Source organism: Pandoraea cepalis (genome assembly GCF_902459625.1).
Taxonomy (GTDB): domain Bacteria; phylum Pseudomonadota; class Gammaproteobacteria; order Burkholderiales; family Burkholderiaceae; genus Pandoraea; species Pandoraea cepalis.
Genome location: NZ_CABPRY010000013.1, coordinates 1 through 55821, shown reverse-complemented (window position 1 = coordinate 55821; position 55821 = coordinate 1). Strand labels below are relative to the sequence as shown.

At 63.9% G+C, this 55821-nt stretch carries 51 protein-coding genes, 2 tRNA genes and 1 pseudogene (1 of these 54 only partly in view); 30 read left to right on the top strand and 24 right to left on the bottom strand.

Annotated elements, in window-relative coordinates; all coding sequences use genetic code 11:
• Positions 1-68 carry the end of a hypothetical protein gene (locus PCE31107_RS20475; RefSeq protein ID WP_217425218.1) on the top strand. The gene continues 256 nt to the left of window position 1, outside the view, so only the last 68 of its 324 coding nucleotides appear in the window; its start codon lies off the left edge, out of view; the stop codon is at positions 66-68.
• A 114-nt stretch (positions 69-182) separates the two neighbouring features.
• On the opposite strand, the gene modC is transcribed toward PCE31107_RS20475, so the two are convergent.
• From modC to PCE31107_RS20455, 4 genes are all read right to left on the bottom strand, one after another.
• On the bottom strand, positions 183-1289 hold the full coding sequence (modC, locus tag PCE31107_RS20470; protein ID WP_150610478.1) for a molybdenum ABC transporter ATP-binding protein: 1107 nt from the start codon (positions 1287-1289) through the stop codon (positions 183-185).
• Positions 1279-1977: a molybdate ABC transporter permease subunit gene (gene modB / locus PCE31107_RS20465; protein WP_130026667.1), complete on the bottom strand. Its 699-nt coding sequence runs from the start codon at positions 1975-1977 to the stop codon at positions 1279-1281. Before modB ends, modC begins: the two co-directional genes overlap by 11 nt.
• A 19-nt stretch (positions 1978-1996) precedes the next feature.
• Positions 1997-2821: a molybdate ABC transporter substrate-binding protein gene (gene modA / locus PCE31107_RS20460; RefSeq protein ID WP_246181910.1), complete on the bottom strand. Its 825-nt coding sequence runs from the start codon at positions 2819-2821 to the stop codon at positions 1997-1999.
• A gap of 385 nt (positions 2822-3206) precedes the next feature.
• Positions 3207-3869, bottom strand: coding sequence for a TetR family transcriptional regulator (locus PCE31107_RS20455; RefSeq protein WP_026131538.1), 663 nt, complete (start codon positions 3867-3869; stop codon positions 3207-3209).
• A gap of 485 nt (positions 3870-4354) precedes the next feature.
• Between PCE31107_RS20455 and PCE31107_RS20450 the strand changes: the two genes are divergently transcribed.
• The 7 genes from PCE31107_RS20450 (at position 4355) to PCE31107_RS20420 (ending at position 13628) form a co-directional block, all read left to right on the top strand.
• On the top strand, positions 4355-5572 hold the full coding sequence (locus tag PCE31107_RS20450; RefSeq protein WP_150610477.1) for an efflux RND transporter periplasmic adaptor subunit: 1218 nt from the start codon (positions 4355-4357) through the stop codon (positions 5570-5572).
• A gap of 15 nt (positions 5573-5587) precedes the next feature.
• The gene (locus PCE31107_RS20445) at positions 5588-8767 is read left to right on the top strand and encodes an efflux RND transporter permease subunit (RefSeq protein ID WP_130026665.1); all 3180 of its coding nucleotides are present in this window, start codon (positions 5588-5590) and stop codon (positions 8765-8767) included.
• 3 nt (positions 8768-8770) lie between these two features.
• Positions 8771-10261, top strand: coding sequence for an AdeC/AdeK/OprM family multidrug efflux complex outer membrane factor (gene adeC, locus PCE31107_RS20440; protein ID WP_150610476.1), 1491 nt, complete (start codon positions 8771-8773; stop codon positions 10259-10261).
• A gap of 315 nt (positions 10262-10576) precedes the next feature.
• The gene (locus PCE31107_RS20435; RefSeq protein ID WP_017231656.1) at positions 10577-10834 is read left to right on the top strand and encodes an acyl-CoA-binding protein; all 258 of its coding nucleotides are present in this window, start codon (positions 10577-10579) and stop codon (positions 10832-10834) included.
• 691 nt (positions 10835-11525) lie between these two features.
• Complete coding sequence (locus tag PCE31107_RS23455; protein ID WP_174966744.1) at positions 11526-12479, top strand: PilW family protein; 954 nt, start codon at positions 11526-11528, stop codon at positions 12477-12479.
• Complete coding sequence (locus PCE31107_RS20425) at positions 12458-13111, top strand: pilus assembly protein (RefSeq protein ID WP_150610474.1); 654 nt, start codon at positions 12458-12460, stop codon at positions 13109-13111. Before PCE31107_RS23455 ends, PCE31107_RS20425 begins: the two co-directional genes overlap by 22 nt.
• Positions 13101-13628: a GspH/FimT family protein gene (locus PCE31107_RS20420; RefSeq protein WP_174966743.1), complete on the top strand. Its 528-nt coding sequence runs from the start codon at positions 13101-13103 to the stop codon at positions 13626-13628. Before PCE31107_RS20425 ends, PCE31107_RS20420 begins: the two co-directional genes overlap by 11 nt.
• A 93-nt stretch (positions 13629-13721) precedes the next feature.
• Here the strand turns inward: PCE31107_RS20420 and PCE31107_RS20415 are convergent, their stop codons facing one another.
• The 3 genes from PCE31107_RS20415 to PCE31107_RS20405 all read right to left on the bottom strand — a co-directional run bounded on the left by PCE31107_RS20415 (position 13722) and on the right by PCE31107_RS20405 (position 15008).
• Positions 13722-14240, bottom strand: a complete 519-nt coding sequence (locus tag PCE31107_RS20415) for a DUF3318 domain-containing protein (RefSeq protein ID WP_174966742.1) — start codon at positions 14238-14240, stop codon at positions 13722-13724.
• 13 nt (positions 14241-14253) lie between these two features.
• Positions 14254-14637: a phage holin family protein gene (locus tag PCE31107_RS20410; RefSeq protein ID WP_017231662.1), complete on the bottom strand. Its 384-nt coding sequence runs from the start codon at positions 14635-14637 to the stop codon at positions 14254-14256.
• Between the two features lie 95 nt (positions 14638-14732).
• Positions 14733-15008 carry an ElaB/YgaM/YqjD family protein gene (locus PCE31107_RS20405; RefSeq protein WP_017231663.1) on the bottom strand — a complete coding sequence of 92 codons (276 nt, stop codon included), beginning with the start codon at positions 15006-15008 and terminating at the stop codon, positions 14733-14735.
• Between the two features lie 238 nt (positions 15009-15246).
• On the opposite strand from PCE31107_RS20405, the gene PCE31107_RS20400 reads away from it, so the two are divergent.
• Positions 15247-15885, top strand: a complete 639-nt coding sequence (locus PCE31107_RS20400; RefSeq protein ID WP_130026658.1) for a peroxiredoxin — start codon at positions 15247-15249, stop codon at positions 15883-15885.
• Positions 15886-16143: 258 nt separating this feature from the next.
• Here PCE31107_RS20400 and PCE31107_RS20395 read toward each other — a convergent pair whose 3' ends face one another.
• Complete coding sequence (locus PCE31107_RS20395) at positions 16144-17337, bottom strand: acyl-CoA dehydrogenase (protein WP_130026657.1); 1194 nt, start codon at positions 17335-17337, stop codon at positions 16144-16146.
• Positions 17338-17568: 231 nt separating this feature from the next.
• On the opposite strand from PCE31107_RS20395, the gene PCE31107_RS20390 reads away from it, so the two are divergent.
• Positions 17569-18417: an IclR family transcriptional regulator gene (locus PCE31107_RS20390; RefSeq protein ID WP_240756023.1), complete on the top strand. Its 849-nt coding sequence runs from the start codon at positions 17569-17571 to the stop codon at positions 18415-18417.
• 521 nt (positions 18418-18938) lie between these two features.
• On the opposite strand, the gene kynA is transcribed toward PCE31107_RS20390, so the two are convergent.
• From kynA to PCE31107_RS20365, 5 genes are all read right to left on the bottom strand, one after another.
• Positions 18939-19907, bottom strand: coding sequence for a tryptophan 2,3-dioxygenase (gene kynA, locus PCE31107_RS20385; RefSeq protein ID WP_150610471.1), 969 nt, complete (start codon positions 19905-19907; stop codon positions 18939-18941).
• A gap of 16 nt (positions 19908-19923) precedes the next feature.
• A complete protein-coding gene (gene kynU, locus PCE31107_RS20380) occupies positions 19924-21177 on the bottom strand; it encodes a kynureninase (protein WP_150610470.1) in 1254 nt (417 codons plus the stop codon).
• An 82-nt stretch (positions 21178-21259) separates the two neighbouring features.
• Positions 21260-21925 carry an arylformamidase gene (gene kynB, locus PCE31107_RS20375; protein WP_150610469.1) on the bottom strand — a complete coding sequence of 222 codons (666 nt, stop codon included), beginning with the start codon at positions 21923-21925 and terminating at the stop codon, positions 21260-21262.
• A 255-nt stretch (positions 21926-22180) separates the two neighbouring features.
• Positions 22181-22645 (bottom strand): MarR family winged helix-turn-helix transcriptional regulator, encoded by a 465-nt coding sequence (locus PCE31107_RS20370; protein ID WP_130026653.1) that lies wholly within the window; start codon positions 22643-22645, stop codon positions 22181-22183.
• A gap of 8 nt (positions 22646-22653) precedes the next feature.
• Positions 22654-23172 (bottom strand): flavin reductase family protein, encoded by a 519-nt coding sequence (locus PCE31107_RS20365; RefSeq protein WP_130026652.1) that lies wholly within the window; start codon positions 23170-23172, stop codon positions 22654-22656.
• 160 nt (positions 23173-23332) lie between these two features.
• Here PCE31107_RS20365 and PCE31107_RS20360 point away from each other — a divergent pair, with 160 nt between their 5' ends.
• The 10 genes from PCE31107_RS20360 (at position 23333) to msrA (ending at position 33049) form a co-directional block, all read left to right on the top strand.
• A complete protein-coding gene (locus PCE31107_RS20360) occupies positions 23333-24382 on the top strand; it encodes a 2,5-dihydroxypyridine 5,6-dioxygenase NicX family protein (RefSeq protein WP_150610468.1) in 1050 nt (349 codons plus the stop codon).
• Complete coding sequence (locus PCE31107_RS20355; RefSeq protein WP_150610467.1) at positions 24379-25176, top strand: alpha/beta fold hydrolase; 798 nt, start codon at positions 24379-24381, stop codon at positions 25174-25176. Before PCE31107_RS20360 ends, PCE31107_RS20355 begins: the two co-directional genes overlap by 4 nt.
• A 9-nt stretch (positions 25177-25185) precedes the next feature.
• Entirely contained in the window at positions 25186-26430 is a 1245-nt protein-coding gene (locus tag PCE31107_RS20350; protein ID WP_017235003.1) for an acyl-CoA dehydrogenase family protein, read from the top strand.
• A 45-nt stretch (positions 26431-26475) separates the two neighbouring features.
• On the top strand, positions 26476-28029 hold the full coding sequence (locus tag PCE31107_RS20345) for a class I adenylate-forming enzyme family protein (RefSeq protein ID WP_150610466.1): 1554 nt from the start codon (positions 26476-26478) through the stop codon (positions 28027-28029).
• 243 nt (positions 28030-28272) lie between these two features.
• A complete protein-coding gene (locus tag PCE31107_RS20340) occupies positions 28273-29019 on the top strand; it encodes an IclR family transcriptional regulator (RefSeq protein ID WP_017235005.1) in 747 nt (248 codons plus the stop codon).
• 37 nt (positions 29020-29056) lie between these two features.
• Positions 29057-29794: a transporter substrate-binding domain-containing protein gene (locus PCE31107_RS20335; protein ID WP_017235006.1), complete on the top strand. Its 738-nt coding sequence runs from the start codon at positions 29057-29059 to the stop codon at positions 29792-29794.
• 112 nt (positions 29795-29906) lie between these two features.
• Entirely contained in the window at positions 29907-30575 is a 669-nt protein-coding gene (locus tag PCE31107_RS20330; RefSeq protein WP_017235007.1) for an amino acid ABC transporter permease, read from the top strand.
• Complete coding sequence (locus tag PCE31107_RS20325; RefSeq protein ID WP_150610465.1) at positions 30572-31348, top strand: amino acid ABC transporter ATP-binding protein; 777 nt, start codon at positions 30572-30574, stop codon at positions 31346-31348. The genes PCE31107_RS20330 and PCE31107_RS20325 overlap by 4 nt, the downstream gene beginning before the upstream one ends.
• A gap of 19 nt (positions 31349-31367) precedes the next feature.
• Positions 31368-32315, top strand: coding sequence for a formimidoylglutamase (gene hutG / locus PCE31107_RS20320; RefSeq protein ID WP_150610464.1), 948 nt, complete (start codon positions 31368-31370; stop codon positions 32313-32315).
• Between the two features lie 158 nt (positions 32316-32473).
• On the top strand, positions 32474-33049 hold the full coding sequence (gene msrA / locus PCE31107_RS20315; protein ID WP_246181909.1) for a peptide-methionine (S)-S-oxide reductase MsrA: 576 nt from the start codon (positions 32474-32476) through the stop codon (positions 33047-33049).
• A 90-nt stretch (positions 33050-33139) separates the two neighbouring features.
• On the opposite strand, the gene PCE31107_RS20310 is transcribed toward msrA, so the two are convergent.
• Both PCE31107_RS20310 and PCE31107_RS20305 read right to left on the bottom strand, forming a co-directional pair.
• A complete protein-coding gene (locus PCE31107_RS20310; protein ID WP_150610463.1) occupies positions 33140-33766 on the bottom strand; it encodes a hypothetical protein in 627 nt (208 codons plus the stop codon).
• Positions 33767-34057: 291 nt separating this feature from the next.
• Entirely contained in the window at positions 34058-34399 is a 342-nt protein-coding gene (locus tag PCE31107_RS20305) for a hypothetical protein (RefSeq protein ID WP_150610462.1), read from the bottom strand.
• A gap of 586 nt (positions 34400-34985) precedes the next feature.
• On the opposite strand from PCE31107_RS20305, the gene PCE31107_RS20300 reads away from it, so the two are divergent.
• Together PCE31107_RS20300 and fabV are read left to right on the top strand one after the other, a co-directional pair.
• A complete protein-coding gene (locus tag PCE31107_RS20300) occupies positions 34986-36524 on the top strand; it encodes an MFS transporter (RefSeq protein WP_130027907.1) in 1539 nt (512 codons plus the stop codon).
• Positions 36525-36692: 168 nt separating this feature from the next.
• Positions 36693-37886, top strand: a complete 1194-nt coding sequence (gene fabV / locus PCE31107_RS20295) for an enoyl-ACP reductase FabV (protein ID WP_130026641.1) — start codon at positions 36693-36695, stop codon at positions 37884-37886.
• A gap of 286 nt (positions 37887-38172) precedes the next feature.
• Here the strand turns inward: fabV and PCE31107_RS20290 are convergent, their stop codons facing one another.
• The 4 genes from PCE31107_RS20290 to PCE31107_RS20275 all read right to left on the bottom strand — a co-directional run bounded on the left by PCE31107_RS20290 (position 38173) and on the right by PCE31107_RS20275 (position 43595).
• Positions 38173-39306: a DUF72 domain-containing protein gene (locus tag PCE31107_RS20290; protein WP_130026640.1), complete on the bottom strand. Its 1134-nt coding sequence runs from the start codon at positions 39304-39306 to the stop codon at positions 38173-38175.
• Entirely contained in the window at positions 39303-40514 is a 1212-nt protein-coding gene (locus tag PCE31107_RS20285) for an SAM-dependent methyltransferase (RefSeq protein ID WP_130026639.1), read from the bottom strand. Before PCE31107_RS20285 ends, PCE31107_RS20290 begins: the two co-directional genes overlap by 4 nt.
• A gap of 113 nt (positions 40515-40627) precedes the next feature.
• Positions 40628-41275 (bottom strand): pyridoxamine 5'-phosphate oxidase, encoded by a 648-nt coding sequence (pdxH, locus tag PCE31107_RS20280; RefSeq protein WP_130026638.1) that lies wholly within the window; start codon positions 41273-41275, stop codon positions 40628-40630.
• 283 nt (positions 41276-41558) lie between these two features.
• On the bottom strand, positions 41559-43595 hold the full coding sequence (locus tag PCE31107_RS20275; RefSeq protein WP_240756021.1) for an AsmA family protein: 2037 nt from the start codon (positions 43593-43595) through the stop codon (positions 41559-41561).
• A gap of 40 nt (positions 43596-43635) precedes the next feature.
• Here PCE31107_RS20275 and tcdA point away from each other — a divergent pair, with 40 nt between their 5' ends.
• Positions 43636-44472, top strand: a complete 837-nt coding sequence (tcdA, locus tag PCE31107_RS20270; RefSeq protein ID WP_150610461.1) for a tRNA cyclic N6-threonylcarbamoyladenosine(37) synthase TcdA — start codon at positions 43636-43638, stop codon at positions 44470-44472.
• A 210-nt stretch (positions 44473-44682) separates the two neighbouring features.
• Here tcdA and PCE31107_RS20265 read toward each other — a convergent pair whose 3' ends face one another.
• A complete protein-coding gene (locus tag PCE31107_RS20265; RefSeq protein ID WP_130026636.1) occupies positions 44683-46335 on the bottom strand; it encodes an AMP-binding protein in 1653 nt (550 codons plus the stop codon).
• 408 nt (positions 46336-46743) lie between these two features.
• Between PCE31107_RS20265 and PCE31107_RS20260 the strand changes: the two genes are divergently transcribed.
• Together PCE31107_RS20260 and PCE31107_RS20255 are read left to right on the top strand one after the other, a co-directional pair.
• Positions 46744-46820 (top strand) — tRNA-Arg (locus PCE31107_RS20260).
• 154 nt (positions 46821-46974) lie between these two features.
• Positions 46975-47051, top strand: a tRNA-Arg gene (locus PCE31107_RS20255).
• A gap of 286 nt (positions 47052-47337) precedes the next feature.
• On the opposite strand, the gene PCE31107_RS20250 is transcribed toward PCE31107_RS20255, so the two are convergent.
• From PCE31107_RS20250 to PCE31107_RS20240, 3 genes are read right to left on the bottom strand one after another with little or no spacing between them, the layout of a single operon-like run.
• Positions 47338-48789 carry an efflux transporter outer membrane subunit gene (locus PCE31107_RS20250; RefSeq protein WP_150610460.1) on the bottom strand — a complete coding sequence of 484 codons (1452 nt, stop codon included), beginning with the start codon at positions 48787-48789 and terminating at the stop codon, positions 47338-47340.
• A 6-nt stretch (positions 48790-48795) separates the two neighbouring features.
• The gene (locus tag PCE31107_RS20245; protein WP_246181908.1) at positions 48796-50565 is read right to left on the bottom strand and encodes a DHA2 family efflux MFS transporter permease subunit; all 1770 of its coding nucleotides are present in this window, start codon (positions 50563-50565) and stop codon (positions 48796-48798) included.
• Complete coding sequence (locus PCE31107_RS20240; protein ID WP_150610459.1) at positions 50522-51862, bottom strand: HlyD family secretion protein; 1341 nt, start codon at positions 51860-51862, stop codon at positions 50522-50524. The genes PCE31107_RS20245 and PCE31107_RS20240 overlap by 44 nt, the downstream gene beginning before the upstream one ends.
• A 102-nt stretch (positions 51863-51964) precedes the next feature.
• Here PCE31107_RS20240 and PCE31107_RS20235 point away from each other — a divergent pair, with 102 nt between their 5' ends.
• The 5 genes from PCE31107_RS20235 (at position 51965) to PCE31107_RS20215 (ending at position 55543) form a co-directional block, all read left to right on the top strand.
• The gene (locus PCE31107_RS20235; protein WP_130026634.1) at positions 51965-52714 is read left to right on the top strand and encodes a CerR family C-terminal domain-containing protein; all 750 of its coding nucleotides are present in this window, start codon (positions 51965-51967) and stop codon (positions 52712-52714) included.
• A 212-nt stretch (positions 52715-52926) separates the two neighbouring features.
• Positions 52927-53400 carry an Lrp/AsnC family transcriptional regulator gene (locus PCE31107_RS20230; RefSeq protein WP_017235024.1) on the top strand — a complete coding sequence of 158 codons (474 nt, stop codon included), beginning with the start codon at positions 52927-52929 and terminating at the stop codon, positions 53398-53400.
• A gap of 65 nt (positions 53401-53465) precedes the next feature.
• The gene (locus PCE31107_RS20225) at positions 53466-54653 is read left to right on the top strand and encodes an alpha-hydroxy acid oxidase (protein WP_150610458.1); all 1188 of its coding nucleotides are present in this window, start codon (positions 53466-53468) and stop codon (positions 54651-54653) included.
• 241 nt (positions 54654-54894) lie between these two features.
• Positions 54895-55080 carry a type II toxin-antitoxin system HicA family toxin gene (locus PCE31107_RS20220; RefSeq protein WP_150610457.1) on the top strand — a complete coding sequence of 62 codons (186 nt, stop codon included), beginning with the start codon at positions 54895-54897 and terminating at the stop codon, positions 55078-55080.
• A 43-nt stretch (positions 55081-55123) separates the two neighbouring features.
• Positions 55124-55543 (top strand): type II toxin-antitoxin system HicB family antitoxin, encoded by a 420-nt coding sequence (locus PCE31107_RS20215; protein WP_130026631.1) that lies wholly within the window; start codon positions 55124-55126, stop codon positions 55541-55543.
• An 89-nt stretch (positions 55544-55632) separates the two neighbouring features.
• On the opposite strand, the pseudogene PCE31107_RS20210 reads toward PCE31107_RS20215, so the two are convergent.
• Positions 55633-55821: pseudogene (locus PCE31107_RS20210) on the bottom strand (hypothetical protein); the annotation flags it as partial.

Genomic DNA, 55821 nt, shown 5'->3' with positions numbered 1-55821 from the left:
GTGCGATGAGCAAATCCGATGCCATGGGCAAGAAGGAAAAAGGCGACGCGATGGGCAAGACCCAGTAAGCAAGCTGAGTTAGCACGACAAGCCGACAAGGCGTCGCCCCGAATGTGCGTGGCGACGCCTTGCGTCGTTTGGGGGTGACGGCCGCGCCGCGTCATTGCCAAGCGTTGAGCGTATCAGCGCGTCAGGGCGACCGATTTGATGAGCAGGTAGACCTCGCGGCCCGGCACCAGTTGCAATTGGTCAGCGGAGAACCGAGTGATGCGAGCGCGCACCACGGTCCCGGCCTTGTCGCCGAGTAGCGCGGCGCCGACTTCCACCGAATCGCCCAGATCGCGCAGCGTCGCCACGCGTGCGCTCAGCACGTTCAGCACGCTGATGTCGACCGGTGGCGAAGTGGCGATGGCAACGTCGCGCTCGCGCACGAGAATTCGGCAGGCGTCGCCCGCCTCGCCGCCGGCGCGCGGAACACGCAGCCGAACCGTGTCGCTGCCGTTCACGGCCAGCTCGGTCAGGCCGTATCCGGCATCATGCGCGACGATGCGCGTCTCCAGCACGGTACCCGGGGACTCGGCGGTGTCGTCGAACGCGTCGCGATGCACATTGAGCACGTCGGCCGGCGCCCCTTGCGAGATCGTGCGGCCATCCTTGAACAACACGACCTGATCGGCCAGTCGCATCACTTCGTCGAGCGAATGGGTGACGTAGAGCACCGGCAGCGCCAACTCGTGGCGGATGCGATTGAGGTAGTCGAGCACTTCGAGGCGCCGCGCGTGGTCGAGCGAAGCGAGCGGCTCATCCATGAGCAGCAGGCGCGGGCATGACAACAGCGCGCGGCCGATCCCCACGCGCTGCTTCTCGCCACCGGAGAGCGCGCCCGGGCGACGGCTCAGCAAGTGTCCCAGGTCCAGCACGTCGACCACATGTGCGAGCGCAATCGCACCGGTACCGGCAGCGGCGACATCGCGGCGTCGCATCCAGCGGCCGAACAGCAGGTTCTGACGTACGGTCAGATGCGGCAACAGGCGTGCGTCCTGAAACACGTAGCCGATGCGGCGGCGCCATGTCGGCAGCGCGACACCTGCGCTGCTGTCGAACAAGATGTCGCTGCCGACGACGATGCGACCGGCGTCGGGCTTGAGCAGGCCGGACACGGCATTGACGACCGTGCTCTTGCCGCTGCCCGACGGCCCGAACAGTGCCGTCACGCCCATGCCCGCGGCGAATTCGGCATCTAGCGAGAAATCGCCGAAGCGATGCTGGAGTCGCACTTCAACCGTCATGACCGAGCGCCTTGCGGTGGCCGAAGCGGATCAGCACCTCGGAGCCGATCAGTGTGGCGACCGCCAACACGACCGAAATAGCGCACAGGCGCCAGACCATGGCGTCGCCGTCGGGCACCTGCGTGGCCGTGTAGATCGCCAGCGGCAGCGTCTGCGTTTGTCCGGGAATGTTCGAGACGAACGTGATCGTTGCGCCGAATTCCCCCAGTGCGCGTGCGAACGCGAGCACGAAGCCGTGCAATGCGCCGGTCGCGGTGAGCGGCAAGGTCACCGTCAGAAAGGTGAGCCAAGGGCCTGCGCCAAGCGTCTGTGCCGCCTGTTCGAGTTTCGTGTCGGCCGCGTCGAGCGCTTGTCGGATGGCGCGCACGAGCAGCGGGAATCCCATCACGCCAGCGGCCAGCGCCGCGCCTGTCCAGCGAAACGCGAAGGTGAAATGAAACCATTCGTGCAGCACCTTGCCGATGGCGCCCTGTGTGCCGAACAGCACGAGCAGCGCGAAGCCGACGACCACCGGCGGCAGCACGAGCGGCAAATGCAGCAGGGCATCGAGCAGCGCTTTGCCGGGGAACTGCCGGCGTGCGAGCAGCCACGCCGCCGCGTAGGCGAGGGGCAGGCTACACAGCGTGCCCCACAGGCCGACGCGCAGGCTCAGTTCAACGATGCCCCATTCTTGCGGGGTGAGATTCATGAAGGATGGGCGGGCGAATTCACGGGCGGGTGAAGCCGAAGCGCTGGAACGTGGCCTGGGCGGCCGGCGTTTGCAGGAATCGGTAGAACGGATCCGCGTCGGCGCGGTTGGCTCGCTTCGTCACCGCCACCGGGTAGACGATCGGGGCATGGCTGTCGGCCGGGAACGTACCGGCGATGCGTACGCGCTTCTCGGCGTTGGCGTCGGTCTTGTAGACGATGCCGTAGGGCGCTTCGCCACGCGCGACCAGCAACAGCGCGTTACGCACGTTGTCGGCGGCCGCGACCTTGCCTTGCACCTTCGGCCAGAGACCGAGCTTTTCAAGCGCTGCCTTGCCGTAGAGACCGGCCGGTACGTGCGCTGGGTCGCCCATCGCGAGCTTGCCGTTGCCTAGCTTGGCGTCGAGGTCGGCCGCGCCCGGCGTCAGATCGACGTTGCCCGTGGTCGCGGCCGGGGCGATCAGCACGAGCGCGTTGCCGAGCAAGTTGTGACGCGTGCTCGTGTCGATCAGATCGTGTTTCTGCGCGTAGTCCATCCAGTCCTGGTCGGCCGAGATGAATACGTCGGCTGGCGCGCCTTTTTCGATTTGACGGGCCAACGTCGAACTGGCGCCATAGACCAGCACCGGTGTCTTGCCGGTTTCCTTTGTGTAGGCAGCCGAGACATCGTCGAGCGCGTTCTTCATGCTGGCGGCGGCATACACTTGCTGGGCCGCCGCGTGGCCGGCAAACAACAGGCATGCGCCAACGGTGGCGACGCCCAGTGCGCGGTGCAACATGGTGCCGGCATTGTTCAGCGCGTGGGACTTGCGGCGAGCGATTACGACAGTAACGACAGCTTTCACGAACGTGGTCTCCAGCGTAGGTTGGCTCGGCTGACTCGGTATTCGGCGAATGTCGCCGTGAGCCGGCTCATGAATGCAGTCCGGCGGCGAGGCTGGACCACCGGTTGCGCAAGGTGCGCAACGCGTTATGTAGGATTATATATAACGCTGCGCCGCTGTACAGGTATACGCCGTATCACGGTGTTCAGATGGCACTCGTAGGGCGCGAGGGAGCATCAAGGCGCGTGAGAGACCTTTGGGGCGGGCAAAGGCGCACATAGGCGCGCAAGGGCACATATGGCGGCGTAAGGCTGCGCAAGGGCTGTAAGGACGCCTAGAGGCGCGCAAGGGCGCGTAAGGACATGTAAGGGCGCCTAGAGGCGCGTAAGGGGGGCGCGAGGGGGCGTCAGGCGGCGCTCGGCGGCGGCTCGCTGCCGGCGCGCAACATCGCGGGGCTCGTGCGCAGCATGTCGAAGAAGCCGTCGACCACGGCATCGCATTCCACGCCGAGGTCGTAGTCGGGCAGGAAGAGCCAGTCCGACATCATGCCGACCACGAGCGCATGCAACATGATCGCTGCGCGGCGCGTGTCGAGCGCCTGGGGGAGTTGACCGCGCTCGATCGCGCGTTCCATATCTCGCATGATGCGCTGCTTGCCGTCGGCGCATGCTTCGCGCTGACGTTCGAGCACCGACAGCATCTCGTTGGTGTATTCGCACTTGTGAAACAGAATGTCGAGCACGCGACGACGGCGCTCATTGCGCGCCGTCTCCCTGAGCACGAGCTTGCAGATCTCGTGCATGCGCGCCATCGGGTCACCGTCCTGGGGCTCGGTGCATTCCTCGTCGATCATGCGTTCCATCGGCAGGCGGATGCGATCCGTCATGGCGTTGAACAGATCGATCTTGTTCTTGAAGTGCCAATAAATGGCGCCGCGGGTCAGGCCTGCGGCCTCGGCGATGTCGGCGAGCGACGTGCGCGATACCCCTTTCTGCGCAAACACCGTCTCGGCGGTGTCTAGCAACAGATTGCGGGTCTCGATCGCTTCCTCTTTGGTTCTGCGGGCCATCGTCGTGTCACAGGGGCGGCGGAAATTTGCGAAATGCAGTGGAATGAAACGTAACGAGCGCCGCACATTGATGCGACGCAATATGATTTACATACATTCATGAATGTATCTATAATAGCAGCCGCTTGCTCTATTGCACAGGGAACATTTAAGCTCCTTCGTCTAAGGGAAACACCTCACTGATCCCAGGGAGCGAATTGACTGGGGCGCGCCGGGCGGTTCAGGGCAGGATTCGCCTGCTCACCTGCCAGGGGCCCCAGAGCCTGTTCGACGATCTCACATGAGTGCCAGCGCGCGCGGTTCGCCGCGCCGGGGACGTCTTCTTGGCCGCCTTCCGGGCCTGTCTCCGAGGGCCCGCATTCCGGGCCTCAGGCACTTCCGACCCGCCTCTGCGCGACGGGATTGCGGACGGGCCTTTGTCGCCGCAATCGTACGCAACGTACTTGTCATTTTGTTTGACCGCATTCCATTTATCGGGGGCGTATATGCACGTCAAGAGAAGTTCACTGGGGATGGTCACTGCCGTCGCACTCGCGGTGTTGGCCTTGGCAGCATGCGGCAAGAAGCCGCCGCCGCCGCAGGCCATGGTGCCGGAAGTCGGCGTCGTGACGCTGCAATCCCAGAACGTAACGCTGACGACCGACCTGCCCGGACGCACCTCGCCCTTCCGCGTGGCCGACGTTCGCGCGCGTGTCGACGGCATCGTGCTCAAGCGCGATTTCACCGAAGGCGGTGACGTCAAGGCGGGCCAGCGTCTGTACAAGATCGATCCGGCCACGTATCAGGCCGCGTATGAAAACGCCAAGGCAACGCTGGCGAAGGCCGTGGCGAATCAGGCGTCGACGAAGCTGCTGGCCGATCGCTACAAGCAACTCGTGGCCGTCGAGGCGGTGTCCAAGCAGGACTACGACAACGCCGTCGCCGCATCGCTGCAAGCCGACGCCGAAGTGCAGGCCGGCAAGGCGGCCGTCGACACGGCGAAGATCAACCTCGGCTACACCGACGTGCCGGCGCCGATTTCGGGCCGCACGGGGTTGTCGCAGGTCACGGAAGGCGCCTACGTGCAGGCAGGGGCCGCCACGCTGATGACGACCGTTCAGCAGATCGATCCGATGTATGTGAACGTGACGCAATCGGCGGCGCAAGGGTTGCGCCTGCGTCGTGCGCTGGCCGAGGGCAAGCTGCAAAGCGCGGGCAAGAACGCCGCCAAGGTGGAACTGACCCTGGAAGACGGCACGACGTACCCGCTCGAAGGCAAGCTGCAGTTCTCCGACATTACCGTCGATCAGACGACCGGCTCGGTGACCGTGCGTGCCATCTTCCCGAATCCGAACCGCGAGTTGTTGCCCGGCATGTTCGTGCACGCGAAGCTCCAGGAAGGCGTGAAGGAAGGCGGTCTGCTCGTGCCGCAGCAGGGGGTCACGCGTGATCAGAAGGGACAGCCGACGGCACTGATCGTGAACAGGGAAGGCAAGGTCGAGTTGCGTCAGCTTGTCACCGATCGCGCGATCGGCAACATGTGGCTGGTGAGTGCCGGTCTGGCCGCCGGCGATCAGGTGATCGTGTCGGGTCTTCAAAAGGTGCGCCCGGGCGCGCCGGCGAAGGCGGTTCCGGCGCAGTTGCCGGGGGCTGAGGCGCCTGCAGGTGCCAGCGCACCGGCAGCGGCCGCTGCCGCCCCCGCCTCGGGCGCCAAAGCTCAATAACGCGGAGCCTCTTTCATGGCAAAGTTTTTTATCGATCGCCCGATCTTTGCTTGGGTGATCGCGATCGTCATCATGCTGGCCGGTGCGCTTTCGATCCTGAAGCTGCCGGTCTCGCAGTACCCGCCGATCGCCCCGCCGTCCGTTCAGATCACTGCCGTTTATCCGGGCGCTTCCGCACAGACCGTGCAGGATACGGTCACGCAGGTGATCGAGCAGCAGATGAACGGTATCGACAACCTCGAGTACATGTCGTCGACGTCCGACGGCTCGGGTACCGCTCAGATCACGCTGACCTTCGCGCAAGGCACGAATCCGGATATCGCGCAGGTGCAGGTGCAGAACAAGCTGCAGCTCGCCACGCCGCTGCTTCCGCAGCAGGTGCAGCAGCAGGGGATCAAGGTCGCCAAGGCGACCAAGAACTTCCTGTTGGTGATCGGCGCCTATTCCGACGACGGCAAACTGACCGACATCGACCTCGCGAACTATCTGGCCGCCAACGTACAGGATCCGATCAGCCGTGTGAACGGCGTTGGTCAGGTCCAGCTCTTCGGTGCGCAGTACGCCATGCGTGTGTGGGTCGATCCGCAGAAGCTCAACGGCTACAACCTGACGATCCTCGACGTCTCGAGCGCCATCCAGGCGCAGAACGTGCAGGTTTCGGCGGGCGAGCTGGGCGGCGCACCGGCGGTGAAGGGGCAGCAGCTCAACGCCACGGTGATGGCGCAGAGCCGCCTGCAGACGCCGGAGCAGTTCCGCAAGATCCTGCTCAAGGTCAACAAGGACGGCTCGCAAGTGCGTCTGGGCGATGTCGCCCGCGTGGAGCTGGGCGGTGAATCGTACCAGGTGGTCGCTCGCTATAACGGCAAGCCGGCGGCGGGTCTCGCGGTCACGCTGGCCACGGGCGCCAACGCGCTGCAAACGGCCACGGCCGTCAAGCAGAAGGTGGCGGACCTCGCACAGTACTTCCCGACGGGCATGAAAGCCGACTTCCCGTACGACACCACGCCGTTCGTGAAGATCTCGATCGAGGAAGTGATCAAGACCCTCATCGAAGGGATCGTGCTCGTGTTCCTCGTGATGTATCTGTTCCTGCAGAACCTGCGGGCGACGATCATTCCGACGATTGCCGTGCCGGTGGTGTTGCTCGGTACTTTCGGCATCATGGGCGCGGCGGGTTTCTCCATCAACACGCTGTCGATGTTCGGGCTGGTGCTCGCCATCGGTTTGTTGGTGGACGATGCGATCGTGGTGGTGGAGAACGTCGAGCGGGTGATGTCCGAAGAGGGGCTGAGTCCGAAGGAAGCGACGAAAAAGGCCATGAGCCAGATCGTCGGTGCGCTGGTGGGGGTGGCGCTCGTGCTCTCCGCGGTGTTCGTGCCGATGGCATTCTTCGGCGGCTCGACCGGCGCCATCTATCGCCAGTTCTCGCTGACCATCGTGGCGGCCATGGCGCTGTCGGTGCTCGTGGCCATCGTGCTCACGCCGGCGATGTGCGCCACGATTCTCAAGCCCATCAAGAAAGGCGAAGTGCATGAGAAGCGCGGCTTCTTCGGCTGGTTCAACCGCACGTTCGACAACAGCTCGAAAAAGTATCAGAGCCAGGTGGAGCGCATTCTCAAGCGCAGCACGCCGTTCCTGATCGTCTATGTGGTGATCGTGGCCGTCGTGGGCTTCCTGTTCGTGCGCATGCCGACCGCGTTCTTGCCCGACGAAGACCAGGGCTACTTCTTCAACCTCGTGCAATTGCCGCCGGGCGCGACGCAGGAGCGTACGCTCGACGTGATGAAGCAGGTCGAGAAGCACTATCTGGAGAATGAAAAGGACGCCGTGCGTTCGATCTTCACGGTGACGGGCTTCGGCTTCAACGGCCGTGGTCAAAACGTGGGTCTCGCGTTCACGATGATGAAGCCGTGGGATGAGCGTCAGTCGGCCGATCTCAAGGTGCAGTCGGTGATCGCACGGGCGTACCGGGCGTTCGCCGGCATGAAGGACGCAATGGTCTTCGCGATCAACCCGCCGTCGGTGCCGGAGCTCGGTAACGCAGGCGGTATCGACTTCGAGTTACAGGATCGCGCGGGTCTCGGCCACGACGCGCTCATGGCCGCCCGTAACCAGTTGCTGGGCATGGCGGCGAAGAACCCGAACCTTGCGAACATGCGTCCGAACGGACTCGACGATACGCCGCAGTACAAGGTGGACGTCGACGAAGAAAAGGCCGCGGCGCTGGGGCTGTCGATTGCCGACGTGTACAACACGCTCTCGGCGTCGTGGGGCTCGTCGTACGTGAACGACTTTATCGATCGCGGTCGTGTGAAGAAGGTGTACGTGATGGCAGAAGCGAAGGATCGCATGCTGCCGCAGGACATCAACAAGCTCTACGTCCGTAATTCGAGCGGGGCCATGGTGCCGTTCTCGGCCTTTGCCACAGGGCAGTGGATTTACGGCTCGCCGCGTCTGGAGCGCTACAACGGGGTGCCTGCCGTGGAAATCCAGGGCATGCCGGCACCGGGCAAGTCGTCGGGCGACGCCATGAAGGCGATCGAGGAAATTGCGAAGCAACTCCCGACGGGTATCGGTCTGGAGTGGACGGGGCTGTCGTTCGAAGAGCGCATCTCTGGCTCGCAGGCGCCGGCGCTCTACGCCATCTCCATTCTGATCGTGTTCCTGTGTCTGGCGGCGTTGTACGAGAGCTGGTCGATTCCGTTCTCGGTGATTCTGGTGGTGCCGTTGGGGGTGTTGGGGGCACTGCTCGCCGCGACCCTGCGCGGGTTGTCCAACGACGTATACTTCCAGGTGGGTCTGCTGACCACGGTGGGGCTGTCGGCAAAGAACGCGATTCTGATCGTGGAATTCGCCAAGGACCTCCAGGAGCAGGGCCGCACCCTGATGGAAGCGACGATGGAGGCGGTGCGTCTGCGTCTGCGCCCGATTCTGATGACGTCAATGGCGTTCGTGCTCGGCGTGTTGCCGCTGGCGATCTCCAACGGCGCGGGCTCGGCTTCGCAGCATGCGATCGGGACGGGCGTGATCGGCGGTATGCTGGCGGCGACGTTCCTGGCGATCTACTACGTGCCGGTGTTCTTCGTGCTGGTGCGCAAGCGCTTCGCGCATGAAGACCTGGACACCGTGGAGCATCCGGAAGCGCGCAAGCCGAACCCGGACGCCACCGAAGGCCCCGCCAAGGAAGGAAACTGAGCTATGAAGCACAAAGCATTGTCGATGGCCTTGGCGGCCGCGTCCCTGGCAGGCTGTACCCTGGCGCCGCATTATGAGCGGCCCGAGGCGCCGGTCGCCACGACGTTCCCCAGTGGCCCGGCCTACAAGACGCCGGGCGCGGCAAACCAGAACGGCACCGCGGGCAGCAATAGCGTGGCGGCGGCCGATCTGGGCTGGCGCGATTTCTTTACCGATCCCCGCCTGCAGAAGTTGATCGAGATCGCGCTGCAGAACAACCGCGATCTGCGCGTCTCGATGCTCAACGTCGAAGCCGCGCGTGCGCAATATCAGATCCAGCGTTCCGCGTTGCTGCCCTCGGTGGGGGTGGCGGGGCAGGGGTCGGTCCAGCGCACGCCGGGAGACCTGACGTCCTCCGGGCGGGCCAGCATCAGCCGCAACTACCAGGTGGGCGTGGGCTTTACGTCGTACGAACTCGATCTGTTCGGTCGAATCCAGAGCCTGAAGGATCAGGCATTGGAGACATATCTGGCCAGCGAGGACACGGCCAAGACGGCCCACATCACGCTGATCTCGGAAGTGGCGACGGCCTACCTCACCTGGTTGGCCGATCAGGATCTGCTCAAACTCACGGCCGACACGCTCAAGAGCCAGGAGTCGTCGTATCAGCTGACCAAGCGTAGCTTCGACGTGGGGACGGCCTCGGGGCTCGATCTGCGTCAGGCGCAAACGCCGGTCGATGCCGCACGGGCGAATCTGGCGCAGTACACGCGTCAGGTCGCGCAGGACGAGAATGCGCTCGCGCTGCTCATCGGTCAGCCGTTACCGGCGGACTTACCGCCGGGGCGTCCGCTCGACGGGCAAGGCCTGCTCACCGATCTCCCCGCCGGGCTGCCGTCCGATTTGCTGCTGCGTCGCCCTGACGTGACGGCGGCCGAGCACACGCTCAAGGGCGCCAACGCGAACATCGGCGCGGCGCGTGCCGCGTTTTTCCCGTCGATCTCGCTCACGGCGAGCGCGGGGACGGCGAGCGCGTCGCTGGGCAATCTGTTCAAGGGCGGGCAGGGCGCATGGTCGTTCGCACCGACCATCACGCTGCCGATTTTCGCGGGCGGGCAGAACCTGGCCAATCTCGATCTGGCCAAGGTGAAAAAGCGCATCGAGATCGCCAACTACGAGAAGGCCATTCAGACGGCGTTCCGCGAAGTGTCCGACGGGCTGGCCGCACGCGGCACGCTCGACGATCAGATCGCCGCGCAGGAGTCACTCGTCAAGGCGAGCGACGAGAGCTACAAGCTCTCGGACCTGCGGTATCGCAATGGCGTGGATAGTTACCTGAACGCGCTCGTCTCGCAACGCTCGCTGTATGCGGCGCAGCAGACACTGATCGCGACGCGCCTGTCGCGCTGGACCAACCTCGTTACGCTGTACAAGGCGCTCGGGGGCGGTTGGGAGGAGCACACCGCGCCGGCCAGCGCCGGGGTGGCATCGGCACCGGCGGCACCCGCATCGTGATCGTGTCGCGAGGCAGGTGCGCGGCGTGATCGGCGCAAATGTCTCGCGACGGTGCAAGGTTTGACGATCGAGACGCCCGGCAATACGCCGGGCGTTTTACGTTCAGGCGTCGCGTTTCGCGCTAAACAAGCTCAGTTCCCGAGAGGTTTAGACGCTGGGTTCTACGCTCGCCCCTACCTGGCATACCGCTTCGTCGATATCCTAGTTCGCGTTGTGTTCGCAACACCCCGAGCGTCGACGCGAGCGTTTGCATGACGTTGCCGACGCGACGCGCGGGTCACTTATAAGCTGACTGTTTTTCCAGGGAGAGACACCATGAGCGATCTTCAAACGCGCTTCGACGAGGCCGTAGCCCAATCCAAGGCGCTACCCGAGCGCCCCGACAATTTCACGTTGCTGCGAATCTACGCGCTCTTCAAACAAGGCACGGAAGGCGACGTGTCCGGTGCGCGTCCCGGCATCACGGATTTCGTCGGGCGTGCCAAGTTCGACGCCTGGGAGATGCTCAAGGGCAAGTCGAAAGAAGAGGCGCAGGAAGCGTACGTCGCACTTGTCGATGAGCTGAAGGGATAAGGTTGCCGGGGGCGGCAATGAAGCGATGACGCGATGAAGCGGCGTCGCGTCCCGTCGGAACGACACGCCAACAGACGGCGACTTCGGTCGCCGTTTTTTTTATGGGCGTTTGGTTAATGGCGGGCATGCGTTGCGTATGAGAAGTGAGGTGGCGCATGACGGGGCGGGTTTTGCGGCGGTGTCCGATTGGCGTTTCGTCGACCGTGCGCGACGATGGATGCGTCATCAACGAGACGAGGTATCGAACCATGAGACAGGATCGCCGACACCCCATGCGCTTGACCGACCGGCATACGCTTCGCGATGCGTTGACCCATCGCGCCCGAACGCGCTCGCGGCGAGGTCACGGTATGCCGCCGCTCGACGCGGGCCGACGCGGGCGGCGGGGAGCGCAGCCCTGGACACCGCCCGCCTCGGTGGCACCGAGGCAGGCGCCGTTGACGGGGCGGCCGCCGTGCGGTGTGCGGCGCAGGGCGTTGGCACGGGGCGCGACACTGCTCGACGTCATGTTTGCCGTGCTGGCGCTGACGGCCGGTGCGCAGGGCTTTGCACGATGGCAGGCCGCCGGGGGAATGTCGTCTGCCGAACTCGCATCGACGCCGAGCGTGACGATGATGGCCTTGCCAGCCCGGGGGGCGGCAATGTCGCGAACCCCAGCGGCGGGCGATGCGTGGTTCGCTCTCGGTCAACCATGAGCGCGCCGCGCGGCGACTGGGGCGATGGCTGGCGCAAACGTCGCATGACGGGCTTCACGTTGCTCGAGGTGGTACTGGCCATGCCGCTGGGCTTGCTGGTCGTCATGGCGGCGACGGCGATCTATCTCGCGGGCATTCGCTTGTGGCGAGTGCAGGCTGAGCGATACGACGTCAACGAGCGCGCCATCTTTGCACTGACGCAGCTCACGCGTGCCGTTGGTATGGCCGGATATCGGAACTGGGACCCGATGGAAGGCGCGATCCGATTGCCCGGGCCAGCGGTGAGAGACTGGCCGTCGCTGCGTGTCGGCGCCGAGTGTGCGCTCACGGCCGACAATTGTTCACGGTTCGGTTGGCAGGGCAGTGCGCTGCTGGAGGTGCAATTTCACGGGGCGGGCTTTTCGATGGGTAATGGGGCTGTGCACAACTGCGGCGGGTACCGCGTGAAAGCCACGGGACGGCTGGACGAACGTCAACTCAGCATCTTCTATGTGGACAAGGGAGAAGACGCGATTCCGTCGCTTTACTGCCGCTACGGCGAGCGTCAGGCGGCGGCGACCGATCTGCGCCGCCCGGAAGTGTTGGTCATGGGGGTGGAGGCCATGTACATCCGATTGGGCTTGCGTGACAGGGGGACCGGGGGCTTGCGTTGGGTCGCGCCGGCTACGCGAATGCGGAACCGACCAGCGCGCCCGCCGGTCGGCGAGCGGGGATGGGAGAACGTGGCAGCGGTCGCGTTTTCGTTGGTGATGCGCGGGGCGCCGCGTCGCGGTGGCAAGCCGCGGGCACTGAGCGTGATCGAAGTGTTCGACGGGGAGACCGGTGGTCGTGAGTTCAAGCGACTGGGCAACGCCGGCGACGTCCATTTGCATGTGTTCAATGCGGTGGCCTATCGTCGCAACGATGGTGGCGTGGGGGAGGAGGCCGAATGGTTGGCGTCTTCATTGTGATGTGGTTGGCGGCCCTGATGGCGCTGGCCGCCTCCGGCATGCAGCATCGTCAATTGGCGAACCGTTTCGTCGCGTACACGAACGATCGTGTCGGGGCGTTTGCCGCCGCCGACAAGGCGCTTGCCGAGGCGCGCGACTGGCTTACCGACGGCGCGCAGGCGGCGGAGATCGCGAGCATGTCGGCGTTCGACGCCGGGCCAAATGGGGTGTTGGCGGCGAGCCATCGCGGCGACGTCTGGTATCCAAAACGCGTGCCGCGATGGCGGACAGTCGAGTGGGGTGGCAGTAGCGCGGTCGTCAAACGGCATAAGGCAAGCTACTTTATCGAGCGAATCGCGTTGTCCGCCTATTGGACCGACGACGCGGCAAAGCGCACCGCGTCGGTGCGACGCTATCGGGTCAGTGCGATGGGATGTGGCGACTTGCCCGGGACGCGTGTCTACCTGCAGGCGATCTATGAGGTTCGTCGTCGTGAGCAGGAGGTTCGTTCCGTTGGGGGCCGCGGATCGGATGCTTCGCGTTCGTCGTATTCGTCGCGCGCATTGAGTTGGCGCGAGGTGGTGACGTGGCACGACGATGCCGTGGGGCAGACCACGCACGGCGCTCAGCGTGAGTCTTGCGATGCATCGTGATCCGCGGGCGATGTCGGGCATCACGCTGCTGGAGTGTGTTGTCGCGGTGGCGGTGCTTGCCGTGGCGCTGCTGGCGGTCGCGCCTTCCATCGAGGCCGTTCGCCGCCGGGTGGGGGTGGATATCACGGCGCGCGCCTTCCTGGCGTCGATGCAGGCTGCGCGAGCGGAAGCCCTGGCGCGCCACCGGCGCGTGGCAATAGCGCCGCACGATGGCGGGGCGCTGAGCGGAGGCTGGGTAACGTTCGTGGACGAAAATAGGAATAATCGCTTCGACGCGGGAGATCAATTGCTGGGGCGACATGCGCCATTACCACCGGGAGTACACATCGAAGCGGACTGGGCGCTGTACTACACGGAAGGGCTGGCATTCGCGGAAAGCGGCTTCATGCGAGCCGATCACGACAAATGGCTCTCGGGTACGGTGCGGATCGAGGGGCATGAGCGGCGCATCTGCATCACGATCAATGCCTATGGCCGCGCCCGCGTGGCACGTCGGTGCGCCGCCGCGCCGCGATGATGCCATGAGCGCGCGCCGTCATGCAGTCATGCGGCCTTGGCGTCGAGACGTGGTGCGGCCGCCACGTCCCGAGGCATAAGGGGGGCGTGCCAATTACATGACGGGGGGGATGCCGGCGTCGTTTGCGTTGGCGTGGGTGCTGTTCGTGGCGGACGCGACACTGCCGCGTGCCGCGTTGGGTTCATCGGCGTGCGGCGCTGACGGCTTCGTCGAGTCCTGCCAGAGCTTGATGCCTTGCCATGCGAGCACGCCGAGGCCGCCCCACTTGAGACCGCGGCGAACAACGCGTCCGACGGGGGTATGCGACAAACCGGTGAGCGCAAGAGAGGCCACCGAGCTGACCAGGGGGTAGCGCTCGAGCAGACCGCCGAGTTTGAGTCCGGAGTTCGCGAGGCCCCCAAGCCCGGCGAACTTCGCGAGGCCGCCCGGCAACAGGTAGCGCAACCAACGGAAATTGCGCAAACGCTCGCGCGTAACGTGCGCGGCCTGGATCAGTTCGGCGCGCTCGACGGCGATGCGCGTGAGCACCAGCTCCTTGCGAATGGCGAGGAGATCGTGGCGCGAGCGTCGTGACGATCGCGTGCGGCGAGGGCGGTTCGGTTCGAGCGGCACGGTCAGATCTCCTTCAGTCCGGACGCAGCGCGTCGCGATCCTTTTCGAACTCGGCCAGCGTGGCCTCGAACGGCATCGGCGCATCGCGCAGAATGTTGCGCGCACGCACGGCGCACCACCCCGCCAGCACCAGATACACGGCGAAGATGCCGGTCATGGCCTGAAGACGGTAGGTGTCCCAGAAAATCACGATCACCAGTGCGGTGAGCGACACCAGAGCGAGCACGCCGAAGAGCATCGCGGCCAGGCCGAGGAAAGCCACGCCCATCAGGCGTTCCTTCTCCTCGGTCAACTCGATGCCGATCAGTTCGATGCGCGACTGTACGATCTCGAGCAACGCACCGGCGAGGCGCCGCAGCGAAGGCCGCGGCGGGGTCGTGCGATCATTGTCGGTCATGAGGTGGGCTTGGCGGCCCACCTGACCCGTCGCGCCGGTCAGGTGGGCTCCGCCTTGGGCAGAGTAGGCGAGGAAGTGACTTGCGTCGGCGTAGCTTATTTACGGTTGAGCAGGAGGCCGATCACCACGCCGATGCCGGCGGCAATGCCCACGGCCTGCCAAGGATGGTCGTGAACGTAGTCGTCGGTCACGCGCGCCGCCTGCTTGCTCTTCTCGACGACGACAACCTGCACGTCGGAGGCTTTTTCCTTGGCTTGCTTGAGCAGCGCCAGGGCCTTGTCGCTCAGTTCGGAGGCGCGCTCACCGGTCGTGTTGGCGGCTTGCTTGAGCAGATCTTCGGCGTCGGCCAATACGGATTTGATATCGGTCATGAACTTCTCCTAGTTGGTAGGTACTTGCGACATGGTCGTTACCCGATTTTGGGAGGAAAATGCGAGAGGGATATGAGTGACATCGTAACGCGTTCAATGCGTCGTTGCCAGAAAACAACGTCCCAACCGCCTTATATTTCGAATAATTATTTGCACCAAATTTTTTATTCGTTCTGGCAAAGGTTAGCATCCTTTAGTCTTTACCCCACTGAGTTGACGGATCTCAAGGAGACTGTAAATGACATTGCGTTTGGGTGACATTGCCCCCGATTTCGAGCAAGACTCGTCGGTTGGCAAAATCAAGTTCCACGAATTTCTCGGCGACAGCTGGGGAGTCCTCTTCTCGCACCCGGCCGATTACACGCCGGTGTGCACGACCGAGCTCGGTCTGACCGCCAAACTCAAGGGTGAGTTCGAAAAGCGCAACGTAAAGGCCATCGCATTGTCGGTCGACGATGCCGAGTCGCACAAAGGCTGGATCAACGACATTAACGAAACGCAGCACACGACGGTCAACTTCCCGATCCTGGCCGACGGCGATCGCAAGGTGTCGCAGCTCTATGACATGATCCATCCGAACGCCAGCGAAACCGTGACCGTTCGCTCGCTGTTCGTGATCGATCCGAAGAAGAAGGTGCGCCTGATCATTACGTATCCGGCCAGCACGGGGCGCAACTTCGACGAAATCCTGCGCGTGATCGATTCGCTGCAACTGACCGACAACTACTCGGTGGCGACGCCGGGTAACTGGAAAGACGGCGAAGACGTCGTGATCGTCCCGTCGATCAAGGACGAAGCCGTGCTGAAGGAGAAATTCCCGAAGGGCTACAAGGTCGTGCGTCCGTACCTGCGTCTCACGCCGCAGCCGAACAAGTAATCCGGCTTGCATGTCGGAACGCTGTCGACGGATGTCGACAGCGTTCGATGGCCGCAGAAACGGAAAATGCCAGCGCGAGAGCGCTGGCATTGTTGTTTGGTACGCGCCGTCGCCCGGGGGATTGACGGCCCGCGACTTGCGGCCTGAGAAACGACGCGTACCAGACAAGTGCCCTACACCGCGCGAGCGGCGCGCGGTGTAGGGCATCGAACCCATCCAATCGGTCGAATCAATCGATTGGATGCGGTCCGACGACAATCAGAAGAACGCCTGGATGCCGGTCTGTGCGCGCCCGAGGATCAGGGCGTGAATGTCGTGCGTGCCTTCGTAAGTGTTGACCACTTCGAGGTTCACGAGATGGCGGGCGATGCCGAACTCATCGGAGATGCCGTTGCCACCGAGCATGTCGCGCGCGAGACGGGCAACATCAAGGGCTTTGCCGCATGAATTGCGCTTCATGATCGACGTAATCTCGACGGCGGCGGTGCCCTCGTCCTTCATGCGCCCCAGACGCAGGCATCCTTGCAGACCCAGCGTAATTTCCGTCTGCATGTCGGCCAGCTTCTTCTGGATCAACTGATTGGCGGCAAGCGGGCGACCGAACTGCTGACGGTCGAGCACATACTGGCGTGCCATGTGCCAGCAGAATTCGGCGGCACCCAGCGCACCCCAGGCGATGCCGTAGCGGGCCGAGTTCAGGCAGGTGAACGGGCCCTTCAGGCCAGAGACTCCCGGCATCAGATTCTCTTCGGGCACGAACACCTGGTCCATCACGATCTCGCCGGTGATCGACGCCCGCAGGCCGACCTTGCCGTGAATCGCCGGGGCGGAGAGGCCCTTCCAGCCCTTTTCCAGAATAAAGCCGCGAATCTTCTCCTCGCCATTTTCATCGGCGAGCTTGCCCCAGACGACGAAGACGTCAGCGATCGGTGAATTGGTGATCCACATCTTGCTGCCGCTCAATTCATAGCCACCGGCGACCTTCTTGGCGCGCGTGGTCATGCCGGCGGGGTCGGAACCGTGGTTGGGTTCCGTCAGGCCAAAGCAGCCGATCCATTCGCCGCTGACCAGCTTCGGCAGGTACTTCTGCTTCTGCGCTTCGCTGCCGAATTCGAAGATCGGCACCATGACAAGTGACGACTGCACCGACATCATCGAACGATAGCCCGAATCCACGCGTTCGACCTCACGCGCAATCAGACCGTAGGCCACATAGTTCAAGCCCGGGCCACCGTATTGTTCGGGAATCGTCGGGCCGAGCAGGCCGATCTCGCCCATCTCGCGGAAGATCGCCGCGTCGGTGCGCTCGTGCCGGAACGCTTCGAGCACGCGCGGTGCGAGCTTGTCATTCGCGTAGGCGGCTGCCGCGTCGCGAATCATGCGCTCCTCGCTGGTGAGCTGCGCATCGAGCAACAGCGGATCTTCCCATTGAAACTGTGCATTGCCTGCCATGACCTATCTCCTCCGATGTTCTCGAAAAATGCGCTGACACAATTCTCGTCGGCCCCGCCTGATCGGCCGGCGGACCTTGCGGCCACCCGAACTCACGACGTGCTCCGACTTGACTAAAGTTCCGCAATGCGGAACAATGTTCCAAAACTGAAGTTAGTTTAACACTAAAATTTTTGGCTCGGCAACGGTCACTTGTTGCGCGGGTCGCCTCTTTTTGATGAGGAGCGCGCGATGGTTGTGGTCAAAACGTCCCTGTCTGCCTTTGCCGGTGCGCCGGCGCATGGTGTGCCGCCGTCACATGACGAGCGCAAGTTCGTCACGGCGCTGGCACGTGGTCTTGAGCTGTTGCGTGCCTTTGGGCCTGACGATGTCCTGTTGGGCAATCGCGACTTCGCTGCGCGCACCGGGCTGCCGAAGGCGACCGTTAGCCGGTTGGCCTACACGCTCACTGAATTGGGCTATTTGCGTTACGACGCCGATCTGGGCAAGTACGCGCTCGACGCCGGTGTGCTGGCCCTGGGCTACGCGTTCCTGAATGGCACCGACATGCTGACGTTGGCACGTCCGCACATGCGCGCCTTGGCCAAGGAAATGGGGTGTTCGATTTCGCTCGGTGTCCGGGAAGGCATCGACATGATGTATCTCGAGACCATCCGCAGCGATTCGGCGCATCTCACGCTGGGCCTGACGGCAGGATCACGCTTGTCGATGTTGACGAGTTCGATGGGGCGCGTCTACCTGGCGGCCATGACGCCTGTCGAGCGGGAGACGATGCTGGCCGATCTGCACGATGCCTATGACGCGAATCCGACGGCGCTGCGCAATGTCGGTTGGGACGCGCTGCAGTCGGGCGTCGACAAGGGCATCGAGACGTACCGCCGCGAGGGGTGTTGCTATTCGTTTCGCGATTGGCACGAAGGGGTGAACGCGGTCGCGGTGCCGTTGCGCGACGTAAGACAGAACCGATGGCTGGCGATCAGTTGCAGCGGCCCGTCATCATCGATTCCGGATGCAGTCTTCCGCGAGGAGATCGCACCTCGATTGAAGCAACTCGCCGCGCGCCTCAGTGGGCAGGTGTAAGTCAGTGCAAGCCTGACGACGTCGGTGTAAGTCGGCAAAAATCGGCAAAAATCGGCAAGCGGTGGTGGTCCATCGGGTTGGGGGCCGCCCGCGGCACTCCATTGCCGGTTAAGTCGCACCGCGGGCGGCCCCCAACCCGATTCGCAACCGCCCTCGATGCGACGACACCCACCAACATGACACGGCCAACAAACCCAGGACGTCCGCAGTAACCACAGCAAAGACGAGCAGCAATGAGCAGCGATGAGCAGCGATGAGGAGCAATGAGGAGAAACGAGGGGGGCGAGGAGGAGAAACGAGGGGGGGCGAGGAGGGGCGAGTGGGAACGAGGAGGAACGAGGAGGAACGAGGAGGGCGGAACGTAGGGGCGCACGATGGCGGTGATTGTCCGTCCCCTGACGTAGCGACTTAACCGGCATTGGAGCGGAGTCAGGGGACGGGCAAGCGCCGCGGCCCTGGGCATGTGACAGGGCTGCGTGCGAATCTATGCGATGGGTGTTATCACCGCACCGAAAAAAAACTCACAGCAACGTCCGCACATGCCAAAGCTCGGGGAACAGCACGACATCGAGCATCTTCCGAAGGTAGGGGGCGCCATTGGTACCACCGGTGCCTTGTTTGAAGCCGATGATTCGCTCGACCGTCGTGACGTGGCGGAAGCGCCATTGCCGGAACGCGTCTTCGAGATCGACCAGCTCCTCGGCCATCTCGTACAGTTCCCAGTGTTGCGATGGGTTGCGATACACCTCGAGCCATGCGGCCTCGACGGTGGCATCGTGCGGCGTCGGCGTCGTCCAGTCGCGCTCCAGGCGTTCAGGGGCAATGGCAAATCCGCGCCGTGCCAGAAGGCGCACGACCTCGTCGTAGAACGAAGGCGTGCCCAGCGCGGCCTGCACCTGCGCGAAGACATCGGGGCGATGCGAATGGGGCTTCAACATCGCGGCGTTCTTGTTGCCGAGCATGAATTCCAGAATGCGGTACTGATATGACTGAAAGCCCGATGAGCTGCCTAGCGACGGACGCATCGACGAATACTCCGACGGTGTCATCGTTGCGAGAACGCTCCACGCCTGCACGAGTTGCTCGAGAATGCGCGACACGCGGGCGAGCATTTTGAACGCCGGGGGCAGGTCATCGTTGTGCACCGCCGTACGGGCCGCCTGCAACTCGTAGAGGGCAAGCTTCATCCACAACTCGCTCGTCTGATGCTGGATGATGAACAGCATCTCGTTGTGGTCGGTCGAGCGCGGGTGCTGCGCATTCAGAATCGGATCGAGCGACAGGTAGTCGCCGTAGCTCATGCTCTTCGAAAAGTCGAGCTTCGCCTCATGCCATTGCGTGGCATCGGTCGACGCGTCCGCCGGTGCGGTCGATGCGTCCGGCGTCGCGTCGTCCGCGCCTTGATGGCCGAACGGGCACCCGCCCGAGGCGGGCGCGGCCTGGGGCGGAATGTTCTGCGGGTCGTGCGCGCTGGAACGGGTCTTGCTCATGCTTTTGATTCCTCTCTCAGGTCACCGCACCGCGGCGACGAAACTCGGGCTTGTCCCACGAACCCGTGGTCAGCACGTCACGCAGAATTTCGACTGAATCCCAGACATCGGCAAAACTCGTATACAGCGGCGTCATGCCGAAGCGCATGATGCGCGGCTCGCGATAGTCGCCAATCACGCCGCGCGCGATCAGCGCCTGAATCACGGCGAACCCCTCCGGATGCTCGAAGCTTACCTGCGACCCGCGCGCCGCGTGATCGCGCGGCGTCACCAGCGTGAGCGGGAATTCGGCGCAACGCGTTTCCACCAGCTCGATGAACAGATCCGTCAACGCCAGCGATTTACGACGCAGGGCGTCCATCGAGGTCTGCGCGAAAATATCCAGGCCGCATTGCACCAGCGAGAGCGAGACGATCGGTTGCGTGCCGCACAAGTAGTGCCCGATGCCATTGTCCGGCGTGTACTCCGGCTGCATCGCGAACGGCGTGCGATGGCCCCACCAACCCGACAGCGGCTGCCATGACGTATTCAGACGGCGCTTGTTAACCCACACGAACGCGGGCGCGCCCGGGCCGCCATTCAGATACTTGTACGTGCAGCCCACGGCATAGTCGGCATTGGCGCCGTTCAGATCGACGGGCACCGCACCCGCGGAGTGGCACAGATCCCACACGCACAGCGCACCGGCCGCATGAATCTCGGCCGTACGCGCGGCCATGTCGTACATGGCGCCGGTGCGGTAGTTCACATGCGTGAGCAACACCACGGCGACGTCATCGCCCAGCGCGGCGGGCAGCTCGTCCGGGGAATCAATCATGCGCAGCGAGTAGCCGTCGTCGAGCAGGCGCGTGAGGCCTTGCACGATGTACAGGTCAGTCGGGAAGTTGCTGCGCTCGGAGACGACCACCTTGCGTTGCGGCGCGAGGGTACGCTGCGCATCAAGGGCGGCGGCCATTACTTTGAAGAGGTTGCTCGACGTGGTGTCCGTCACCACCACTTCGCCTTTACCTGCGCCGATGATCGGGGCCAGGGCGTCGCCGAGCGTGCGCGGCAGCGCGAACCAGTCGGCCTCGTTCCAACTGCGGATGAGACCTACGCCCCATTCGGCGGCGATCACCTCCTGGGCACGCTTGGCCGAGGCCACCGGGCGGGCGCCCAGCGAGTTGCCGTCGAGATAGATCACGCCGGGTGGCAGATCGAATTGGGCGCGCAGCGGGGCGAGCGGATCGGCCGCGTCAAGGGTCAGACATTCGTTGCGAGAAGACGTCATGGTTTGCGTTTTGTCAGTGAAAGCTATGCGGAAAAGGGAAGTCGTAAGTCGTGGTGCATGAGCCCGGCGCAGCCCACGCGCCTCAAAGCGAACGCAGCACTGCACGTACCGGACTCGCATCGAGCCGCATGAACTTGAGCGGCAATGCAATGAGTTCGTAGTCGGACGGTGCAATGGCATCGAGCACCAGTCCTTCGAGGATCGCCATGCGATGCGCCCGAATGCGGTGGTGGGCGTCCATCGTCTTGCTCTCCTGGGGATCGAGCGACGGCGTGTCGATTCCGACCAACTTCACCCCATGCGCCGCGAGCAGGTCGATGGTCTCGGGCGCGACGGCGCAAAACGCACTGTCCCAGCGAGCGACGCTCGCCTGTGCATACGTGCGCAACAGCACGCGCGGCGGCACGTCCGTCAGGTGGGGCGCGACCTGATCCGGTGTGACGACCGGTGACGCGCCAACGCAATGTATGACCCGGCACGGCCCAAGATAAGTCTCGAGCGGCACTTCCCCGATAAAGGCGCCGTCGTCGTCGTAATGACGCGGCGCGTCGGCATGGGCGCCCGTATGCGGCGACAGCGTGATGCGCCCGACGTTGACCGGGCAGCCCGGTCCGATCTGCCACACCGACTGTTCCGAGAACGGCGTGTCACCGGGCCAGACCGGCGTGTCGCTCGAGAGTGGCGCGCTGATATCCCACACGCGGCGCTCGTCGGGCGCGTTGGCTGGGCGGTGGCTGGGTTCGGTCATGGGTGTGCGCAAAATCGTCAATCGATATGCGCATCTTAGAAGAATTCGCTTCGCAAGTGCTTGCGTATTCAGGGATGGTGAGGCGTGAAATTGATCAAAAAAATAGGATTTTCTTAATTTTAAGAAAGAATATTCGACAATATTGTGAAGTGATCGAATATTCGACGATTCGCCGCGCAAGGCGGTCTGCGATTTCGGACGCCGCCGCGCGGTGATCGGAATGCGCCTACACGGGCGTTGCGCCCGCGGTGTCCGTTACGTTCCAGACGGCCCCGACGTACTCTGCGTCATCTCGTCGATCAACCGGCGCAGGGTCGCCTTGAGCAAGGTGGATTGTTCTGTACCGAAGCGGGCGAGCACGCCGGCTTCGTGACGTCGCGCGCTGGCGAGCAGCGGGGTAACGCGCTCACGTCCGGCCTGGGTGAGCGAGACCATCGACTGGCGGCGGTCCGTGGCGCTCTCGCCGCGCACGACATCGCCGGTCGCTTCGAGCCGGTCGACGATCTTGGTGAGCGTCGGCTGCTTGGCGAGCACGATGTCGGCCAGTTGATTGATGGTGCGCGCGCGACCGTCGGAGAGCGTAGCGAGGACACGCCACTCCGTCACACCGAGTCCGGCCGCCGCGACTTCACGGTGAAATTCGTCGGACACCAGCGTGCTTGCACGCGCGAGCAGATAGGCCAGGTAGTCGTCGACGAACGGTGCACCGGCGGCAGGCATGAGGCGGCTCAGCCGAGTGACTGCGGCTTGTGGAAGCCACCGGCGTGGAAGATCAGTGGCATGCGCTCGCCAACGTCGGCATGCACGCCGCAACGCTCGACTTCGCCAACAAAGATGACGTGGTCGCCCTCGTCGTAGCGGCTGCGGTTATGACATTCGAACCAGGCCAGCGCACCGTCGAGAACCGGCGTGCCCGACGCCGAGAGCGTATAAGGCACACCCGCAAACCGGTCGCCCTTCATCGTGGCGAAACGCTTGCAGATGTCGAGTTGATCAGACGCCAGCACGTTCACGGCATAGTGCGAGTTCTCGCGGAAGACCGGCATGCTGCCTGCGCGCGTGGCAAGACTCCACAGAATGAGCGGCGGCGTGAGCGACACTGAGTTGAACGAACTGGCGGTGATCCCGATAAGCGATCCGTCGTCGGCGCGCGTGGTAATCACGGTCACCCCGGTCGCGAATTGACCGAGCGCATGACGAAAGGCCGCGTTGTCGAAATCTGGCGCTGAGGCGCGTTTGGCGTTCACTGTCCCTGCACTCCCGTCCGGCAAATTTGATCGGGTTGATTTGTATGAATATTCATATACTATGGCACGAACAACAGATCGACAAGACGCATGACGGCCAGCCGCGTGCCAGAGGGGAATGTCCCCGGCAGGCGAGAAGGTCAGACGCTCAGGAGACGATATGCTGATCGAGCGAATCGAGCATAAGTGGATCGACGTATTTGCCGAGACCTTGCGGCGCTGCGGCATCGGACCCGGTGATGTGGTGGCGATTGTAGCCGAAACGCAATCCCGGCCTGTCAACGTGGAATTAGCGCAACTTGCCGCCGAATCGCTTGGCGCCGCGCCTTTCCGGCTGGTCGTGCCGAGTCCGCGCGTAAGTGCGCCGGTGCCAGTGCGCTCGACCGGCGCGAGCGACGCGCTGGGGGGATTGGCGCCCGTCGTTGCCGCGCTCAAGGCGGTCACGCTGGTCGTCGACTGCACGGTCGAAGGCCTGTTGCATGCCCCTGAGCTACCTGACATCCTCGGCGGCGGCGCGCGCGTGTTGATGGTCTCGAACGAACATCCCGAAATTCTGGAGCGCTGCGCGACCGACCCGGCGCTCGAGCCGAAAGTGCGCGCCGCGATCAAGCGTTTGCGCGCGACCGCCCAAATGCACGTTACCTCCGCCGCCGGTACCGATCTGCGCATCGGGCTTCGCGATGCGCGTGTGGGCGGTGTCTGGGGCTGGTGCGCCAAGCCGGGGCAGGTGGCCCACTGGCCGGGCGGTCTCGCGTTGGCATTTCCCGCCGCGCACAGCGTGAACGGGCAGCTCGTGCTCGCCCCCGGCGACATCAATCTCACGTTCAAGCAATATCTGCGCGATCGCATCGCGCTCACCGTCGAAGACGACTATGTTGTCGCCATCGACGGCGAAGGCGTGGACGTCGACCTCATGCGCGACTACTTCGCGGCGTGGGGCGATCGCGACGCCTATGCCGTCTCGCACGTCGGCTTCGGTCTGAACCCTCGTGCCCGCTGGGACGCGCTCGCCTGTTACGACAAACGCGATTGCAACGGCACCGAGCAGCGCGCCTTTGCGGGCAATTTCCTGTACTCGACCGGTGCCAACGAAGTGGCGGGACGTCACACGCTCGGGCACTTCGACCTGCCGCTGCGGCGTTGCACGATCGCGCTCGACGGCGACGTCGTTGTGCGCGACGGCCAGTTGCAAGGCGAGTTCGCGTCATGACGCGCCCCGTGCCCGCCTGTCGCATCGCCGGTGACGGTCCGCTCACGCTCGTGCTGCTGCATGGCATCGGCGGCAATCGTCACGTGTGGCCCGCGCAATTCGAGACGTTCGTGGCGGCCGGTTATCGCGTGGCCGCCTGGGATATGCCCGGTTACGGCGAGAGCGCCATGCCTGCCGAGCCCACAATGGCGGCGCTGGCCGAGCGCTTGCGAACGCTGCTCGACGCGTTGGGACCCTCGCGTTTCGTGCTCGTCGGCCACAGCATGGGCGGCATGGTCGCGCAGGAGCTGATGGCGCGCGGCGTGCCGTTCACGCGCGATATCGCCGCGCTGATCCTGTGCGGCACATCGCCCGCGTTCGGCAAGCCCGACGGCGACTTTCAGCGCGAGTTCGTGCGGCAGCGCACCGCCCCGCTCGACGCCGGCAAGACCTTGCGCGAGATGGCTGAAGCCATCGTGCCGGGCATGCTTGGCGAACCATCCGCGACCGCGCGTGCGAGTGCGCACACACTGGCCGTCGATGCGATGGGGGCGCTCACGCCCGCGGCTTACCGCACGGCGCTCCAGGCGCTGGTCGGTTTCGAACAGCGCGCCGCACTCGCGCGTCTCGCCGTGCCGGTGCTGCTGATCGCCGGCGAGCACGACACCAACGCGCCGGCGAAAGTCATGGCGCGCATGGCCGACGCCATCCCGGAGGCGCGCTACGTCTGCCTGCCCGGCGCCGGGCATCTCATGAATCTGACGCATCCGGCGGAATTCAATGCCGAGGTGCGCGCCTTCCTCGAATCACTCTAGGAGACCACCGTGGCCTATCAGCCCCCTTCGATCGTCGGCGAGCATCACCCGCTCACGGACAAGCAACGGCGCCTGCTGGCGCTGGCCGAGCAGGTGGGGCGCGAGTCGCTCGCGCCGCGCGCGGCCCGCTGGGACCGCGAAGCGTCGTTCCCGTTCGAGAACTACGACGACATGCGCGCCGCCGGTTTGCTGAAGTTGTGCATTCCCGAGTCGGACGGCGGCCTGGGCGCCGATTTCGCCACGTACATGATGGTCTCCGCCGAACTGGGCCGCCATTGCGGTGCGACGGCGCTCACGTTCAACATGCACACATGTTCGATGATGTGGACCGGCATTCTCGCCGACGATCTCGACATGACGCCCGAGCAACGTGCCGAGCATGCGCGCTATCGCGAGCATCACTTCGCGCGCGTGATCCAGGACGGGGCGATCTATGCGCAACCGTTCTCCGAGGGCAGCGCGGCCGCGGCGGGCAAGGCGCCGTTCGGCACCACGGCGACGAAAGTCGACGGCGGCTGGAAGATCAACGGACGCAAGATCTTCGCGTCGCTCTCGGGGGCGGCGAACTACTACGGCGTGCTGTGCACCGAAGACAAGCCCGAGTTGTCGATGAAGGACACGTTCTATATCGCTGTGCCCGGCGACGCCCCGGGCGTCACCGTGACCGGCGACTGGGATCCGCTCGGCATGCGCGGCACCGTCTCGCGCACGCTGCTTTTCAAGGATGTGTTCGTTCCCGACGAACTGCAATTGATGCCGCGCGGCGTCTACTATCAGGCCGCCAGTCGTTGGCCGCACATGTTCATGACGCTGGCCCCGACGTACATGGGCATCGCGCAGGCCGCGTACGATTTCACCGTGCGCTATTTGCGAGGAGAAGCCGAGGGCATGGGGGCGCCGGTCAAGCGTCGTATGTATCCGACCAAGCAGATTGCCGTCGCGCAGATGCACATCATGCTCGAGCAGACGCGCGCGCTTTTCCTGCGCGCGTTGCAGGACGGCCGGGCCGACCCGGGTAAGGAGGCGCGTCTGCGCGCCTATGCGGCGCAGTACACGATCATGGAGAATGCCAACGAGCTGTGCCGTCTGGCCATTCGTACGTGCGGCGGGCAGTCGATGCTCAAGACGCTGCCGCTCGAACGCCTGTATCGTGATTCGCGTTGCGGTGCGCTGATGTTGCCCTGGACCGCGGAACTGTGCCTCGATCGCATTGGCCGCGAGGCGCTTTACGAACCGGGCGAGCGCGACGAGTAAGCTACGCACTCACGCCTCGCCGTCTCTCTTGTCACGGAGAATCAGTTGACGCCCTTTGTAGAAGCGCTTGCCCGTCACGCACGTGCCACGCCGCAGCGGCTGGCGCTGCGCTGCGGCGTTGGCGACGAAGCGCAGCAGACCGACTTCGCCGCACTGTGGCGCCGCATCGAACGCGTGGGCGGGCATTTGCGCGGCACGTGGCGGATCGCCCCGGGCGAGCGCGTCGCATGCCTGGGGCTGAACGACGAGCTGCAACTGGCGCTGCTGTTCGCGTGCGCACGTGCCGGTGCCATCTTCCTGCCGCTGAATTTCCGTCTTGCCGTTCCCGAACTGGCGGCCATCGTGCGCCATGCCGGGGTGCGCGTGCTCTGGTCCGACGCGACGCACCGCGACATGGCCCGTCAGATTCGCGATGCGCTGGAAGTCACCGGCGACGCCGACCTGCCGCCACCGGCCATTGCGTCGATCGAAGGGCTGATCGCGGTGCCGTCGATCAAGCCGGTCGATTACCCGGACGTTGCAGCCGATGCCCCCGTGTTGCTCGCCTATACGTCGGGCACAACGGGCGAGCCCAAGGGGGCCTTGCACACACAGGCCGGGCTGCTGGCCAACGCCGAGGCCAGTTGGTGGGCGCACGAGATGCGTGCCGAAGACCACGTCCTCTCGACCTTGCCGATGTTCCACGTCGGCGGTTTGTGCATTCAGACGTTACCGGCGCTGTTGCGTGGGGCGAGCGTTACGTTGCATCCGCGCTTCGATCCGGCCGCCTGGCTCACCGACGTGGCGAAACATCGGCCGACGCTGTCGTTGATGGTGCCCGCGACAATGCGCGCGGTGCAATGTCACCCGCTATGGCAGACGACCGATCTCTCCTCGTTGCGCGGCGTGATGGCCGGATCGAGCGTTGTGCCGATGTCGGCGATCGACGCCTTCCATGCACGCGGCATTCCGCTCGGGCAAGTCTATGGCGCGACCGAGACCGGCCCAGTGTCGATCGCGTTGCGCTTCGGCGAGGCGAAGGCGCATCCGGGCGCGGTTGGCCGGGCGTGCCCCGGCGTGGAAGTCCGCCTGACCGATGCCGCGGGCCAGCCGGTTCTCGCCGGAGCGGTTGGCGAGATTCTCGTGCGCGCGCCGAATGTGATGCGCGAGTACTGGCGCGCGCCGGACCACGCGTCATTTGAAGGCGGCTGGTTTCACTCCGGCGATCTGGCGCGGTTGCGCGACGACGGTTGTTTCGAAGTCGTGGGTCGCAGCAAGGACATGATCATCTCGGGCGGCGAGAACATCTATCCGGCGGAAATTGAAAACGCGCTGGTCGACTGTCCGGGCGTGTTGGAGGCCGCTGTCGTCGGGGTGCCGGATGAGCGATGGGGCGAGGTGCCCGTTGCCGTCGTCGTGTGCGCGTCATCGGCGAGCGCGACGCAACAGTCCGTGCTCGATTTCCTCGGCGCACGGATCGCTCGCTTCAAATTACCGCGACGGGTGGTCATCGTCGACGCGCTGCCGAAGAGTGCCCTTGGGAAAGTGCAGAAGCCGATTCTCATCGGCTGGTTATCGGCGGCCTCCGAATCGCGAACGTCGATGACCGGTCGATCATAAAAAAGATCACCCGGTTGTCGCAGAAAAAACGCCGAATCCCTTGTTTTATAAGAGGTTCGGCGTTTTTTTATGCATCGCTTGCGTAATGTGTAAGGGAAAATACCTATGCGCAATCCTTCCGCTTGTTACCATCCGGTGGGAATTCAATTTTTTACTTTGGGAATTGCGTCGCAAGATAGCGCCCATGTCGTCATCAACGGGGTAGCCCGCTGATTTCTTTGCTTTCTTTGGCTTTTTAAGACGATGGACACCACCGAAGCGCAATCGGTCTCAGAGCGCGTGTTGCAAGTGCTTGTGACGGTCGCACGTCATGGAAGACCGATCGCGGCACGCGAGATCGCCGCGCAAACGAGCTTGCCGCTCTCTACTGTTTACCGCCACCTCGTGCCGCTCAAGAAGTGGGGCCTGGTGCAGGAGCACGCCCATGAGGCGCTCTACGAACCGGGCCCGGTCGGCGTGCAATTGGCGTGGGGTTTCGACCACAACTCGCATCTTGTCACTCAGGCACGCGAAGAAATCGAAGCCCTCGTGCAGCGCACCGGCGAGACCGTCGGTCTGCTGGTCGCCGCGAATGGCCAGGTCGTTTGCCTTGACATGCACGAGAGCGAGCAATCGCTGCGTTGCTCCTTTGCGAAGGGGCGTGCCCACCCGCTGGTGCATGGCGCTTCCGCCAAGGCGCTGCTCTCGTTCCTGCCGCAAGCCACCCGCGAGAGCTTGATCAGCCGACAACTGGCGGGCCAGCCGGTGGCGCAGGAGCGTCTGGTCGCGCAGGTCGAGGAGATTCGCAAGCAGCGGTATGCGGTGTCCGAAAGCGAAGTCGACTTCGGCGTCTGGGGCGTGTCGGCCCCGGTGTTCGCCGCCAAGGAGCGTCTGGAAGGCACCATCACGTTGATGGCGCCGGCCGTGCGTGTGGCTCAGCGCCACGACGAGCTGATTCGCCTCACGTTGGCGGCAGCCGAGCGTATTTCGAATCGATTGCAATACTTTTAACCGGTTATCCGACCGAGACTACACGAAGGAGTCCCAGATGAAATTGCGTCACATCCTGTTCACGATGGCGCTGGCCATCACCTGCTCGAGCAAGGTTTTCGCGGCCGACGACGTGCTGCGTGTCGCCACCGATGCGACCTTCCCGCCGTTCGAATACGTGGAAAACGGCAAGCGTACCGGGTTCGACGTCGAGATGATCGAAGCCCTCGGCAAGGTCATGGGCAAGAAGATCGAGTGGATCGACATCGATTTCAAAGGCCTGATCCCGGCCGTGCTGTCAAAGCGTGCCGACGTGGCCGCATCGGCGATCTATATCACCGACGAGCGCCTGAAGGTCGTGAACTTCACGCATCCGTACTACACCGGCGGTCTGGCGATTCTGGTCAAGGCTGACAACACGGCCATCAAGGAACCGGCCGACCTGAACGGCAAGAAGGTGTCGGTTCAGGTGGGCACGAAGTCGGTGCAGTTCCTGAAGGAAAGCTACCCGAAGGTCGAGCGCGTGGAAGTCGAGAAGAACGACCAGATGTTCGAACTCGTAAAGATTGGCCGCGCCGACGCCGCCGTGACCGGCAAGCCTGCGGCGCTGTTGTACGCCAAGGCGAACCCGGTCGTGAAGGTGCTCGACAAGACGCTGACTGTCGAGCGCTATGGTTTCGCCGTGCGCAAGGGCGACACCGAGCTGACCAACGAGATGAACAAGGCGCTTGAGAAGGTGCGTGCCGACGGCACCTACGCCGCGCTGGTCACCAAGTACTTCGGTGCTGCGAAGTAAGTTTTTCATCAACGTAATGCCAACGTAATACCGGGCGGGTCGACCGTCGCCCCGAATGGGGAGACGGTGCCCGCCGACGCAATAAAGCCGTAGAGCTACTGACGGAGTACGCATGGAACTCGATTTTTCGCCGGTGTGGGCCAACTGGCAGGACCTCGCGCGGGGCGCGCTCGTGACCGTCGAGGTAACGGCTTGCGCGCTGGCGCTGGGCTGCGTGTTGGGTTTGCTGATCGGCATGGGCCGCCTGAACCCGGCGCATCGCATTCGCTACAGCATTTGTACCGCCTACGTCACATTCATTCGCGGTACGCCGCTGCTGGTGCAACTCTTCATTTTGTTCTTCGGCCTGCCGCAGTTCAACATTCTGCTGCCGGCATTCCTGTGCGGTGTACTGGGCCTGGGCATCTATAGCGGCGCCTACGTCTCGGAAATTGTGCGCGGTGCCATCCAGTCGATCGAACGCGGTCAGATGGAAGCCGCCCGCTCGCTCGGCATGCCTTACGGCATGGCCATGCGTTCGGTGATTCTGCCGCAGGCGATCGTGCGCATGATCCCGCCGCTGGGCAATGAATTCATCGCGCTGATCAAGAACTCTGCGCTGGTGTCGCTGCTCACGATTCACGACGTGATGCACGAAGGCCAGAAGATCATCAGCGTGTCGTACCGCTCGCTCGAAGTGTATTTGGCGATTGCGTTTGTCTATCTGATTCTGACCGGCACCACCACGCTGCTGCTGCAGCGCGCCGAGAAGTCCCTGCGTGCCGGAGGTGCCGTGCAATGAACGAAGCGAAGAAGGAATTCGGCGCGCCGATCCTGAAGATCGAAGGACTGGGCAAGGCTTACGGCAGCCTTCAGGTACTCAAGGGCATCGATTTCGAAGTCGATGCGCGCCAGGTGGTCGTCGTCATCGGCCCGAGCGGCTCGGGCAAGAGTACGTTCCTGCGCTGCTGCAACGGGCTGGAGACGGCCGAGCAGGGCACTATCGAGATCGTCGGCCACAAGCTCGTCGATCACGGCAAGATGATGGGCGAGAACGCGCTCAATCAGCTACGCACCGAAGTGGGCATGGTGTTCCAGTCGTTCAATCTGTTCCCGCACTTGACGGTGCTCGAGAACGTGACGCTCGCGCCGCGCAAGCTGCGCGGCATGAAGGCCGCCGAGGCCGAGACACTGGCCCGCGAACTGCTCGCCAAGGTGGGGCTGGCTGCAAAGGCGGACGTCTTCCCGGGCACGCTCTCGGGCGGCCAGAAGCAGCGTGTGGCGATTGCCCGCGCGCTGGCCATGCAGCCGCAGGTCATGTTGTTCGACGAGCCGACGTCGGCGCTCGATCCGGAACTGGTGGGCGAAGTCCTGCAAGTGATGAAGGCGCTGGCGAACGACGGCATGACGATGCTCGTCGTCACGCATGAGATGGGGTTCGCACGCGAAGTGGCGGATGTCGTGGTGGTGATGGACCAGGGCCGGATCATCGAAGCCGGGTCGCCCGAGCAGATCTTCACCGCGCCGCGCGAAGCGCGTACGCGGGAGTTTCTGCAAGCGGTTATTGCACGGTAAGGCAAGGCAGGCAAAACGTATGACAATCGATCGAACGGTCTGGCAAGGCCGCGTGGATACCGGTGAAGCCGGCCACACTCTGCGTTTGCATCAGGTGCTGCGCGACTACGACGCGTCGCAGGTCGCGGGTGGCGCCGTTGTGCTGGGGTTTTGCAGTGACGAAGGCGTGCGCCGGAATCACGGACGTTTGGGCGCCGTCGCCGGCCCGGACATGCTGCGTCGCGCGCTGGCGAGCTTGCCCGTGCAGGGCTCGCCCGCGGTGTTCGACGGCGGCAATGTTGTGTGTGCCGACGGCCGGCTCGAAGCGGCGCAGGCTGCACTCGGCCATCGCGTGGCCGAGGTGCTGGCGGCGGGCGCCCGTCCGGTCGTGCTGGGCGGCGGACACGAGATCGCCTACGGCACATTCCTTGGCGTGGCCGAGCATTTCGGCGACCGCCTGCGCGACGAGCCGATGCTGATCCTCAACTTCGACGCCCACTTCGATTTGCGTGCCCAGCCGAGCGCCAGTTCGGGGACCCCTTTCTGGCAAATCTCGCAGTGGCTCGCGGGCCGTCAGGCGCCTTTCCGCTACGCGTGTCTTGGCGTGAGCCGTTACAGCAATACCGACGCGCTGTTCGAGCGGGCGGCGGCGTTGCAGGTGGACTATTGGCTCGACGAGGCCATGTTGGCGCATCGACTGCCGGAGATGTGCGAACGACTCGACGCAATGCTCGCCGAGGTGAGCCACGTGTACCTGACCATCGACATGGACGTGTTGCCGGGCGAGAAGGCGCCGGGGGTGTCGGCGCCGGCGGCCCATGGCGTGGCGCTCGAAGTGGTCGAGGCGCTCATCGGTGTCGTGCGTCGTTCGGACAAGCTGCGCGTGGCGGATATCGCCGAGTACAACCCGACGTACGATCGCGACGGTCTCACGGCCCGCGTCGGTGCGCGGCTGCTGCATCCGCTCATCACGCAATTCCGTGGCTAGCCGGTCCATCATGCGCGGACGCGACGTGCGGGCCGCATAGGGTTATTTGCGCCGTTCACCGGACTTCTGCGCGACAATAGGGCGGGCGATCGAACCATGGATCGCCCGCCCTATTGGTTTGGTGCGCCGCGGCAAAATCATAGTCGACAAGCGAGGTCATGATGACAGAGCAGACGAACTCCCTGAGCAATACCCATATGGAAGTTGCCACGCTGGCCGGTGGTTGTTTCTGGTGCCTCGAGGCCTGCTACCAGCAGCTCGATGGCGTCAAGTCCGTAGTCTCGGGCTACGAGGGCGGTCATGTCGACAACCCGACCTACGAGCAGGTCTGCGAGGGCGAAACCGGTCACGCGGAAGTGGTGCGGCTGACGTACGACCCCGGCGTCGTCACGTTCGAGGAACTGCTGATCGTGTTCTTCCAGATCCACGATCCGACGACCGTCAATCGCCAGGGCAACGACATCGGCACGCAGTATCGCTCCGCCATCTTCTATCAGGACGAGGCACAGAAAACGGCGGCAGAACATCTCATCGCCGAGTTGATGGCCGAGATGACCTATGCGCATCCGATCGTCACGCAAGTGGTGCCCGCGCAGACGTTCTGGCCCGCCGAAGCGTATCACCAGAATTACTTCCGCCAGCATCCCGATCAGGGCTACTGCGCGTATGTCGTGGCGCCGAAGCTCAAGAAATTCCGCGAGAAGTTTGCGCGACGCCTTAAGTCGGCCGCATAACCACGCCAACCCTCAACCGCCGCCCCGTTCCTCACGTATCGACTGGCGTGGGGAGACTCGGGACGGCGGCGAGGTAGGGCCGCCCTAACGTCAAAGAATCACGCACCCGCCGTTTTGCATCAGGTCGAGCGGATCGTAACGGGTGTTGCGGTCCTCGACTGAGCGAGGCGAGCGGCTCGGATCGGTTTGTTTTTGGCATCGGGCCAACTGCGAGGTGAAATCGCACAGGGTCGTGTCATCCTGGATCGCCAGTGCATATCCACCGGGCGGCAACGTGGTGTATCCGCGCATCCCCGCTGCGCGGTAATGGAAGGCGAGAATCGCCGAGTGATCTTCCCGGATACGCGCGGCGTAAGGATTGCCTTCATGGAGAAACGCCAGCTCACTCTCGCCGGCGAACAGAAATGCCGCCTCTTGCTCGATGTCAGGTTCTGGGAACGTGAATCGGCCGATATCGATGCTGTGGGCCCCAACATCGAAGGTCAATGCGTTCAGCGTGCCGGGCAGATAAGCCGGATCGTCTCGCAGTAGTGAAGGCAACCCCAATTCGCTGATTCGCGCATCGACCGAGACCTCGGCGCCGTCGGGGTGAAGCGTCAGCAAGTCGCCGAGCGTCTTGCGAAGTTCTGCATTGTTGGGGTGCCGAGGTGTCCCGCAAGCGCTAAGCGGGGTGATGAGTTCTGCGAGCACATCATCGAAGTAGTCGTTGACTGGCATGGTTCGGCACGTGAAAGCGGCACCATGGAAGTGAGCGTTGGATCGCTTCGCAGCTTGCAACGCCGGTTGCCACGCGTGAGACTGATTCTCGATCTTTTCGATATCGATGGCGATTTCGTGGCGATTCGCGCGAGCGTCAAACGCATACGATATCGGGTTGGATTGCGCGTAAGGAATTGCCAAGGCGAGGAACGGCATGGTCCATGCTCCCTGAAGTAGGTCACGCGGGGAAGGGGGGCGCTGAGAAAATTCGACGTGCGTGCGACGGGAATCGTCGCCGAAAGGCCTGTGTCAACCTACGACGCGCGCGGACGCACCACCGGCCGCTGCAAACAGGATCAGGCATGGCTCTGCGACTTGCGCCGCGTGTCCCTGGGCAGCGGCGAGGCTGTCGAAGAAGAACGCTTCGGCCGCACTCTGCACCTGTTGCGTCACGATTTCGAAGCGATGGTGATCGAAGCGGATGTCGAGATACGTAAGACTCGTGTGAAACCAGACCACGTAGCCGGCAAATGGCAGTGCCGACGGTAACGCCGGAACGATTCGCGCCGAATGCTGCTCGCTGTCTGACGCCGTGGCGGTCTGCGCTTCCAGCCAGCGTCGATAATCCTCGCGCACAGGTCGGTTATTCATGGTCGTATCTCCTGAGAAGTGACGACGACGCACCCTGAAGTGTCGAGCGATGGTGCAGCCGTTGATAAGGCACGGTTTTCGCAAATGGCCCGGACCTTGCAGGATGTGCGTCGCGCTGTCGAAACGCGCGGCGTTCGGCGACGCGGCAACGTCCTATGGGCGCCGACGTGCTTGCCGGGGCCCGACGCAATCTAAGGCTGGCGATCGGATTCGATCGATGTCCCGCCAACGAATCGATCATGCCCGCTGCGCTGGCTGACGGGCTAAAGGAGCGTCCGAAAGGGGTATCGGACAACGCCTGGTTCTGGCGGTACGGGTGAGACGACGGGCACCGAGGCGACCGTCGTGGTGGTGAATGTGCCTCGGTCTGCCGTTGAATTTTTCTTCGGCGATGGCCGCCGTCGTGGGTTCTGCACGGTCGGATCGCCGCCTGCCGGGGCGTCGCGGGCGATCGAGCCCGGAAACCCGCGCCGCGCCTAACCGTTCATATGTTCATTAATTTTCACGTAAAATGGCGGCTCCCCTCCATGTAGTCTTCAGGTAGCCCGCCGTGCGCCCCCTGCCTTTTCGCGATGCGTTGATGGCCATGATTGGCATTGCGCTCGTCAACATGCTGGTCGCTCTCGACCAGACCGTCGTCAGTACTGCGCTGCCGTCCATCGTCGCCGAACTCAAGGGTTTTGAGTATTACGCCTGGATCGCGAGCATTTACCTGCTGGCCTCCGTCGTGACCGTGCCGGTGTTCGGAAGACTTGGCGATTACTTCGGTCGTCGCCGGTTCGTGATTGCCTCGGTGGTGACCTTTACCGTCGCCTCGGTGCTTTGCGGTCTGGCCCCCAACATGCCGTTCCTCGTTTTCGCGCGCGGATTGCAGGGGATCGGTGGCGGCATGATGGTCGGCACCGCTTTCGCCTCCGTGCCCGACCTGTTCCCGGACGCTCGCTCGCGCGTGCGCTGGCAGGTCGTGATCACCACGGCCTATGGCATTGGCACGGCGGCGGGGCCATCGCTGGGGGGCCTGCTCTCAGAGCATTTCGGCTGGCGCTCCACATTTTTCGTGAACCTGCCGGTCGGTCTGGCGGCGCTGTATTTCGTCTGGCGATACCTGCCCAAGTTTCCGTCGGCACATCAAGGCGACGTGCGCGTCGACTGGCGTGGCGCACTGTGGATCGCCGTCGTACTCGGCGGCTTCCAGGTGTTCATCGAGAACTTGCCGGCCCATGGCGCATCGCTCGGGAATGGGCTGTTGATTGCCGGGGTCGCGATCGGCTTCTGGGTATTGCTGCGCACGGAACGGCGCGCCACCCATCCCATCGTGCCGCTCGACATGTTCCGTCACCCGCAGCTCGTGGTGCTCTTCACATTGTCGGTGCTGATCGGCTTCGTGATGTACTCGCTGATTTTCTTCGCGCCATTGCTGTTGCAGGGCGGCTTCGGTCTGAGCCCGCAGGCGGCCGGCTTGATCGCGACACCGCTCGCCGCGTGCATCGCGCTGGGCAGCTTCATCAATACCCCGATCGTGGTGCGCCTGTCGCGTCCGACAAACATGCTGATCCTTGGGTTCTGTCTGCTGGCCGTCGCCTCGGCCGGCGTGGGGCTGTCCCATCGCGTGACGTCGCATGGCATGATCGCCCTGATGATGGGCTGCGCGGGCATTGGCATCGGCTTCATCCTGAACAACATGAACGTGTTCGGGCAGGAAATTGCCGGGCGCGAACGTTTTGGCATCACCACCGCGCTGTTGCAGTCGACGCGCATGGTCGGCGGCATGCTGGGCACGACGATCGTGGGCACGCTGGTCAATCACTGGTATGCCAACGGGGTGGCCGGTGTGGTGTCGGGTTACGACGGTACGCCGGCGGCCCATGCCGTCGGGCGCGCGCTCGACCCGCGCATCCTGATCGATCCGACGTTGCGTGCCGACCTGTTGACCGATCTACGGGCCATGGGAATCGACGGCATGCCGCTGGTCGAAACCGCTCGCCAGACGCTCGTGAACGCCGTCCACGCCGGTGTGCTGCTTACCGGGATCGCGGCGATTACCGCGGCCGTGCTGGTGCGTCGTATCCGGCAAATTCAGTTTCCCAAGCGACACGATCGCTCGGCCGTGGCCGCACCCGAATAAGCCGAAAACCGCCCGGCGTTGTCCGAACGGGCTATGCCTGGCGTCTGAAAGCCGAAGCGCGGGGTGAGAGAACCCCCGTCAAAATGCCGGGGCGGTCCCGACCTCGTTTACAATGCGCGGTGTTTGCCGGGTGAGCCGGCATCTCCGATTTTTGTGAACGAGGTTTCCATGATCATCAAGCCACGCGTGCGCGGCTTCATCTGCGTCACCACCCATCCTGTCGGCTGCGAAGCCAACGTCAAGCAACAGATCGCGTATGTGAAGGCGCAGGGTGCGATTGCGAACGGCCCGAAGAAGGTGCTCGTGATCGGCGCGTCGACCGGCTACGGCCTGGCTGCGCGCATTACCGCCGCCTTCGGCAGCGACGCCGCAACGCTGGGCGTGTTCTTCGAGCGCGCCGGCAGCGAGACCAAGCCGGGAACGCCGGGTTGGTACAACACGGCAGCCTTCGACAAGTTCGCCACCGAGAAGGGGCTATACGCGAAGAGCATCAACGGCGACGCCTTCTCCAGGGAAATCAAGGCCAAGACCATCGAGACGATCAAGCAGGATCTTGGTCAGGTCGATCTGGTCGTCTACAGCCTGGCTTCGCCGCGCCGCACGCATCCGGAAACGGGGCAGGTGTTCAGCTCGGTGCTCAAGCCGGTGGGCAAGTCGGTGACGTTGCGCGGTATCGATACCGACAAGGAAGTCGTCAAGGCGTCGGTGTTCGAGCCGGCCACGCAGGAAGAGATCGACAACACGGTGGCCGTCATGGGCGGCGAAGACTGGCAGATGTGGATCGACGCGCTCGCCGACGCGGGCGTGCTCGCCCCGGGCGCCAAGACCACGGCGTTCACGTATCTCGGCGAGAAGCTCACGCACGACATCTACTGGAATGGGTCGATTGGTGCGGCCAAGAAGGATCTCGACGAGAAGGTGCTGGGCCTTCGCGCCAAACTCGCGGCCAGCGGCGGTGACGCGCGCGTGGCCGTGCTCAAGGCGCTGGTCACGCAAGCCAGCTCGGCCATCCCGATGATGCCGCTCTACCTCTCGCTGCTGTTCAAGGTGATGAAGGCCAAGGGCACGCATGAGGGTTGCATCGAGCAGATCTACGGCCTGTACAAGGACAGCCTGTATGGTGCGACGCCAAAGCTCGACGACGAAGGCCGTGTGCGCACCGATCAGAAGGAGCTCTCGCCCGACGTGCAAGCCGAGGTCGCGGCCCTGTGGGACAAGGTGACCGACGAGAACCTGTATGACCTCACGGACTTCGCCGGCTACAAGCACGAATTCCTGCGCTTGTTTGGATTCGAGATCGACGGTGTGGATTACGAGGCCGACGTGAATCCAGACGTGCCGATTCCGCATCTCGTAGCGTAACGCGTCAGGGCGTCCCAGGCTTTTTAAAGACTGCCGGGGACGTTCGGTAACAGCGCAGCGCAATAACGATGGCTCGAGTTCGGCGTAGACGCCGGCTCGGGCCATCGTCGCTTCCGGGGGCGAGGGAGGCGCTTGCCGCCCACGTGCCGCATGCCGAGCGTGGCTTGGTCGTGTCCTGGCGCTGAGCGTTGCGTTGCGGTGACGCCGCGTCGTCGTGTCGTCCCTTCGTGTCGTCCCCGTCGTCCCGTCGTCCCGTTGCCCCGTTGCTGCGTCGGGCCGGGCGGCGTCACTCCGTGCTGGCGAGCGACGCTGCGGCGGACAACTCGACGACGCGCTCGGCCAACGCGCGGCACGACAGGGGCGAAGAGCCTTCGGCCTTGTTGTTGACGATCACGTAGACGGGATGGCCGGCGAGGGCGTAATGGGTGGCCAGCGCGGCCAGCACATCGCGCGTTGCCGGGTCGGGATCGACGATCTTGTCGAACGGCGCATATTTGGCCTTGGCTTGCTCGTAGCGATGGCCGCTGTTCAGATTCCAGCGCACCACCAGCGGTCCCGCGCCCGCTTCGTCGAGCATGGCCAACGCTGCGGCCTGACGCTCCACATGCGGCATCCGCGCGTGCAGGCCGATGCAATAACGCACCCCCAGTTGCCCCAGCGCTCGCATGAGACGCGGCGTGAGCAACGCGCCGTCGCGAATTTCCAGTGCATAACATGGCCCTGGGTCGGCGATGCCGACGGACGTAGTGTCACTCCGCGGCAATGGCGGCAGCGCCCCGAAGAACGCTTCGATGCGTTGAACCAACGCGGGAATGTCACGCAGTAATTCCGACGGCAATGGCGAGACTTGAAACACGAGTACGCCGGCCTTCGGCCCGAGCCCGGTCAGACACGGCGTCACGAACTGTTCGGCGGCGATTCTCGCGTCGAGAAAGCAGGGATTCGCGCTCAGGCCTTCGCCTTTTTCTCCACGAACGAGTGCATCGGTCACGACGCTCGGTGCCTTGACCAGGAACCGGAAGTCCTCCGGCACCTGCTGCGCGTACGTCTGATATTCGACAATCGACATTGGCTTGTAGAACGAACGGTCGATCCCGACGCAACGCAGCACCGGATGGCTCGCGTAAGCCGTCAGTCCTTGGCGGGAGAGCTTGGCGTCGCTGTAGTCGTCGTCCCAGACAATGCCTTTCCAGCCGGGGAACGACCACGACGAGGTGCCCAGACGGATCGAGCCGGGCAACCGTTCGCCCAAGGACTGCATGGCAGCGGGAATGTCGGCCGCGCCGACACCGCTGCGGCGCTTTGTGCCCGCGCGAGGGACTTGGCTTTTCGGCGTTGCGGGGTTGCCATCGACCTGCCTGGCATGTCCGCCTGTCGCGGGATCGTCAGGCGTCGTGCCAAACAGATCGAACTGGCTCATCGGTTCTCGTACATGTAACGGCGCGACCAGGGCAGGCGTGTGGCGGACTGACCCGCCTTGCGGCAGACGATCTGATAGAGCGAGACGTGATCGTGCTCGAACGCGTACGCGCAGCCCGCCAGGTACACGCGCCAGACGCGGAAGCGCTCTTCGCCCGCCAGTTCGCGCAGACGCGGGGCGTGCGCTTCAAAGCGCTCGGACCAGAGCGAGAGGGTGCGTGCGTAGTGACGGCGCAAGCTTTCCACATCACTCGCTTCGAGTCCCCCGCGCTGCATCGATTCGAGCGCGAGGCTGATGTGCGGCAACTCGCCATTCGGGAACACGTACTTGTCGATGAAATCGCCGCCGCCCATCGCCGTCTCGCCGCTATCCGGATCGGTCGACGTGATGCCATGGTTCATGGCGACGCCGTCGTCCTTGAGCAGCGACGCCATCTGGGCGAAGTAGTCTTTCAGGTGCTTGCGTCCAACGTGCTCGAACATCCCCACGCTCGTGATGCGATCGAACTGACCCTCCACGTCGCGGTAATCCTGGATGCGGATCTCGATCCGATCCGTCAGACCGAGTTTCCTGACCCGTTCGGTGGCCAGATCGAACTGATTCTGCGACAGCGTGATGCCGACACACTTCGCCCCGAACTTCTGCGCGGCGCGAATCACAAGGGCGCCCCAGCCGCAGCCGATATCGAGCAGTGTCTGCCCGGGCTGCAAGGCGATCTTGGTGAGAATGTGATCGATCTTCTTCTCTTGCGCCGTGTCGAGGTCTTCGTCACCGTTCTCGAAGTAGGCACACGAATAGACCATGTTCTTGTCCAGCCAGAGCTGGTAGAACTCGTTCGACACGTCGTAGTGGAACTCGATCGAGCGCTTGTCGGACTTCTTGCTGTGCGTGTAGTGGCGCACCGCGCGTTCCAGCGGGCCGAGCGTGGTGAGGCTGCTGCCGGCGAGCGCGTAACTCATGTCGATGACGTCGACGAGCTTGCCCTCGACGTCGATCTCGCCCTTCACATAGGCCTCGCCAAGATTGTCCAGGCTGGGACTCAACAGACGCGTCACGGCCGCGGGGCCATTGATGCGCAGCGTTACGCTCGGATTATCGAACGCGCCGAAATCGTAGTGCTGTCCATTCCAGAGCGCGAGGCGGATCGGCAGGTTGGAGGATGTCTTGACGCCGCTGACCCAGTTTTCGAGTTTTTTCTCCCACAACATGGATATGCTCCAAGTGTCACCAAAAAAACTTCATTCCGTAGCGCACGGCACAGTGACGTCTCCTCGTCAAACGGGCAGGCAGGCGCACCGCGTCGGCGTCGCCGACATCATGATTACGGGGACAGGCGCGCGACGCGCCAGGATCCGTCGGCAAGCTGGAAATATTTGATGCGATCGTGCAGGCGCGACTCGCGGCCCTGCCAGAATTCGAAGGTCTCCGGCAGGAGCCGGTAGCCCCCCCAATGGGGCGGTCGCGGCGGGGCGTCGCCGAACTGGCGCCGGAATTCCGCCTCGCGTTGCTCGATGATGCTGCGATCCGCCACTTCGGCGCTCTGTACCGAGGCCCACGCCCCGAGACGAGAGCCCACCGGGCGCGAATGATAATACGCGTCGCTCTGCGCTTCGCTCACCTTCTCGACACGACCCTCGATGCGCACCTGGCGCTCGAGTTCGATCCAGTGGAACAGCAGGCAGCCGTAAGGCGTGGCCTCCAGTTCGCGGCCTTTGCGCGACTCGTAATTCGTGAAGAACGTGAATCCGTTTTCGTCCGCGCCCTTGATGAGTACGATGCGGGCGTCGGGCCGACCGTCAGGCGTGACGGTGGCGAGCGTCATGGCATTGGGCTCGGGCAGTTGAGCCGCGAGCGCTTGCTCGAACCAGCGTCGGAATTGATCGAACGGGCTGGGCGCGACATCGGTCTCGGAAAGTGAGCCGAGGGCGTAATTTTTGCGCAGGTCCGCGAGAGAAAGCGTCTGGGTCACGACGATCGGTGTCGGTCTGTTGCGGGTGGGGTTGCGACACAGTATAGCGAAGAGTCGGCGAACGTGCGCAAGAGACGATTTGCCGCATTGCCGGTGCATCGATTCGCCGAATACACCGTGGGACGGGCGATTCGCGTCATGTGCTTGATATTTAAGGAGTGAACTAATGGACGGTACTGTTGGCGCCATCCGCGACGTTGCGTGGCGCGGCAGCGACAATTCCCTCACGCTGGCATGGGCATTGCTTTGGCCGAGCGAAGGGGCGGCGTGAGCGACATCGGGGTCAGGGCGTTTCGCGGCCCGGCCCGAACGTTGGGGCCGTGGCCGACGCGCGCGGTTCGCGCTGGCCGCCGGCCGGATTGCCGTTCGCACCGGACACCGGTTTGACCGCCGACGGATGGCGGCTGGGGGGACGCTTCAGGCTGGCGAGCAGTTCGCCGCAAGGGCTGTCCTTGCCCGGGCCGAGTTCGAGCAGCGGCACGAGGGCCGTGTACGGCGCGAGCACACCCAGCGCGATCGCCCCCCCGGCGCGGGCGATCAGCGTGGGGACATTCACGCCGACGTCCGGATGCTTGAATGTGCCCCGCACATAGAGCGGCGAGCGCAAGGACAGGAGGCCGAAGTGCTTCGGCTCGGGCCGGATGGTCAGATTGAAGTGCTCGCGCTTGAGATCGACCTGTCCTGTAACGCCAATGCTCGTGTCGTCGGTGTCGACGACGAACGTACGCGCGTCCATGACACCGTCGCGCACGGCAAAGTCGGCGGCCGCGCATCGCATCTCGATCTGCTTGTCGCCGAAGAGTTTGGTGACGACGATATTACCGACGTTGAGCCCCAGATACTCCAGCAGCAGCTTGCTCATCGAGCCGCGGTCGATCAGTGTCTTGATCTCGCCATTCGACGAGCCGGCCAGCGCGGCAATCGAGTTGCCGGTCGCCGTGAGCGCGGCGTCGCCGTTGACCTCGCCGACGCTCGTCTTCATCAGATTGACGTCCGGCAGCAACTGCTTCATCTGCAGGTGGCGGAGCGAGACCTGCGAATCGACCTTCATCGGCGTGGTCTGCCCGTCGAGCACGAGGGTCGAGGTGATGCGTCCGCCCGCAACGCCGAATTCCAGTGGGCGGAGCGAGAGTACGCCGTCGTCGAGCACGAGATGGGTGACGAGGTTGTCGATCGGCAGGCGTTTGTCCTTGATGATCTTGCGGCCGGTGAACTGCACGTCGGCGTCGATGGCGCGCCAGCGATCGGTCTTGAACGGGTCGACCGGCAGCACCTTGTCGGAAGGCGGCGCTTTCGGCTTGCCCGTCAGATCGCCGCCGCCGGAAGGGTTCTGTGCGCCGACGAGCGGGCCGAGATCGACCAGCCGCAGCTGATTCGACACGACCGCGCCCTGCAGGATATTGCGCGGCTGCCGTTGACGAAAGACCAGGGTGCCGGACAGATCGCTCTGCCCGACCTTGCCCTGGAAGCGTTCATAACGCCACACGCCCGCCGTATGCAGCAGATGACCGTTGGTCTCGTAGGCCGGGGTTTGCGGCAGCAGCACGCCGGTAATCGGATACAGGTCGGCCATCGTCGGCCCGGACAGGCGCAGATGCATGTCGAGCGCGGAGAGCGTGGCCGGATTCGTGAATGTGCCTTTGGCGGCGATCTGCGTGCGTCCGATGCGCACGTCGGCATCGAGCGGGTAGGGATCGCCGCTATCTTCGAGCGAGAGCACGTCGCCCGCGCGGGCGTGGCCGGTGACGGCGACCTTGCGGAAGGTGCCTTTGAGCGAGATGCCGATGCCGTACGGTGCCTGGCCGTCGATGGTGGCGATGTTCGCGCTCAGATCGAGCTGCTGCGGCACGAGATTGGCGTGTATCTCACCGTCTTCGAGAATCAGGCGGCCGATGCGCAGTGTCCACGGCGACGGTTTGCCGTCGCCCTTCGTGAAGGTCCAGTTGTTTTGGCCGTCGGCCCGCTGCTCGATGAGCACCTTCGGCGCGGACAAGGCGACTTCGGGCAGGACCACGCGCTTGTCGAGCAGCGGCAGCCATTCAAGTGAGAACGTGAGCCGGCCCAGCGTGATCATGTTCGGCGTCTGGCTCCACGCAACATTGCCTAACACGATATCATTCGCGATCAGGCGAGGCCGCGGCAGCCAGCGCCCCAGCCCCGGGGCATTGGCGTTCGGGGCCAGCCAGTGCAGCGAGAGGTCGCCCCGGATGTCGAACGGACGACCGGTCGCGGTGCTCACCTCCCGGTTGATGAAGGGCCGGGCGTAGTTCCAGTCAAACCACGTGATGAACGCCGCGAATGCCAGCACGATGGCGACCATCGTGATCGCCAGCCATTTCAAGGACGTTACCCATCGCATCATGAACAGTACCCCGTCGATTATTGTTGCTCCGGTGCTCACCACGCCACCGGAGGAAGATTTTGACGCCAGCCGCCGTTTCGGCGGCGTCGCGCGTTTGTACGGTGACGACGGTCTCGCGCGCCTGCGTGACGCGCACGTGGCCGTCATCGGCATTGGCGGCGTTGGCTCGTGGGTGGCCGAGGCACTCGCGCGCAGCGCCGTGGGCCGGCTCACGCTCGTCGATCTCGATAACGTCGCCGAAAGCAATGCCAATCGTCAGGTGCATGCCCTCGACGGCAACTTCGGCAAGCCGAAGGTCACTGCGATGGCCGAGCGAATCCTGGCCATCAATCCTGCCTGCCAACTCACGCTGGTCGAGGACTTCGTTGCCCTGGACAACCTCGACGCCATGCTGGGCGGCGGCTTTGACTGGGTCGTCGACGCCATCGACAGCGTCCGCGTGAAGACGGCACTCATCGCGTGGTGCGTGGCGCATGCGCAGCGGCTGATCACCGTTGGTGGGGCCGGCGGTCAGATCGATCCGACACGCATCCGTATCGACGATCTCACCCGCACGATCCAGGATCCACTGTTGGCCAAAGTGCGCGCGCAATTACGCAAGCAACATGGTTTTGTCCGTGGGCCGAAAGCCAAGTTCAACGTACCCGCCGTGTACTCGGATGAGCCGTTGCAGTACCCGGAAGCGGCGTGCGCCCCCGCTGAAGCGGCGAATGCCGTGGCGGGCCCGCAGGGCCTGAACTGCGCCGGTTTCGGCTCGAGCGTGTGTGTCACGGCCACCTTCGGCATGGCGGCTGCCGCTTACGTTTTGAAGCGAATCACCACGCGTGCCGCCTGAAAGCTTCGCTGACGTGCTCCTGTTGTACCAAGGTGTGCACGTCACGTCTGTAACCAAAAGTTACGAATCGAGGCCGATCTCTCGATCGAGAGGACGATGTTTCGCCGTCTGAAATGACAATGGCCGGGATTGCTCCCGGCCATTGTCAACGCGGTGCCCACGTTTCTGAATGTCGTTACGGACGACGAGACAACCCGATGACGTGAATCGTTAGCGCAGTTCGCGGCGCAGCACTTTGCCGACCGGCGTCTTGGGCAGTTCCGTGCGGAACTCGATCAAGTGCGGCACCTTGTAGTTCGTCAGGTGTTCGCGGCAGAAGTCGACGATGGCCTTCTCCGTCAGGTCCTGCGCCTTCTTGACGATCACGGCCTTCACCGCTTCGCCGGTACGCTCGCTCGGCACGCCGACGACTGCCGATTCGAGCACGCCCGGGCACATGGCCAACACGCTCTCCACCTCGTTCGGGTACACATTGAAGCCCGACACGATGATCATGTCCTTCTTGCGATCGGTGATGCGCACGTACCCTTGTTCGTCCATCGTGCCGATGTCGCCCGTGCGCAGCCAGCCGTCGGGCGTGACGGTCTTGGCGGTCTCGTCCGGTCGGTTCCAGTAGCCCTTCATGACTTGCGGGCCGCGCACACAGATTTCCCCTTCCTGTCCGAAGCCGAGCGCTTCGTTGGCATCGTTGCGGATACTCACCTCCGTCGACGAGATCGGCAGGCCGATGGAGCCGTTGAACTCGCTGCCGAGTGGGTTGATGCACACGGCGGGCGATGTCTCGGTCAGACCGTACGCTTCGATCAGCGCATGGCCCGTGACCTTCTGCCAGCGCTCGGCCACCGCCCGTTGCACGGCGGCGCCGCCGCCGAGTGCGCATTTGAGTGCGCTGAAGTCGAGTTGGTCGAAGCCCGGGGTATTGAGCAGTCCGTTGAAGAGCGTGTTGACGCCGGTCATGAACGTGAACCGCCACTTCCCCAATTCCTTGACGAAGCCGGGCATGTCGCGCGGATTGGTGATCAGCAGGTTCAGTGCGCCCAGTTGGAGGAACACCAAGCAGTTCGCCGTCAGGCAGAAGATGTGATAGAGCGGCAGGGCGGTGACGATGATTTCCTTGCCTTCCTCGAGTCCCTCGCCGATCCAGGCGCGCGCCTGCAACATGTTGGCGATCATGTTGCGATGCGTGAGCATGGCGCCCTTGGCGACGCCGGTGGTGCCGCCCGTGTATTGCAGGAACGCGATGTCGTCGTGACCCAGTGGCACTTCCTGATGCGTGGCGCGCGCGCCGTTCGCCAGCGCGGTGCGGAACGGCACCGCGTGCGGGATGTGCCACTCGGGCACCATCTTCTTCACGTGGCGCACCACGTAGTTCACGATCCAGCGCTTCGGCGCGGGCACGAGGTCGCCGATGGCCGTCGTGATCACGTGCTTGACCGGCGTGTTGGGCAACGCCTTTTGCAGCGTGGCGGCGAAGTTCTCGATCACGACGATGGCGCCGCAGCCGGCATCCTGGAGTTGATGCTCAAGTTCACCCGCGGTGTAGAGCGGATTGACGTTGACGACGACCATTCCGGCACGCAGGATGCCGAAGACGGCGACCGGGTATTGCAGCAGGTTCGGCGACATGATCGCCACGCGCGAGCCGCGCTCGAGTCCGGGCAGGCTTTGCAGATACGCGGCGAAGTGGCGCGATTGGCGCTCGAGGTCGGCGAATGTCATCGTCACCCCGAGATTGGTGAACGACGGACGATTCGCAAACTTCCGGCAGCTCTGCAGGAACAGATCGTTCAGCGAACGATACGTGTTGACGTCGATCTCGGCCGGCACGCCGGGCGGATAGCTCTTGAGCCAGACTTTTTCCATGAGCGCCTCCTTGAATATGGTTTTTATCGCATCGTCGTCGCCGGGGGAAGAGCGTAGGCGCGCGGTGCGTGGTTTCGTCGCATTTTTCTTTTGGCCGCGCGAGAGAGGGAGCCGAACCGATTGTCTTGCCGATCCGGTCTCGCGCGTGCGGCAAACGCGTCCTTCGACGCGCTGCAAAAAGTCGTAGCATACCGTGCAGTCACGCGCAGGCGCACATGGAAAGCCCTGATTCGGCGCGGGTTTGCGTGGAGTAATTGCTCTAGCTGCAAAGACTTGCCAGTGCGGATGATTCCGCGCTAATCCCGCATGGAATACGCGATACGGTAGGGAAATCGGAGTTATGACAAAAGAATTGCAAAAATCACTTGCGTGGTAGGCGGGTTTCTTACATAATTCTGTTCTCACGACGCGGCTGTAGCTCAGTTGGATAGAGTACTTGGCTACGAACCAAGGGGTCGTGGGTTCGAATCCTGCCAGCCGCGCCACTTATTTCGAGGGTCTCCTCACGGGGAGACCCTCCGTTTTTCGGGAGAGTCCTTCCCAGTGACGCGCCGCATGTCATGTACATTCGGCCCGCGTCGATGAGAAGGCGAACCGACAGCAGTAGCATCGTCTGATCGGGTCTCGCGTGCAGTAAATGCGGCTGTAGCTCAGTTGGATAGAGTACTTGGCTACGAACCAAGGGGTCGTGGGTTCGAATCCTGCCAGCCGCACCAACTCAGTTGGTAAAAACGCTCCAGACGCGAAAGCTTCTGGAGCGTTTTTTCATTGGCACCGCCGAAAGGCACGGTGCCATGTGATGCCCGCTGCGCCAGCGCCGCCGGGCCCGCCGACGCTCAGAGGCGTGCGTCATGCTCCCCGACGCAAGTCGACTCCCATTGCCCGTCGCGTCACCCCGCGTCGCATTATCCCGCGTCGCATTACCCGGCCCAGCATTACCCGGCGCAGCATTCCGCCGCAGCCGGTTGCGGCGCTTTGCTTCATTTCACGTCGCGTCGTGCCTCACTCCATGGTGGGCCCTACCTGCCATCCCAGACCCAGCGCCTTCTGTAGCGTCACGAACGACTTGAGCAGTTGCGCATCGCCTGCGACCCGGTCCTGCTCGGCGGAAAAGCGCGTGCGTTCGGCATCGAGCCAATTGAGCGTGCTCGCGGTGCCGGCGCGATAACGTTGACGCGTGAGCGTTGCGGCCCGCGTGGCCGAGGCCTCCACACTGCGCAGACGGTATACGTTTTCGCGCTGATGCCCGTAACGTGCCAGTGCCACATCGGCGTCGCGCAACGCGCTGAGCACTGCGCTTTCATACTTCGCCTGCGCCTGATCGCGACCGGCCTTCGCGCCGTCGACGCTCGCCTGCACGCGTCCAAAATCGAGCACATTCCATTGCAGGCGCGGCAGCGTCATCCAACTGAAGTTGTCTTTGCGTACCAGATGGCCCGGATCCAGCGCCGAATATCCAAGTTCGCCCATGATCGAGAGTTTCGGAAACCAGTTGGCCGTCTGCACGCCGATCTGGGCGTTCTGCGACGCCAGGCGACGTTCTGCCGCACGGATATCCGGACGTGCCTGCAACAACGCGGACGGATCGCCGATGGCGACCGTCTTCGGCACGCTCGGCAAGGCCCTGGGGACCGACAGCTCGGTGTCCAACGTACCCGGCGCGCGGCCGGTGAGCAGCGCCAACTGATCGAGCGATTCGATGACGTCCGCTTCGAGCGGCAGCACGCGCGATTGCGTCTGTTCCACCTGCGTGATGAGCCGTTCGACGTCGAGTTCCGACGCGACACCTCCCGCGCGACGCTGGCGGGTGAGATCGAGCATCTCACCTTCAAGTTGTGCCGAGTCGCGCACCAGCGCCAGCCGTGCCTGCTGATCGCGCAAGGCGACGTAGGCCTGTGCGACTTCGGCGGCGAGTTGTACGTGGGCGTCCGCGAGATCCTCCGACGCCGCATCGGCATCGGCGCTGGCGGCCTCGACAGCGCGTCGCGTGCCGCCGAACAGATCGATCTCCCAACTCGCGTCGAACCCGGCGATATACAAGTCGAGCGGGCCGCGGCCACTGCCGCTGCCGCTATTGCCGCCAAGCAGGCTCAGATCGGGTGAGCGCGTGCGCAGCGTCGCGAGATCGACACTCGCCTTGGGCAGCAGGTCGGCCCGGTGATTGCGCAGGCTCGCGCGAGACTGGCGCACCTTCGCCTGTGCCGCGCGGATATCCGGGCTATGGGCGATGGCGTCGTCGATCAGCGCCGTGAGTTGCGCATCGCCAAGCGTCGTCCACCACCGGGCGACCCCCGGCGTATGCGCTGCGATGCCGTCTCCGGCATGCGCATACGTGGCGCCTGTGCGCAGGGCATTGGCCGCCACCTCGGGCGCGCCACGATAATCGGGGCCAACCGTGCAGCCGGTGACGAGAAGGGCGGCCGCAAGGGCCATCGTTCGGAAATGCAGCGTCATGATCGTTCAATGTCCGCCCGAATTGAAGCCGGTCGGTTGCTTGAGCAGCAGGGCCAGCGGCACGCAAAGCAGCAGCGCGATCCCCAGTGCATAGAAAGTTTCGGAAAAGGTCATCACGCTCGCCTGCTGCGCGATCTCGGCGGCCAGCTGTGCGGTGGCCTGCAATTGCGCATGCACGCTATCCCCCGTCTGCGCGAAGAAGCTCGCCGCGTTGGCGGCAAGATGCGCCTGGCCCAGCGAACTGTTAGCGGTGATCGTCTCGCGCAGCATGGCGTCGTGATAGGCGGTGCGACGGTCGATCAGCGTACCGAGCAACGCGAGTCCGACGGACCCACCCAAGTTGCGGGCCATGTTGTACAGACCGGCGGCGTCTCCCGCGTCCTGCGCTTCGACGGCCGCCATCGACGCCTGGTTGAGCGGCATCATCGCGAGCATCTGTCCCACGCCGCGCAGCAATTGAGACATCGTGAAGTCATGCCCCACGCTTTGTGCGGTCAGATCGATGTCGAGCATGCAACTGGCGAAGAAGCACAGCAGCCCGAGAATCACGAGCAGACGAATGTCCACGCGGCTGATCAGGCGCGGCAGGAACGGCATCATCAGAAAGGCAGGCAGCCCCGAGAGCAGCATGATGTTGCCCGACTGCTGCGCGTTGTAGCCCGCGATCGTCGCGAGGAACTGCGGCAGCAGATACGACACGCCATAGAGTCCCGCGCCCACCGTGAACACGATGTAGATCACGCTCGCGTAGTTCCTGTTACCCAGCAGGGAGAGCTTGACGATCGGTTTCTCCGCCGTGAACTGCGCCACCAGCATCATGGCGATGCCCACGGCCGATACGATCGAGAGCCAGACGATCAGCGGCGAGTCGAACCAGCGTTCGCGCTGTCCTTCCTCCAGCACGACGGTCAGCGTACTCAGGCCGATGGTCAAGCCCACGATGCCCAGCCAGTCTGCCTTGAAGAACGCCTGCAGATGGGTCGGTTCGCGCTTCAGGCCGAGCATGAGCAACGTGACGATAGTCGCCGAGATCGGCAGGTTCAGGAAGAAGCACCAGCGCCAGTTGGCATTCTCGGTGAGCCAGCCGCCGACCACCGGGCCGAGCAGGGGACCGAGCAGTACGATCAGGCCGAACATTGCCATGCCCACGGGCATTTGGTGGCGGGGCAGGCGCGTGCGAATGATCATTTGCGCCGTCGGAATCATGGCGCCGCCTGCAAAGCCCTGCCCGATGCGGCCGACAATCATCTCGGCCAGACTGCTCGATGCGCCGCACATCATCGAGAAGAGCGTGAAGAAGACGGCGTTGAGCATCAGGAAGCGCCGTAGACCGAGCACGCGCGTAAGCCATGCGGCGAGCGGAATCATGACGATTTCCGACATCAGGTAGCCGGTCGAGATCCAGGTGCCCTCGGTGCCCGACGCACCGATCTGCCCCTGTATTTGCGGCAGGGCGGAGTTGGTGATCGAGATGTCGAGCGTGGCCAGCAGGGCGCCCAGTGCGCCGGCCGCCACGGCGATCCAGTCCGACGCCGACGCGTTGCGCGGCGTGGCGGCGTTCGCGGCGCCACCGCCCGGGTTTCCCCCGCGTCCGCCAGGGCCCCCATGCCTGCCGCTGCCGGCCGCCACGGCACTACGCGCCTGGTCGCGCGTCAGCGCGACGGGTAAGGGCGACGAAGACGACGCGAACGGCGAAGGCGTGGCGATCGGCGATGTGTCCATCGCGTCACGCTCAGCCACGTTGCGCCCCAACGTTTGCCGATGACGGTGCGGCATCGGCGTTCGACGGCGCGCTGGTGATGGGGCCGACGAGGGCGTTCAGTGGCGCGCTGAGCGCGAGCTGTACCGCGGGGTCGCCCGCCCGATCCGCCTGATCGGCCCGACTCGCCTGCTTGGCGGGGGCGGCCGTATCGCGGCGATGCGTGTCGACGTCCGCTGTCACCGACAGGCCCGGCAGCAGCACCGTGCGCAGCGATGCCGGCACGTCGAGCCGGATGCGCACCGGCACGCGCTGCACGATCTTCGTGAAGTTCCCGGTCGCATTTTGCGCGGGCAGCAAGGCGAACTGTGCGCCCGTGCCCGGCGAGAGCGAATCGACCACACCGTGAATCGGCTGATTCGGCAGGGCGTCGACGTGAACCGTCACCGGCTGGCCGGGCCGCATATGACCCACCTGCGTTTCCTTGAAGTTCGCCGTCAGATACACGTTCTGCACCGGCACGACGGTGAGCAACCGGGTGCCCGGCTGGGCGAACTGGCCGACGCGCACGGCGCGATCGCCGACGCGTCCGGCCAGTGTGCTCTTGACCACGGTGTCGGCGAGATCGAGTTCCGCCTTGCGCGCACTGGCCCGCGCGACCGTCAATTGGGCCTTGGCTTGCGCCAGCGCGGCGTCGAGCGTGTCGGTCTGACGCTCGCTCGCCTGAACGCTGGCCTGGTGGCTCTTGAGCGTGGCGTCAGCGCGGGTGCTGGCATTGCGCAGCTCGGCAAGACGCTCGTCGGTTTCCGCGCCGGTGGCCACGAGCGGCGCATAGCGTTTGACTTGACCCGCCGTGTAGCGCGCGTCCGCTCGCGCACCGTCGAGTTCGGCGCGCGCTTGCGCGATCGTCGCGGTCTGCTGGGCGCGTTCGGCCTCGGCGCGCGCGACATCGGCTTCGCGCGCCTGCACGGTCGCCTGTGCCTCGTCGAAGGCGGCCTGGTATTGACGCGCGTCGAGCCGCACGAGCGGTTGACCAACGCTCACCGTTTCGTTGTCACGCACTAACACTTCCGTTACGTAGCCGCCCACTTTCGGCGCGACAGTCATGCTGTCGGCTTGCAGGTAGGCATCGTCGGTCGACTCGATGAAGCGCCCAACGAGCCACCAGTGCGCGCCCCAGCCAAGACCCGCGACGACGCCCACTGCCAGCGCACCAAGCAGAATCGTTTTGCGACGACGGTTGGCCGGCGTCTCCGGCCGGCCCGGCGTCTGCGTGGTCTCGGCGGCTTCCACGGTCCTGGCGGTCGGGGTGTCGGCGGGGCGTGCGATCGGCGGCGTCGAGGTTGTCGGTTTGACCGGTGCTGCGGTTGACATGAGGGGTCCTTCAAATTATTCCGTTTGGCAAAATTATTCCAGTTGATCGATTTGTGTCAAGTGTTATATTTTTGACGAAAGTTTTGGCAAGCAAGGACAGACATGACAGGAACTTCACGCGCCGGGCGGGCACCGCGCACGCCTGTGCGAACGCGGCATGCGGTCGACACGGGGTATCAACGGGGTGAGGAAACGCGCGCGCGCATCATCCTGGCGGCGATCAAGTGCTTTGGCGAGTTCGGTTTTGCGGGGGCCTCCACGCGAGACATCGCGCACGAGGCCGGTGTGAACGCACCGGCGCTGCAGTATTACTTCGACAACAAGGAGGGGGTGTACACGGCGTGCGTCGAGTACATCGTGAGTCTTGTCATGGGGCAGATGGGCGAAGCGATCGAGGCGGCCGAGCGCGTGGTGGCCGAACCGGAGGCGACCGACAAGCAGCTTATCGACGCATTCTGCGAGCTGCAGAACCGCAAGGCGGGGTTCATGGAGGAAGTGCCGGAGATCGAGGGTTGGCACATGTTCATGGCCCGTGAGCAGGCAGGGCTTGGACCCGAGGCGGGGTTCAAGGTATTCCACGAGCGCTTTTCGAGCCGGCTCGCCGCGGTAGGGGCGAACATTGTGACGCGGCTCGCGGGCGTGGCGCCCGACGATGAGGCAATGCGGGTTCGGGCCGTGTGCATCAGCACGCTGGGCATGGCGTTTCGGGTGATGCGCCGCTCCGTCGACAGTTCGATGGGGTGGGCGAGCGAGCCGAATCCCGAACGCAACCGAATGGTACGCGAGGCGGTGCTCGAACAGACTCGGTACCTGCTGCAACGCATCGTCAAGCAACGCAAGTCGGGCGGGTAGGCACGTCGCAACACGTTGGCAGCACGACAGCGGCACGACAGCGGCAATCTCGGAAAACGGCGTTCACGGCCCGGATAGCACGCCGTGCCCGAGCTTGGCCGGGCGTTACGATTTCAACGCAAAAAATGGAATTTGCTGGCCATTTGTGGCGGACAACTGGCGGCGATTCGAAGGATCTGCCAGAATCCGGGGGAACTTGATGGATTCTGCCAATGAACCTTGACCTTGCCGATCTTCGTATCCTGCGCCATCTCGAACTCAACGGGCGCATCTCCAACCAGGAGTTGGCGGATGCCGTCGGGCTGTCGCCATCGGCCTGCCTTCGCCGGGTGAAGTTGCTCGAGGATCGCGGGGTGATTTCCGGATACCGCTGCATCGTGGACGCACAGCATATCGGCCTCGAGTTCGAAGCTCTGGTCCAAATTTCGCTGCGTCCCGATGTCGATCAATGGCACGAGAAATTTCTCGCTTGCGTCCAGAATTGGCCTGAGGTGGTGACCGCACGCATCGTCACTGGCTCGGCCAATTACATCTTGACCGTCAGGGCCCGGAATCTCGCGCATTACTCGGATTTCATCGTGAACGAGTTGTACCGTGCGCCGGCGGTCATGGCGATCCAATCGAACATCGTGCTCAAGACAATCAAGCAAACCCAGTCGCTCGTCGATCTGGTGAAGCAGAAATAGAAATATCGACGATATTCACCCGTTCCCGAAAGACGGTCGGGACTTCCCGGAAGAAGAGACGCAGCATGGCAGTGATTACCACCATTGAGGACTTGCGGGTGCTCGCGCAGCGGCGCGTGCCGCGCATGTTTTACGAGTATGTCGATTCCGGCTCATGGACCGAGTCGACGTATCGGGCGAATGCGGCGGACTTTGGCGGGATCGGGTTTCGCCAGCGTGTCGCGGTCAACATCGAGCATCGCAGCACGCGCACGACGATGTTGGGCGAGCCGGTCGCCATGCCGGTGGCGTTGGCGCCGACCGGCATGACCGGCATGCTGCATGCGGACGGCGAGATTCTCGCGGCGCGCGCGGCCGAGGCGTTCGGCGTGCCGTTCACACTCTCGACCGTGTCGATCTGTTCCCTTGAGGATGTCGCCGCGCATACCAAGGCGCCGTTCTGGTTCCAGTTGTATGTGATGCGCGATCGCGACTTCATCGAGCGGCTGATCGATCGCGCCAAGGCGGCGGGGTGCTCGGCGCTGATGGTGACGATGGATCTGCAAATCAGCGGTCAGCGTCATCGCGACATCAAGAACGGCCTGTCGGCGCCGCCCAAGCTCACGCTGCCCAACATTGCCAACATGATGACCAAGCCGCGCTGGTGCCTGGGCATGCTGGGCACGCGCCGTCGCACGTTCGGCAACATCGTGGGGCATGCCAAGGGCGTTGACGACATCGGCTCGCTCGCCGCGTGGTCGGCGGCGCAGTTCGACCCTCGCCTTTCATGGGACGACGTGGCGTGGATCAAGAAGCGTTGGGGCGGCAAGCTCGTGCTCAAGGGCGTGCTCGATCCGGACGATGCGCGCGCGGCGCGCGACACGGGGGCCGATGCGATCGTGGTGAGCAATCACGGCGGGCGTCAGCTCGACGGTGCGATCTCGACGATCCGGGCGCTGCCCGACATTGTCGCGGCGGTGGGACGCGACACGGAGGTGTGGCTCGACGGCGGCGTGCGTTCCGGGCAGGACGTGATCAAGGCGATGGCGCTGGGCGCGAAGGGGACATTGATCGGGCGACCGTTCCTGTACGGGCTGGGGGCAATGGGCGAGGCGGGCGTGCGTCGTGCGCTGGCGGTCATTGCCAAGGAGATGGACGTGACGATGGCGCTGACCGGTCGCACGAGCGTCGACCGTCTCGACACGTCGATGCTCATCCCCGGAAGCTATCCGACGGGCATTGGACCGTACCTTGCGGAGCTCGGCAGGCGGTGAGCCGTCTGTCGCGCGAGTGAGAGAAGCCGCAGCCATTGTGCTGCGGCTTTTTTATTGGCGTAGGGGCTTTCCGATATTCGGCCTGCCGGCTTTCGCCGGACCGCGGGCGCGGCGATGATGCAAGGCGTGAGTCAGTCGGCCGTGAAGTGGCGTTACAGGAATTTGCAACAAATTTGTTGTGGTCTCTGTGCGGCGTATACGACAGATTTGTTGTAGCATTCGATTCCATCACGGGTGAAGTATGAAGTACAGCGAATTCCGAAGGTGGCTTCGGCGAGAGGGCGCGACATTCGAGCAGCACCGTGCCGGATCCAGTCACTTTCGAGTCACGCTCAATGGGCGCTCGACGGTATTCCCGGATCATGGTGCCAAGGAGATGGGACGCGCACTGGTGGAAGCCATCAAGAAGCAGCTCGATCTGAAATAGCGTGAGCTGATCCCCGTGGGTGCAACGAATTGCGAGGCGAACGATGTTGACCTATCCCATTACGCTCAAGCGCGACACGAACGACACGTTGCTGGTCACGTTCCCGGACGTGCCGGAAGCGATTACCGTCGGCGAGAACGAGGCGCACGCGCGTGAGCAAGCGCTTGAAGCGCTTGAGGCGGCGCTGGAGTTTTACTTTGCTCAGAAGCGGCCGATCCCGTGGCCGTCCCGTGCGAAGCGCGGGCAGGCCACGATCACGTTGCCCATCATGGCGTCGATCAAGGTGCTGCTGGCGAACGAGATGATCGCGCAGAACGTACGAAAGGCCGAGTTGGCCCGGCGTATGCACGTCAATCAGGTGCAGGTCGATCGTTTATTGAAGCTTGGCTATGCCTCTCGCCTCGACGCGGTGGAGAGCGCCTTTGCCGTGTTGGGCAAGCGGCTGGAAGTTCGCGCGGTATAGCGCCGTCGGGGCGGCCGCGCCAAGCTGTCATGCCCAACGACAACGCCCCGCAATCGCGGGGCGTTGTCGTTCAGGCAGACGCGGGTCGATCAGTGATGATGATGTTTGCGATGGCCGTGGCGCTTGCCACGGTAGCCGTAGCCATCGTTGTCGTACGAACTGGAGCGCGACATGTTGCCGCCGAGCGCGGCGCCGGCGCCGCCGCCGACGGCCGCACCGATCAGGCCGCCCGAGCGTCCGCCCATCGCATTGCCAGCGGCCGTGCCGGCACCACCGCC

What these genes read in the sequence shown, in the direction of transcription:
- PCE31107_RS20355 (WP_150610467.1), top strand. Translation starts at nt 24,379, where the DNA reads ATGACGCGCCCCGTGCCCGCCTGTCGCATCGCCGGTGACGGTCCGCTC.
- PCE31107_RS20240 (WP_150610459.1), bottom strand. Translation starts at nt 51,862, where the DNA reads ATGTCAACCGCAGCACCGGTCAAACCGACAACCTCGACGCCGCCGATC.
- PCE31107_RS20305 (WP_150610462.1), bottom strand. Translation starts at nt 34,399, where the DNA reads ATGAATAACCGACCTGTGCGCGAGGATTATCGACGCTGGCTGGAAGCG.
- PCE31107_RS20405 (WP_017231663.1), bottom strand. Translation starts at nt 15,008, where the DNA reads ATGACCGATATCAAATCCGTATTGGCCGACGCCGAAGATCTGCTCAAG.
- PCE31107_RS20395 (WP_130026657.1), bottom strand. Translation starts at nt 17,337, where the DNA reads ATGGCAGGCAATGCACAGTTTCAATGGGAAGATCCGCTGTTGCTCGAT.
- PCE31107_RS20360 (WP_150610468.1), top strand. Translation starts at nt 23,333, where the DNA reads ATGCTGATCGAGCGAATCGAGCATAAGTGGATCGACGTATTTGCCGAG.
- fabV (WP_130026641.1), top strand. Translation starts at nt 36,693, where the DNA reads ATGATCATCAAGCCACGCGTGCGCGGCTTCATCTGCGTCACCACCCAT.
- PCE31107_RS20445 (WP_130026665.1), top strand. Translation starts at nt 5,588, where the DNA reads ATGGCAAAGTTTTTTATCGATCGCCCGATCTTTGCTTGGGTGATCGCG.
- PCE31107_RS20220 (WP_150610457.1), top strand. Translation starts at nt 54,895, where the DNA reads ATGAAGTACAGCGAATTCCGAAGGTGGCTTCGGCGAGAGGGCGCGACA.
- PCE31107_RS20300 (WP_130027907.1), top strand. Translation starts at nt 34,986, where the DNA reads ATGATTGGCATTGCGCTCGTCAACATGCTGGTCGCTCTCGACCAGACC.
- PCE31107_RS23455 (WP_174966744.1), top strand. Translation starts at nt 11,526, where the DNA reads ATGAGCGCGCCGCGCGGCGACTGGGGCGATGGCTGGCGCAAACGTCGC.
- kynA (WP_150610471.1), bottom strand. Translation starts at nt 19,907, where the DNA reads ATGAGCAAGACCCGTTCCAGCGCGCACGACCCGCAGAACATTCCGCCC.
- PCE31107_RS20455 (WP_026131538.1), bottom strand. Translation starts at nt 3,869, where the DNA reads ATGGCCCGCAGAACCAAAGAGGAAGCGATCGAGACCCGCAATCTGTTG.
- PCE31107_RS20310 (WP_150610463.1), bottom strand. Translation starts at nt 33,766, where the DNA reads ATGCCAGTCAACGACTACTTCGATGATGTGCTCGCAGAACTCATCACC.
- PCE31107_RS20450 (WP_150610477.1), top strand. Translation starts at nt 4,355, where the DNA reads ATGCACGTCAAGAGAAGTTCACTGGGGATGGTCACTGCCGTCGCACTC.
- adeC (WP_150610476.1), top strand. Translation starts at nt 8,771, where the DNA reads ATGAAGCACAAAGCATTGTCGATGGCCTTGGCGGCCGCGTCCCTGGCA.
- PCE31107_RS20425 (WP_150610474.1), top strand. Translation starts at nt 12,458, where the DNA reads ATGGTTGGCGTCTTCATTGTGATGTGGTTGGCGGCCCTGATGGCGCTG.
- PCE31107_RS20390 (WP_240756023.1), top strand. Translation starts at nt 17,569, where the DNA reads ATGGTTGTGGTCAAAACGTCCCTGTCTGCCTTTGCCGGTGCGCCGGCG.
- PCE31107_RS20275 (WP_240756021.1), bottom strand. Translation starts at nt 43,595, where the DNA reads ATGGTCGCCATCGTGCTGGCATTCGCGGCGTTCATCACGTGGTTTGAC.
- PCE31107_RS20340 (WP_017235005.1), top strand. Translation starts at nt 28,273, where the DNA reads ATGGACACCACCGAAGCGCAATCGGTCTCAGAGCGCGTGTTGCAAGTG.
- modC (WP_150610478.1), bottom strand. Translation starts at nt 1,289, where the DNA reads ATGACGGTTGAAGTGCGACTCCAGCATCGCTTCGGCGATTTCTCGCTA.
- PCE31107_RS20325 (WP_150610465.1), top strand. Translation starts at nt 30,572, where the DNA reads ATGAACGAAGCGAAGAAGGAATTCGGCGCGCCGATCCTGAAGATCGAA.
- PCE31107_RS20250 (WP_150610460.1), bottom strand. Translation starts at nt 48,789, where the DNA reads ATGACGCTGCATTTCCGAACGATGGCCCTTGCGGCCGCCCTTCTCGTC.
- modB (WP_130026667.1), bottom strand. Translation starts at nt 1,977, where the DNA reads ATGAATCTCACCCCGCAAGAATGGGGCATCGTTGAACTGAGCCTGCGC.
- tcdA (WP_150610461.1), top strand. Translation starts at nt 43,636, where the DNA reads ATGAACAGTACCCCGTCGATTATTGTTGCTCCGGTGCTCACCACGCCA.
- kynB (WP_150610469.1), bottom strand. Translation starts at nt 21,925, where the DNA reads ATGACCGAACCCAGCCACCGCCCAGCCAACGCGCCCGACGAGCGCCGC.
- kynU (WP_150610470.1), bottom strand. Translation starts at nt 21,177, where the DNA reads ATGACGTCTTCTCGCAACGAATGTCTGACCCTTGACGCGGCCGATCCG.
- PCE31107_RS20215 (WP_130026631.1), top strand. Translation starts at nt 55,124, where the DNA reads ATGTTGACCTATCCCATTACGCTCAAGCGCGACACGAACGACACGTTG.
- PCE31107_RS20230 (WP_017235024.1), top strand. Translation starts at nt 52,927, where the DNA reads ATGAACCTTGACCTTGCCGATCTTCGTATCCTGCGCCATCTCGAACTC.
- PCE31107_RS20420 (WP_174966743.1), top strand. Translation starts at nt 13,101, where the DNA reads ATGCATCGTGATCCGCGGGCGATGTCGGGCATCACGCTGCTGGAGTGT.
- PCE31107_RS20265 (WP_130026636.1), bottom strand. Translation starts at nt 46,335, where the DNA reads ATGGAAAAAGTCTGGCTCAAGAGCTATCCGCCCGGCGTGCCGGCCGAG.
- PCE31107_RS20370 (WP_130026653.1), bottom strand. Translation starts at nt 22,645, where the DNA reads ATGCCTGCCGCCGGTGCACCGTTCGTCGACGACTACCTGGCCTATCTG.
- PCE31107_RS20285 (WP_130026639.1), bottom strand. Translation starts at nt 40,514, where the DNA reads ATGTTGTGGGAGAAAAAACTCGAAAACTGGGTCAGCGGCGTCAAGACA.
- PCE31107_RS20335 (WP_017235006.1), top strand. Translation starts at nt 29,057, where the DNA reads ATGAAATTGCGTCACATCCTGTTCACGATGGCGCTGGCCATCACCTGC.
- hutG (WP_150610464.1), top strand. Translation starts at nt 31,368, where the DNA reads ATGACAATCGATCGAACGGTCTGGCAAGGCCGCGTGGATACCGGTGAA.
- PCE31107_RS20435 (WP_017231656.1), top strand. Translation starts at nt 10,577, where the DNA reads ATGAGCGATCTTCAAACGCGCTTCGACGAGGCCGTAGCCCAATCCAAG.
- msrA (WP_246181909.1), top strand. Translation starts at nt 32,474, where the DNA reads ATGATGACAGAGCAGACGAACTCCCTGAGCAATACCCATATGGAAGTT.
- PCE31107_RS20235 (WP_130026634.1), top strand. Translation starts at nt 51,965, where the DNA reads ATGACAGGAACTTCACGCGCCGGGCGGGCACCGCGCACGCCTGTGCGA.
- PCE31107_RS20400 (WP_130026658.1), top strand. Translation starts at nt 15,247, where the DNA reads ATGACATTGCGTTTGGGTGACATTGCCCCCGATTTCGAGCAAGACTCG.
- PCE31107_RS20245 (WP_246181908.1), bottom strand. Translation starts at nt 50,565, where the DNA reads ATGCCGCACCGTCATCGGCAAACGTTGGGGCGCAACGTGGCTGAGCGT.
- PCE31107_RS20290 (WP_130026640.1), bottom strand. Translation starts at nt 39,306, where the DNA reads ATGAGCCAGTTCGATCTGTTTGGCACGACGCCTGACGATCCCGCGACA.
- PCE31107_RS20410 (WP_017231662.1), bottom strand. Translation starts at nt 14,637, where the DNA reads ATGACCGACAATGATCGCACGACCCCGCCGCGGCCTTCGCTGCGGCGC.
- PCE31107_RS20330 (WP_017235007.1), top strand. Translation starts at nt 29,907, where the DNA reads ATGGAACTCGATTTTTCGCCGGTGTGGGCCAACTGGCAGGACCTCGCG.
- PCE31107_RS20225 (WP_150610458.1), top strand. Translation starts at nt 53,466, where the DNA reads ATGGCAGTGATTACCACCATTGAGGACTTGCGGGTGCTCGCGCAGCGG.